At 67.9% G+C, this 56437-nt stretch carries 51 protein-coding genes and 3 tRNA genes (1 of these 54 cut by a window edge); 28 read left to right on the top strand and 26 right to left on the bottom strand.

The genetic code is table 11. The annotated features are described in order from the left end of the window. A protein-coding gene (locus V6B97_RS01500; protein WP_333504722.1) for a DMT family transporter crosses the window boundary here: on the bottom strand, positions 1–556 show its 5' portion. 323 nt of this gene lie to the left of the window's left edge; only the first 556 of its 879 coding nucleotides appear in the window; its start codon is at positions 554–556; the stop codon falls past the left edge of the window. Positions 557–903: 347 nt separating this feature from the next. Here V6B97_RS01500 and V6B97_RS01495 point away from each other — a divergent pair, with 347 nt between their 5' ends. Both V6B97_RS01495 and V6B97_RS01490 read left to right on the top strand, forming a co-directional pair. Next, a complete protein-coding gene (locus tag V6B97_RS01495) occupies positions 904–1557 on the top strand; it encodes a septal ring lytic transglycosylase RlpA family protein (protein WP_333504721.1) in 654 nt (217 codons plus the stop codon). 274 nt (positions 1558–1831) lie between these two features. Next, positions 1832–4024: a GGDEF/EAL domain-containing response regulator gene (locus tag V6B97_RS01490; protein ID WP_333504720.1), complete on the top strand. Its 2193-nt coding sequence runs from the start codon at positions 1832–1834 to the stop codon at positions 4022–4024. Positions 4025–4212: 188 nt separating this feature from the next. Here the strand turns inward: V6B97_RS01490 and V6B97_RS01485 are convergent, their stop codons facing one another. From V6B97_RS01485 to V6B97_RS01450, 8 genes are all read right to left on the bottom strand, one after another. Then, complete coding sequence (locus V6B97_RS01485; protein WP_333504719.1) at positions 4213–4563, bottom strand: hypothetical protein; 351 nt, start codon at positions 4561–4563, stop codon at positions 4213–4215. Positions 4564–4568: 5 nt separating this feature from the next. Then, positions 4569–5174 (bottom strand): hypothetical protein, encoded by a 606-nt coding sequence (locus V6B97_RS01480; RefSeq protein WP_333504718.1) that lies wholly within the window; start codon positions 5172–5174, stop codon positions 4569–4571. Between the two features lie 144 nt (positions 5175–5318). Continuing rightward, complete coding sequence (locus V6B97_RS01475) at positions 5319–7079, bottom strand: glycosyltransferase family 9 protein (RefSeq protein ID WP_333504717.1); 1761 nt, start codon at positions 7077–7079, stop codon at positions 5319–5321. Positions 7080–7365: 286 nt separating this feature from the next. Continuing rightward, a complete protein-coding gene (locus V6B97_RS01470; RefSeq protein ID WP_333504716.1) occupies positions 7366–8163 on the bottom strand; it encodes a septal ring lytic transglycosylase RlpA family protein in 798 nt (265 codons plus the stop codon). A gap of 527 nt (positions 8164–8690) precedes the next feature. After that, positions 8691–10520: a triose-phosphate isomerase gene (locus V6B97_RS01465; protein WP_333504715.1), complete on the bottom strand. Its 1830-nt coding sequence runs from the start codon at positions 10518–10520 to the stop codon at positions 8691–8693. A gap of 2 nt (positions 10521–10522) precedes the next feature. Continuing rightward, positions 10523–11305, bottom strand: a complete 783-nt coding sequence (locus V6B97_RS01460) for a hypothetical protein (RefSeq protein ID WP_333504714.1) — start codon at positions 11303–11305, stop codon at positions 10523–10525. A 977-nt stretch (positions 11306–12282) separates the two neighbouring features. Then, positions 12283–12999: a type I restriction endonuclease subunit R gene (locus V6B97_RS01455; RefSeq protein ID WP_333504713.1), complete on the bottom strand. Its 717-nt coding sequence runs from the start codon at positions 12997–12999 to the stop codon at positions 12283–12285. A 71-nt stretch (positions 13000–13070) separates the two neighbouring features. Further along, positions 13071–13328 (bottom strand): hypothetical protein, encoded by a 258-nt coding sequence (locus V6B97_RS01450; protein WP_333504712.1) that lies wholly within the window; start codon positions 13326–13328, stop codon positions 13071–13073. A gap of 566 nt (positions 13329–13894) precedes the next feature. Here V6B97_RS01450 and dsrA point away from each other — a divergent pair. The 5 genes from dsrA to V6B97_RS01425 all read left to right on the top strand — a co-directional run bounded on the left by dsrA (position 13895) and on the right by V6B97_RS01425 (position 20131). Then, positions 13895–15208 carry a dissimilatory-type sulfite reductase subunit alpha gene (gene dsrA, locus V6B97_RS01445; RefSeq protein ID WP_333504711.1) on the top strand — a complete coding sequence of 438 codons (1314 nt, stop codon included), beginning with the start codon at positions 13895–13897 and terminating at the stop codon, positions 15206–15208. Positions 15209–15226: 18 nt separating this feature from the next. After that, complete coding sequence (gene dsrB / locus V6B97_RS01440; RefSeq protein WP_333504710.1) at positions 15227–16372, top strand: dissimilatory-type sulfite reductase subunit beta; 1146 nt, start codon at positions 15227–15229, stop codon at positions 16370–16372. 63 nt (positions 16373–16435) lie between these two features. Then, the gene (locus V6B97_RS01435) at positions 16436–16669 is read left to right on the top strand and encodes a dissimilatory sulfite reductase D family protein (RefSeq protein WP_333504709.1); all 234 of its coding nucleotides are present in this window, start codon (positions 16436–16438) and stop codon (positions 16667–16669) included. Positions 16670–16887: 218 nt separating this feature from the next. Further along, a complete protein-coding gene (locus V6B97_RS01430) occupies positions 16888–18399 on the top strand; it encodes a cobyrinate a,c-diamide synthase (protein ID WP_333504708.1) in 1512 nt (503 codons plus the stop codon). A gap of 220 nt (positions 18400–18619) precedes the next feature. Continuing rightward, complete coding sequence (locus V6B97_RS01425) at positions 18620–20131, top strand: SLC13 family permease (RefSeq protein ID WP_333504707.1); 1512 nt, start codon at positions 18620–18622, stop codon at positions 20129–20131. A 182-nt stretch (positions 20132–20313) separates the two neighbouring features. Here V6B97_RS01425 and V6B97_RS01420 read toward each other — a convergent pair whose 3' ends face one another. Next, positions 20314–20607 (bottom strand): integration host factor subunit alpha, encoded by a 294-nt coding sequence (locus tag V6B97_RS01420; protein ID WP_007524232.1) that lies wholly within the window; start codon positions 20605–20607, stop codon positions 20314–20316. A 26-nt stretch (positions 20608–20633) separates the two neighbouring features. Beyond that, the gene (locus tag V6B97_RS01415) at positions 20634–21053 is read right to left on the bottom strand and encodes an HIT family protein (RefSeq protein WP_333504706.1); all 420 of its coding nucleotides are present in this window, start codon (positions 21051–21053) and stop codon (positions 20634–20636) included. A gap of 360 nt (positions 21054–21413) precedes the next feature. On the opposite strand from V6B97_RS01415, the gene V6B97_RS01410 reads away from it, so the two are divergent. Beyond that, complete coding sequence (locus V6B97_RS01410) at positions 21414–22676, top strand: elongator complex protein 3 (RefSeq protein ID WP_333504705.1); 1263 nt, start codon at positions 21414–21416, stop codon at positions 22674–22676. Between the two features lie 63 nt (positions 22677–22739). Here V6B97_RS01410 and V6B97_RS01405 read toward each other — a convergent pair whose 3' ends face one another. Next, positions 22740–23525, bottom strand: a complete 786-nt coding sequence (locus V6B97_RS01405; RefSeq protein WP_333504704.1) for a uracil-DNA glycosylase — start codon at positions 23523–23525, stop codon at positions 22740–22742. Beyond that, the gene (locus V6B97_RS01400; protein WP_333504703.1) at positions 23526–24752 is read right to left on the bottom strand and encodes a pyridoxal phosphate-dependent aminotransferase; all 1227 of its coding nucleotides are present in this window, start codon (positions 24750–24752) and stop codon (positions 23526–23528) included. A gap of 304 nt (positions 24753–25056) precedes the next feature. On the opposite strand from V6B97_RS01400, the gene V6B97_RS01395 reads away from it, so the two are divergent. Beyond that, complete coding sequence (locus tag V6B97_RS01395; RefSeq protein WP_333504702.1) at positions 25057–25749, top strand: hypothetical protein; 693 nt, start codon at positions 25057–25059, stop codon at positions 25747–25749. A 232-nt stretch (positions 25750–25981) separates the two neighbouring features. On the opposite strand, the gene V6B97_RS01390 is transcribed toward V6B97_RS01395, so the two are convergent. From V6B97_RS01390 to V6B97_RS01370, 5 genes are all read right to left on the bottom strand, one after another. Continuing rightward, positions 25982–27319: an FAD-binding oxidoreductase gene (locus tag V6B97_RS01390; RefSeq protein WP_333504738.1), complete on the bottom strand. Its 1338-nt coding sequence runs from the start codon at positions 27317–27319 to the stop codon at positions 25982–25984. Between the two features lie 147 nt (positions 27320–27466). Then, a complete protein-coding gene (locus tag V6B97_RS01385; protein ID WP_333504701.1) occupies positions 27467–28141 on the bottom strand; it encodes an amino acid ABC transporter permease in 675 nt (224 codons plus the stop codon). Then, positions 28141–28926 carry an amino acid ABC transporter ATP-binding protein gene (locus V6B97_RS01380; RefSeq protein WP_333504700.1) on the bottom strand — a complete coding sequence of 262 codons (786 nt, stop codon included), beginning with the start codon at positions 28924–28926 and terminating at the stop codon, positions 28141–28143. Before V6B97_RS01380 ends, V6B97_RS01385 begins: the two co-directional genes overlap by 1 nt. A 10-nt stretch (positions 28927–28936) precedes the next feature. Then, a complete protein-coding gene (locus tag V6B97_RS01375; protein WP_333504699.1) occupies positions 28937–29617 on the bottom strand; it encodes an amino acid ABC transporter permease in 681 nt (226 codons plus the stop codon). A 190-nt stretch (positions 29618–29807) separates the two neighbouring features. Next, on the bottom strand, positions 29808–30563 hold the full coding sequence (locus tag V6B97_RS01370) for an ABC transporter substrate-binding protein (protein ID WP_333504698.1): 756 nt from the start codon (positions 30561–30563) through the stop codon (positions 29808–29810). A 304-nt stretch (positions 30564–30867) separates the two neighbouring features. On the opposite strand from V6B97_RS01370, the gene V6B97_RS01365 reads away from it, so the two are divergent. Further along, a complete protein-coding gene (locus tag V6B97_RS01365) occupies positions 30868–31440 on the top strand; it encodes a flavin reductase family protein (RefSeq protein ID WP_333504697.1) in 573 nt (190 codons plus the stop codon). Positions 31441–31666: 226 nt separating this feature from the next. After that, a complete protein-coding gene (gene wbaP, locus V6B97_RS01360; protein ID WP_333504696.1) occupies positions 31667–33106 on the top strand; it encodes an undecaprenyl-phosphate galactose phosphotransferase WbaP in 1440 nt (479 codons plus the stop codon). Positions 33107–33217: 111 nt separating this feature from the next. Here the strand turns inward: wbaP and V6B97_RS01355 are convergent, their stop codons facing one another. From V6B97_RS01355 to V6B97_RS01340, 4 genes are all read right to left on the bottom strand, one after another. Then, entirely contained in the window at positions 33218–34360 is a 1143-nt protein-coding gene (locus V6B97_RS01355; RefSeq protein WP_333504695.1) for a glycosyltransferase, read from the bottom strand. A 218-nt stretch (positions 34361–34578) separates the two neighbouring features. Continuing rightward, a complete protein-coding gene (locus tag V6B97_RS01350; RefSeq protein ID WP_333504694.1) occupies positions 34579–36288 on the bottom strand; it encodes a SulP family inorganic anion transporter in 1710 nt (569 codons plus the stop codon). Positions 36289–37050: 762 nt separating this feature from the next. Then, the gene (locus V6B97_RS01345) at positions 37051–37287 is read right to left on the bottom strand and encodes a hypothetical protein (protein ID WP_333504693.1); all 237 of its coding nucleotides are present in this window, start codon (positions 37285–37287) and stop codon (positions 37051–37053) included. A 157-nt stretch (positions 37288–37444) separates the two neighbouring features. Beyond that, on the bottom strand, positions 37445–38302 hold the full coding sequence (locus V6B97_RS01340; RefSeq protein WP_333504692.1) for an SDR family oxidoreductase: 858 nt from the start codon (positions 38300–38302) through the stop codon (positions 37445–37447). Positions 38303–38386: 84 nt separating this feature from the next. Between V6B97_RS01340 and V6B97_RS01335 the strand changes: the two genes are divergently transcribed. Next, positions 38387–38881 (top strand): winged helix-turn-helix transcriptional regulator, encoded by a 495-nt coding sequence (locus V6B97_RS01335; protein ID WP_333504691.1) that lies wholly within the window; start codon positions 38387–38389, stop codon positions 38879–38881. Between the two features lie 93 nt (positions 38882–38974). Here the strand turns inward: V6B97_RS01335 and V6B97_RS01330 are convergent. The 3 genes from V6B97_RS01330 to V6B97_RS01320 all read right to left on the bottom strand — a co-directional run bounded on the left by V6B97_RS01330 (position 38975) and on the right by V6B97_RS01320 (position 39307). After that, positions 38975–39051, bottom strand: a tRNA-Asp gene (locus tag V6B97_RS01330). Positions 39052–39148: 97 nt separating this feature from the next. Further along, a tRNA-Asp gene (locus V6B97_RS01325) sits at positions 39149–39225 on the bottom strand. Positions 39226–39231: 6 nt separating this feature from the next. Continuing rightward, a tRNA-Val gene (locus V6B97_RS01320) sits at positions 39232–39307 on the bottom strand. Between the two features lie 401 nt (positions 39308–39708). On the opposite strand from V6B97_RS01320, the gene V6B97_RS01315 reads away from it, so the two are divergent. The 10 genes from V6B97_RS01315 to V6B97_RS01270 all read left to right on the top strand — a co-directional run bounded on the left by V6B97_RS01315 (position 39709) and on the right by V6B97_RS01270 (position 50057). Continuing rightward, complete coding sequence (locus V6B97_RS01315; protein ID WP_333504690.1) at positions 39709–39909, top strand: hypothetical protein; 201 nt, start codon at positions 39709–39711, stop codon at positions 39907–39909. Positions 39910–39946: 37 nt separating this feature from the next. Beyond that, positions 39947–40735, top strand: coding sequence for a polysaccharide deacetylase family protein (locus V6B97_RS01310; protein WP_333504689.1), 789 nt, complete (start codon positions 39947–39949; stop codon positions 40733–40735). A 480-nt stretch (positions 40736–41215) separates the two neighbouring features. Beyond that, positions 41216–42400 carry an ABC transporter substrate-binding protein gene (locus tag V6B97_RS01305; protein ID WP_333504688.1) on the top strand — a complete coding sequence of 395 codons (1185 nt, stop codon included), beginning with the start codon at positions 41216–41218 and terminating at the stop codon, positions 42398–42400. A gap of 340 nt (positions 42401–42740) precedes the next feature. Further along, positions 42741–43667, top strand: a complete 927-nt coding sequence (locus tag V6B97_RS01300; RefSeq protein ID WP_333504687.1) for a branched-chain amino acid ABC transporter permease — start codon at positions 42741–42743, stop codon at positions 43665–43667. An 11-nt stretch (positions 43668–43678) separates the two neighbouring features. After that, positions 43679–44605 carry a branched-chain amino acid ABC transporter permease gene (locus V6B97_RS01295; protein ID WP_333504686.1) on the top strand — a complete coding sequence of 309 codons (927 nt, stop codon included), beginning with the start codon at positions 43679–43681 and terminating at the stop codon, positions 44603–44605. Continuing rightward, on the top strand, positions 44602–45324 hold the full coding sequence (locus V6B97_RS01290) for an ABC transporter ATP-binding protein (protein WP_333504685.1): 723 nt from the start codon (positions 44602–44604) through the stop codon (positions 45322–45324). The genes V6B97_RS01295 and V6B97_RS01290 overlap by 4 nt, the downstream gene beginning before the upstream one ends. Next, on the top strand, positions 45317–46021 hold the full coding sequence (locus V6B97_RS01285; protein WP_333504684.1) for an ABC transporter ATP-binding protein: 705 nt from the start codon (positions 45317–45319) through the stop codon (positions 46019–46021). Before V6B97_RS01290 ends, V6B97_RS01285 begins: the two co-directional genes overlap by 8 nt. Before the next feature lie 45 nt (positions 46022–46066). Next, positions 46067–46720, top strand: coding sequence for a CBS and ACT domain-containing protein (locus V6B97_RS01280; RefSeq protein ID WP_333504683.1), 654 nt, complete (start codon positions 46067–46069; stop codon positions 46718–46720). A 541-nt stretch (positions 46721–47261) separates the two neighbouring features. Then, positions 47262–49442 carry a glutamine synthetase III family protein gene (locus V6B97_RS01275; protein ID WP_333504682.1) on the top strand — a complete coding sequence of 727 codons (2181 nt, stop codon included), beginning with the start codon at positions 47262–47264 and terminating at the stop codon, positions 49440–49442. Between the two features lie 240 nt (positions 49443–49682). After that, complete coding sequence (locus V6B97_RS01270) at positions 49683–50057, top strand: hypothetical protein (RefSeq protein WP_333504681.1); 375 nt, start codon at positions 49683–49685, stop codon at positions 50055–50057. Between the two features lie 49 nt (positions 50058–50106). Here the strand turns inward: V6B97_RS01270 and V6B97_RS01265 are convergent, their stop codons facing one another. After that, complete coding sequence (locus V6B97_RS01265; protein ID WP_333504680.1) at positions 50107–50364, bottom strand: hypothetical protein; 258 nt, start codon at positions 50362–50364, stop codon at positions 50107–50109. A gap of 433 nt (positions 50365–50797) precedes the next feature. Here V6B97_RS01265 and V6B97_RS01260 point away from each other — a divergent pair, with 433 nt between their 5' ends. From V6B97_RS01260 to nuoH, 6 genes are all read left to right on the top strand, one after another. Then, a complete protein-coding gene (locus V6B97_RS01260; RefSeq protein ID WP_333504679.1) occupies positions 50798–51688 on the top strand; it encodes a sialate O-acetylesterase in 891 nt (296 codons plus the stop codon). A gap of 758 nt (positions 51689–52446) precedes the next feature. After that, positions 52447–52827, top strand: a complete 381-nt coding sequence (locus V6B97_RS01255) for an NADH-quinone oxidoreductase subunit A (RefSeq protein WP_333504678.1) — start codon at positions 52447–52449, stop codon at positions 52825–52827. Continuing rightward, positions 52803–53366, top strand: a complete 564-nt coding sequence (locus V6B97_RS01250; protein WP_333504677.1) for an NADH-quinone oxidoreductase subunit B — start codon at positions 52803–52805, stop codon at positions 53364–53366. Before V6B97_RS01255 ends, V6B97_RS01250 begins: the two co-directional genes overlap by 25 nt. Next, entirely contained in the window at positions 53363–53968 is a 606-nt protein-coding gene (locus V6B97_RS01245; RefSeq protein ID WP_333504676.1) for an NADH-quinone oxidoreductase subunit C, read from the top strand. The genes V6B97_RS01250 and V6B97_RS01245 overlap by 4 nt, the downstream gene beginning before the upstream one ends. After that, positions 53961–55181: an NADH-quinone oxidoreductase subunit D gene (locus V6B97_RS01240; RefSeq protein ID WP_333504675.1), complete on the top strand. Its 1221-nt coding sequence runs from the start codon at positions 53961–53963 to the stop codon at positions 55179–55181. The genes V6B97_RS01245 and V6B97_RS01240 overlap by 8 nt, the downstream gene beginning before the upstream one ends. Before the next feature lie 6 nt (positions 55182–55187). Then, positions 55188–56162 carry an NADH-quinone oxidoreductase subunit NuoH gene (gene nuoH / locus V6B97_RS01235; RefSeq protein WP_333504674.1) on the top strand — a complete coding sequence of 325 codons (975 nt, stop codon included), beginning with the start codon at positions 55188–55190 and terminating at the stop codon, positions 56160–56162. Positions 56163–56437: the final 275 nt, after the last annotated feature.

Below are 56437 nucleotides of genomic sequence, written 5' to 3'. Positions count from 1 at the left end.
CCGCCGCCAGCGGCGACAGTGCGCGCATGACCACCTTGCCCAGCAGCGAATACGCGGCCCAGCTTGCCAGGCAGCCCAGCAGCGCCACGTCGCCCCACGACAGGGCCGACGAGAACAGCGTCAGCGGGTTGCCCCGGGTGATGGCGATGACCGCGCCGCCCACGGACAGCAGGATGCCCGCCAGCTTGCGGCGCGATAGCGGTTCGCCCAGGAACAGGGCCGCGCCCACGGCGATGGCGATGGGGTTGTTGGTGACGATGACCGCCGCCCGGCTGGCGGGCACGGTGGCAAGCCCGGTGAAGAACAGGGCGTTGTAGGCGAACACCCCGGTGGCCCCCAGCAGCAGCACGCCGGTCCAGCCGTGCATGCCCCGCGAGGTCAGGCGGGGCAACGCGCCCTCGCGGCGGCGCACGTACCAGAACAGCAGCCCCGTGGCCATGGCGAAACGCAGGAAGGCGGCGGAAAAGGGATCGGCGTGGGTGGCGGCGATGCGCCCGGCAACGAAGGTGCCGCCCCAGAACACGGTGGCCAGCAGCAGCTTGGCGTACAGCAACATGGACGACTCCCGCGTGCATGAAAGGCGCGGCGGCGCGGGCGCACGGTGCGCGGGGCTCGTCGCGGGAACGATGGAAAAAAATAACGCCGCAACGCCGCACCCCGGACACTGTGGCACGACAGCATGTTACAGCGGCATCGAATCCATAACATACCGGGATTGCGGCACGTTGACACGTGCGGCGATATACGGGAAAAACACGGTACTGTCGAGGTGTTACCCCCAAGGTTTGCCCGGCAGCCCGTTGCACGACGGGACATACCGAACGTTGCCCCAGAGCCGCGTCCTTGCGCCGGGCAGGACACGACCCGCCACGACCTTCCGTGGCACGCAACCGCAGGAGGCCCATGACCCGACGCCACCCCCTACGATATCTGACGACCATCCTGATGCTCTGCGCGTTGCTTCCCGTGCCGCTGCCCGCGTCGGCCAGCGAAACGCCCGCCAGGCGCAGCCGCGCCTCGTGGTACAGCGACGAACTGCACGGCAAGAAGACCGCCAGCGGCGAAGCCTACGACATGAACGCCCTGACGGCCGCGCACAAGACCCTGCCCCTCGGCACCGTGGTCCGCGTGACCAATCTTTCCAACGGCCGCTCCGTGCTGGTCACGGTGAACGACCGGGGCCCCTATCGCGGCAACCGCGACATCGACGTCTCCTACTCCGCCGCGAAACAGCTGGGCATCGTCAAGCCGGGCAGCGCCGCCGTGCGCATCGAGGTGTTGGGCGACGCCAAGGGCCGTCCCCTGGACCCCGACAGCGCCTATTTCGTCCGCATCAGGTCGTACGCCGGCAAGGCCGAGGCCGAACGGCTGGTCCGCAAGCTCGAACGCGAGGGCGAAGCCGCCGCGCGCGTGCGCCAGCGCACGGAAAACGGCCGCAAGCGCTGGATGGTCTGCGTGGGTCCCTTCCGCGATTTCGACGACGCGCGCGCCCTGCGCCGCCACCTGATGCAGCGCCACGCCGACATCGACATCGTGGCCGACCGCGCCCGCGACTGACCGCCGCCCCCCTCGTTCAGGTTCGTACATCCTTTCGCGTCCGGCACGCTGCCCGGCCCCTTGCTCCGCGCCGCGGGCCGGGACGGATGCGCGCGTGCGCCCGCCCGCCGGTTCCTGCGGCCCGCCTTGCGCCGCAGGACGCGCCGCCGCCACAGCGTCACGCCACCGCCCCGAGGCGGCCATTTTTTTGTGGATAATTTCCGCGCTGCTTGGCAATCTCGGGTGAGACATATCGCCATCAACATCAGCGCAACCCACAGGGAACCGCCGCCCCATGCTCCAACGGCCCCCCCGCATCCTGACCATCGACGACGACATCAACGTCCGTTCTAACCTGGTCGCCTACCTTGAAGACAGCGGCTTCGACGTGGTCGAGGCGGAAAACGGCCGCCGAGGGCTGGAGGTGTTCGCCGAACGCTCTCCCGACCTCGTGCTGGTGGACCTGCGCATGCCCGTCATGGGCGGCATGGAGGTGCTGGAACGCCTGCGCGAGAACGCCCCCGACGTGCCCGTCATCGTGGTCTCGGGCGTGGGCGTGCTGGAAGAGGCGGTGGAAGCCCTGCGCCACGGCGCGTGGGACTACGTGACCAAGCCGGTCACCGACATGCGCGTGCTGGAACACGCCGTGAACAAGGCGCTGGAACGCGCCCGCCTGCTGGAGGAGCGCAAGCGCTACCGCGAGCGCCTCGAACAGGAGGTGCAGGAACGCACCCGCGAACTGCGCGAGACCAACGACAGCCTGGTGGAATACCAGGCCCTGTTGCAGGAAAAGAACCAGTTCCTGGAAGCCCTGGTGGAGGGCATGCCCAACCCGGTGTTCTACAAGACGCTGGAAGGCACCTACATCGGCTGCAACCGCGCGTTCAGCCGGCTGATCGGCCGCGCGCCCGAGGGCATCGTGGGCCGCTCGGTGCAAGAGATATTGCCGCAGGAACTGGCCTGCCGCGTGGAGGAATCCGCCGGTCGGCTCGACGTCGCGGACGAGGACGGCGCGGGCTACTCGTGCATGATCGACCTGCGCGACGCCGCGGGCGAAGAGCGGGTGCTGGTGCTGTACAAGAGCTATTTCCGCGACCGCACCGGCCAGCGCGCGGGCGAGGTGGGCACCTTCCTCGACGTCAGCGAACTGAAGCGCAAGGAAGCCCAGATCGTCCACCAGGCCACCCACGACGAACTGACCGGCCTGCCCAACCGCATGGGCCTGCGCCAGCGCATGGAAGAGCATGCCCGCAGGGGCGGGCCCGAGGCGCGGCTGGCCGTGCTGTACCTGGACATGGACAATTTCAAGACCGTCAACGACAGCCTGGGCCACGCCGTGGGCGACGAATTGCTGCGCACCGTGGCGGGCCGCCTGGTGGGCATGGCCCCCCGGCGGGACATGGTGGCGCGCCTTGGCGGCGACGAGTTCGTGATGCTGCTGCCCCTGTCGCCGGAGGGCGACGGAGAGGTGGCCGAGGCGGAATCGGCCCGCATCCAGGAGGCGTTCACCCGCCCCTTCAACGCCGCCGACCACGAACTGTACGTGATGCCCTCCATCGGCATCAGCGTCTCCCCCGACGACGGGCTGGATCCGGCCACCCTGCTGAAGAACGCGGAAATCGCCATGTACCGCGCCAAGGAACAGGGCGGCGCGCGCTTCCGCCGCTTCACCCAGGCCATGAACGACGACGTCACCCGCCGCCTGGCCATCGAGAAGAGCATCCGCAAGGGGCTGGAGAACGACGAGTTCGTGGTGTTCTACCAGCCGCGCGTGGACATCATGGCCGGGCAGGTCACCGGCATGGAGGCGCTGGTACGCTGGGCCCGGCCCGACGGCACCCTGGTGCCGCCGGTGGAGTTCATTCCCGTGGCCGAGGACACCGGCCTCGTGGTGGCGCTGGGCGAGCGGGTGCTGCGCGACGCGTGCATCCAGACCCGGCGCTGGACCGAAGAACTGGGTCCGCTGCGCATCGCCGTGAACATCTCCGCCCGGCAGTTCCAGCCCGACCTGCTGGACCGGGTGGAAGCCGCCCTGGCCGAATCGGGCCTGCCGCCCTCGCAGCTGGAACTGGAAATCACCGAAACCACCATGATGCGCGACCTGCCCACCTCCGTGGCCATCCTGGAACGGCTGGCGGCGCAGGGCATCTCCATCGCCATCGACGACTTCGGCACCGGGCATTCCTCGCTGTACTACCTGAAGAATTTCCCCATCGACACCATCAAGATCGACCGTTCGTTCGTGCGCGACGTGCCCGGCGACGAGGGCGACGCCACCATCGTCTCCACCATCGTCACCATGGGGCGCAACCTGTCGCTGAACGTGGTGGCCGAAGGCGTGGAAACCGACGACCAACTGGACTTCCTGCGCGCCCACGGCTGCCGCGAGGTGCAGGGCTACTACTACAGCAAGCCCCTGCCCGCCGACGGGTTCGCGGACTGGATGCGGGCGGTTGGAACCACGGGGGCCGCGAAGAGCAGGAAATAGGAACGGTCGCGAGCAGCCGAAGGCAGGCGGGGCCGCGCGCGGCATCGGCTGCCGGAGACGTTCCTCGACCCCGACTCGCTCGCGCCTCGCCCCCGACTCGCCCCGACTCACAATAACAACGGGGGCCGGATGCATGATGCATCCGGCCCCCGATTCGTTGCGTATCCGATGCCGTCCGGAAAAGGTGGCTACACCTGCCCGCGACCCAGGGTGATCAGCCTGGGCGTGGTGCGCGTGGCCTGGCGATAGCCGGAAAGCCGCTGCGATTCGCGGCGCGACTGCTGCAACTGGCTGCGGATGTTCTCGTGCAGCCGGCGGGCCTCCTCGGTCAGGCGACCCTGCAGGCATTGCAGGCGCTGCAACTTGTCGCGCAGGTCGTTCAGCGCGGACGGGTCGCGGCGGCTCCAGGCCATCTCCACCAGTTCCGCCCGCTCGCGCGAGGCGGATTCGGCGGTCTCCACGTCACCGGCGGCAAGGGCCCCCAGTTCGCGTTCGCCCAGTTGCAGGGCCATGTCGAGCAGGGAAAGGCTGTCGGCCATGGCGGCTACCCCTTGCTGGCCTGCCGGATATCCTCGCGCAGGGCCTGGATGACCTTCTTCCAGTTTTCGCAGGCGGGCAGGAATTCGTATTCCAGCAGGTCGGCCAGCAGAATCCAGTCCTCGTTTTCGAGCACTTCGGTCATTTCGCCCAACAGGTCGGAAAAACGTTCCACGTTGTCGCTGAAGTCCTTGGTGGTGCGCAGCGAGAACTCGTTGCGCAGCACGCCGATCATGCCCATGAAGTCGCGGGTCACTTCCAGCAGGTCCTGGAACATGTCCAGGGCCTCGGCGTCGTCGGCCTGGCGGAACAGCACGGCCACCTGGCGCGAGCCGTCGGTCATCACCTGCACCACCTTGTACAGTTCGCGGGTGATGTTCACGGCCATTTCGCCCACGGGCATGCTGCGGATCTCGACGGAGCGGATGTCGCGCCGCTCGATGTCCTCGGCCTGGTGGGGATAGATTTCCGAGAACGCCTCGTCGTTGACGAGCACGTCGGTCACCACGCGGTTCTCGAGGTAGCTGCCCTCCATCACCCTGACGAGGATTTCTTCGAGATTGGCGAAGTTTTCCAGCTTGATGTCGGCCTGGCGGCCATCGATAACGATCATGGGGTCTCCCTCCTGCATCCCGGCACCGGGAAAATTTGTCACGTCCGCCAGCGGTGAAGCAAGAAACGGACCATGACGCAGGCAACGCGCCCGGCAGGGGCGCGAGCCATAGCCGCCCCCATTGCGGCAAAACGACAGGGGAACTCAGGCCGAAGGGGAAAGATGCTCCAGCCAGGCCCGCGCCAGCCCGCGATAGGCCGCCGCCAGGGCCAGCACGGAATCCAGCGTGCCGCCCGCTCCCTGCGACTCGCACAGCCACAGGTGGCCCAGCACGTTGAACAGTGCGCTGTTGTCCCACAGGGCCTGCACCCGGCTTACCGTGCCGAGGAAGCGCGACTTGGCCATGTCCGAGGGGCGCACCTTCAGCAGGCCGCCCTGCTCGCCCATGAGGTGCAGCAGGGCGTCGGCTTGGTACAGTTCGTCCACGGCGCGGGCGCGCAAGGCTTCGGAGAGGACGCAGGGGGATTGCGGGGGCCGGATGGGGCGAACGGCCTGGTCGGGCTGGCCGCCGGAACGGGCCGGAGCCCGGTCAAGAAACTGACGATAGAAGTGGCGTTGCAGGCGTATCCAGCGGGTGCGGTCTTCGCCCTCGTGCCCGGACAGCGAAGCGAGATCCATGAACCCGCGTCCGGGCATGGCCGGGGTGGAGGCCGGGCCGGTGGCCGCCACGAGGGAAACATCCGCCTCGCGCAGGGTGCGCCATACCCGCGCCTCGCGGGGGGCGTCCGGCGCGGGACCGGCCTGCGGCCAGCGCCCGGTGGTCAGTTGGCCGTGGGCCAGGTGGAACGCGGTGTCGGCGGAAATGACCTGGCGGCAGCGCTCGGCGTGCGGGCAGGGCGCACCGAACGGGCACGGGTGGCAGTCCAGCGCGGGCTCCAGGCAGCAGCAGTCCTGGCGGTAGGGGCCGGTGTCCCACGGCTGGGCCGTGGCCAGAAAGATGGCCAGCACCGGCACGTCCAGCCCGGCGGCCAGATGCATGGTGCCGGTGTCGTTGGTGACCAGCAGCCGCACGTGGCGCAGGGTGGCGGCCAGTTGCGGCAGGCTGGTGGCGCCGATGAGGTCGATGCACGGCACCGGCCCGATTCCCGCAGCCCCGACAGGCCCGACAGGCCCGACAGGCCCGGAGGTCCCGGCGTCTTCCGCCAGGGCCGCGCGCAGCCGTTCGCCCAGTTTCCGCTCGCCGCCCGCGCCCAGCAGCACCGGCACCAGGCGCAGTTCGCGCCACAGCCGGGCGGCCAGCGCCGCGAAACGGGCCACCGGCCAGCGGCGGCGCTCCTCGCTGGCGCCAAGCTGCATGGCCACGTACCCGGCGTGCTCCGGCGGCGCGGCCTGCGCCAGCCGCGTCCCGGCCTCGGCCAAGGCGTCGGGCTCCGGCGCGCGCAGCGCGTACACCGGGTCCACCCCGCCCACGCCCGCCGCCATGCGGAACAGGTCCACCAGATTGAACGGGCTGCATCCGCGCTGCCGGGTGGATGCCTGCAAAAATGCCGACCACGGGTCCGCGTTGACCCCGAACCCGAACGGGTCCAGCCCGAAGCCGCGCAACTCTCCGTCGCCCGCGTCACTCCCGTTGGCCGCCAGCAGCCGCCCCAGCAGGCGGCCGCCCAGCGTGGCCGTGAGGTTCAGCACGGCATCGTGGGCATAGGCTCCGCGCAGCCTGTCGGCCCAGGTCATCAACCCCGCCGTGCAGGCCCGCCAGTCGCCGCCGGACTGCACGCCCGCCAGCAATGCCGAGCCCGGCAAGGCGGCCACATGGTCCACGCCTTCCAGCAGCGCGGCCGCGCCCGCGAAATTCTCCAGGCACACCAGCCCCACCCGGTGCCCCTGCGCGCGCAGGCCATGCACCACCGGCTGCGTCTGCAACAGGTCGCCGAAGCGGGTCAGGTTCACCAGCAGGAGGTTCATGGCGCATCCTTACCGTGAGCACGTCCGAAAGGAAACGGGCAACGAAGACATGCATTCCCGCGTTTCAGCAGGCGTGCGGGCCGGTTGCAGGTGGCACTGTCGCAAGAGGGATTTTTGTTCTCTGCCGAGGAAGATCGCCTTTTTATGGAGGAAGTGTGCGGCAGCCGTTACATGAGCCTTGCGAATGTTACGGATGGCGACCGCAGCGCGCTCTTATCGTACTCGACCGGAATAAAAAGGCGATCTGACGAAGGCAGAGGCAAAAAGACCCTTGCGACGGCGCCACCTAATCGGCCACCACGAAGTTGACCGAGAACTCGCCCCGCAACCGTTCACGCATGCGTTCGGCCTCGCTCAGGGTGCCCCACGGGCCCACCTGGACGCGCCAGAACCGGACCATGTCGGCCCAGTACATCCGGGCGTTCCAGCCCTGGCCTTGCAGACGGGTCACCAGGCGACTGGCGTTGTCCTTGTTGGCGAAGGCCCCCACCTGCACGTAGAAGCGGCCGGTCATGTCGCCGTCCTGCAGGCCGGGCACGTCGCCCACGGTTTCCACGCGCACCCGGGCGGTGCCGGGTCCCAGCATGCCGATCTGGTTGGCGGCGGTGTTGGTCAGGTCGATGATCCGGTCGCCCACGAAGGGGCCACGGTCGTTGACGCGCACGGTGGTGGACCGGCCGTTCTGCAGGTTGGTCACCTTGACCACGGTGTTGAACGGCAGCAGCTTGTGCGCGGCGGTCAGCCCGTACATGTCGTAGATTTCGCCGTTGGCGGTCTTGCGGCCGTGAAAATCCTTGCCGTACCACGAGGCGATGCCCTCTTCCGAGAACCCGTGCGCCGAGAGCAGCGGATGGTAGGTCTTGCCCAGGACCGTGTACGGCTTGGCACGCGGCCCCTGCGGTTCGCCCTTGGGATACTTCACGGACTGGTCCGACGGCGGCGCGGAAATGCGGCGCGAACCGGAACCGCAGCCCGTAGCCAGCAACGCGGCAAGCAACAGCAGGACTATGGGCAGGACGGGCCCGATGGGGAGAACGAGACGGGACGGCGCGGAACAGGTCTGGCTGGGGCGAAGGTGCGGCATCGAGGCTCCGTCGGGTTGCGCCGGATACGGCGGGTGCGCGGCCATGAGCGAATCATGACGCAATCGGGCGGCAGCGGGGAACGGTGGTCAGGCGGGCACGGCATGCGGTCGCAACGGCCGACCGCAACGGGCCGACCATACTATGCCGGACACACTACGCCCGGCATGGCGTACCGGGCGTGGCGGGCGCGACGCGCCGTGCACCCTCCGGACTGTTACCGAAAACCGCTGCGCACGCAACTGGTTGCACATCCGGCCGCCACGGAACGCAGCAGGCCGCGCCGGACGAGACCCCGCCCCCTTCCGGGCAGGCCGCTGCGGCGGGGCATCCGGCGCCGCCATGCGCCGCGCCCGCCCGCAGCAGTCGGACCCTGCCGCGACATGGCCAGCCGTCTGCCGCAGCGTTGCGCCTTCGCGTGCACGGGACAACGGCGGGGCGCCACGGCCCCGCCCCAACCCGCCTTTCCGTCCGGTACAAACAAAAAGGCCCGGAAGCGTCGCCGCCTCCGGGCCGTTCCATTCGGCTCCTACTCGTCGGAATCGCTGTCCACCACGTCCTCGATGGCCTCGGCCTGGCGGAGCAACTGCTCGATCTGGATGTCCGCGCCGATGACCCCGGTGATCTCGTCGTTGTCGTCGGTGACCGCCGTGGACACGGTAAGGATCAGCTGGCCGGTGAACTGCGACTGGTACACGTCGGTGATGTGCAGTTCGCCGGTCTGCATGGGCCGGATGAACCACGGACGGCTGGAGAAGTCGAAGCCCAGCGGCAGCCGGTCGTAGCTGGCCTTGTACGCCGGGTCGGTGATGGCGGCGGAGAGCAGCTTGCCCGCCTTGTCGGTGAGGTACAGGTACTGGATGAACGGGTACTCGCGCACGAAGTCGCGCATGCACGGGTACTTGTCCTCGCCGCCAAGGCCGGTGATCTGGCATTCCTGGGCCAGCTTGATGATCAGGTGCGCCGAAAGCTCACCCGCCAGCTTCTTGATCTGGTCGAATTCCGAGGCGAACAGCTCGGGCATGAAGCGCCGCACCAGGGCCTTCATTTCCTTGTTGGAGAAGGACGTGTTGCGGCCCTTTTCGTAGGCGTCCATGATCTTGGTGTAGATCTTGCCCACGGCCGGGTGCTTCTTGGACACGTGCCGGTCCTCCGCCAAGCCCAGGTACTGGTTGATCCAGTACGCCACCCCGGCGCGCCCCGACTTGTCGGTGATGATGATGGGCACCGGCCGGTTCAGGATCTTGCGCGTGTCGAAGATGTTGTAGATTTCCTCGTTCTTGGCCAGGCCGTCCACGTGGATGCCCGCGCTGGTGGCGTTGAAGTCCTTGCCCACGAACGGGTAGTTGTCCGGGATGCGGTAGTCCAGTTCCTTCTCGAAGTATTCGGCGATCTCGTTGATGACCCGGGTGTCGGCGGCGTCGTCGTCGCCGGTCAGCGAGACGTACTCGATGACCAGCGCCTCCAGCGGGGTGTTGCCGGTGCGCTCGCCAAAGCCCAGCAGCGTGCAGTTGACGCCCGAGCAGCCGTACAGCCACGCGGTGGCCCCGTTGATGAGCACCTTGTGGAAGTCGTTGTGGCCGTGCCATTCCAGCCACTGGCCGGGCACGCCGCCCTCGTCGGTCAGGGCGCGCACGATGCGCGGCACCGAGCGCGGCAGGGTGGCGCCGGGGTACGGCACGCCGTAGCCCATGGTGTCGCACATGCGGATCTTGACCGGCTGGCCGCTCTGCTTCGAAAGGTCCATCAGCTTGCGCGCGAAGGGCAGGCAGAAACCGTGGATGTCGGCGCGGGTGATGTCCTCGAAGTGGCAGCGCGGGGTGATGCCCCATTCCAGCGCCTGTTCCACCACGCGCAGGTAGCTGTCCATGGCCTTTTCGCGGTCCAGGCCCAGCTTAAGGTACAGGTGGTAGTCCGACACGCTGGTCAGCAGGCCCACTTCCTCGAACTCCATGTCCCGCGCGATCTTCAGGTCGTTGACGTTGGCCCGTATCCACCCGGTGACGCGGGGGAACTTGTACCCCTTGGCCCGGCAGGCCTCGATGGCCTTGCGGTCCTTCTCGGAGTACATGAAGAACTCCGAGGCGTGGATGAGCCCGCTGCGGCCGCCAAGGCGGTGCAGCATGTCGAAGATGTGGACGATCTGCTTCACCGTGTAGGGCGGGCGGGCCTGCTGGCCGTCGCGGAAGGTCGTGTCCGTGATGAACATCGGCTCCGCCGGGCGCGGCATCAGGAAGATGTCGTCGAACTCCACGCGGCTGATCTTGGAATAGGGAAAGATCTCGCGGTACAGTTCGGGGTCGTCGCGGTTCTCCAGCCTCACGCGGGAGGAAGCGCGGTTGAGATGCAGCAGGCTCATGGCTAGATGGCCCTCCTTCGGGGGGTCTGATCGATACGCTGTTCCGCCTCGGCCACGAGGCGGCGCGCGCGCTGGCAACCGGGCGCAAGGGCCACGGCCGCGTGCGCGGCGCGCAGGGCGTCTTCCGGCCTGCCGCCGTCAAGCAGGGATTCCCCCGCCTGGATGAACATGCGCTCCGGCTTGTCGCCGTACAATCCTTGCAGCAGAAGGTCGTACTCTTCGCCGAACACCGAGCGCACAAGCTCGTCGCGGTCGAACAGCAGCCGCGCCAGCAGCCTGTTGCCGCCGTGCGCGGCGTAGTACAGGCACATCAGCCTGCGGATGCGGCCAAGGATGTAGCGGATGCGCCGGATTTCGCGCTCCATGCTTTCCCGCGTCTGGGCCAGCATGGATGCAAGCGGCTCGACGATGGCCCGCAGTTCCTCTCCCATGTCCTGCTCGCGCAGGGCCCGGTACTGCGGCGCGTAGTGCTGGTGCTGGTAGGCGTCTTCCTTCAGCTTCACGCATTCATGAAAGGCGTAGCCCACGGCCCAGTCCAGCATGGGCGCCACAGGGTCTTGCGCCGGGTCGTTGCGGAAGAGGTGGTGCGCGGTGTCCTTGAGACGCCAGAGCAGCCCCTTGTTCATCATTTCGCCCAGAAGGTCGCGCATGACGGGGAAGGAAACGGCACCGGCCTCGTCGAACCGGTGGAACTGCCCCTCAAGCACGACGCTCGCCATGCAGAAATCCCGCATGACGTCCCGTGCGAACTCGGCCAGATTGGCCTCTACCCAGCGTCTCGACATGGTGCGTGGTACTCCGAAGGGGGATGTATAGCGTGATTTGACAAGAACGGGAAGTGCGGGGTGGTGGTGGGAGTTTGTTGGGGAAAGGGAATAAAGATAATGGGATGAATGGGTAGCCTGTTCTTCCGTCTTTTGCCCTGTTGGGTATGGCTTCTACGAAGACAGTCCTGCCTTGTTGAACACCCCCGATTTCGTTATGCCTCCGGCGGGCAGGGGGTGTTGTAACGAACACCCCCTGCACCCCCGCGTTCCAGGGGCTCCGCCCCTTGGAACCCCGGGTCGTCCTGCACCGCATTCCTGTGCCGGGCAGCTTCCCTCCGGCGTAGACGCCTCCGGGTGATCTGCCCGGCGGAATGCGATGTGCGCGTGACTCTCGCCGCCATTGCTGCACTGGAGTGCCTCGCCCAACACGTCCCTTGCGGCGCGCATCCGCGACGCCGGAGCTTCCGCCTCGCAAAGCCTCGGCGGCGATCTCCGGCTGCGGACGCGTATCGCCGCACCGTGGTTGTATTCGGACTGGCATACTGTTCCAGTGTTTTCCGCAGTCCACGGCGATTCGTTACCCCTGCCTGCAATGCTTCGCATTCTGTACACTGTCCACCGAAAAAGTGCCGTGCGTAGAAGCGTGTGGCGCCGGGCTTTGACGGCGGCACATGCGTCGCAACGGGGCTGTGGATAAAGGCGCCCTCGCTTCGTCGTGGCGGCGAGAGACACGTGCACATATGCATTCCGCCGGGCAGATCGCCCGGAGGCGCCCTGCGCCGGAGGGAAGCTGCACGGTGAAGAATGCGGTGCATGAAAACCTGGGGGGACCAGAGGGGCAACGCCCCCCGGAGCGCGGGGATGCAAGGGGCCGCCGCTCTGCGGCCCCTTGCCCGCCGGAGGCATAACGAAATCGAGCGTTCTCAAAAAGGCAGGACTGTCTTCGTAGAAGCCGTGCCCAACAAGGCACACCCCTCCCACACCCCGCCGACAGGCTACAGCAAACACACATCCTCGCCGCAGCAGCGCTTCAGAAACGCCGTATACGCCCCCAGTATCCTCCGCTCGCCTGCCGCTCGCTCCGGCGTCAGCGGCGGGCACGGGTGCCCGGCGGCCAACCGCCGCAACTCGTCACGCCGGGGTAACGCCCGCATGCCCTCGCCCAGCACCGCCCCGTCCACGGCGGCGATGAGCAGGGCGTCGCGCGTGTCGGTCACGGCCACCAGCGGCGCGGGGCCGCCGGGAAACAGCCGGGCCGCCGCCACGCTTTCGCGGGCGTAGGTGCCGGGTGCGCCAGGGCAGAACAGCACAAGGCACAACGGCGTGCCGTCGTCGTCACGCAGGGTCAGGTCCACCACGCGACACCCCTCGTCGGGGTCGGTGGCGTCCTCGGAAACCTGAAGGACTTCGGAAGAAGGAGAGGAAGAGGGAAAAGAAGAGGCATCGGCCATGGCAGCCGCTGGCGGTTCTGCCGCGCCCTGCCTGCCCGGCCCGCCGGAACCGGCGGCATCATCCGCCGCCGCACCAGCGGCCTCACCATCCGACATATCGAACCGCACCCGCACGCGCGGCTCCACCAGCCCGCGCGGGTGCCCGAGCTCTTCCACCAGCAGCCGCGCCAGCGCCTGCCGCAAATCCTCGTAGGTGGTGTGGTCCACGTCCTGCCCGGTCAGGTAGTCGCGCAGGGTGGCCCCAAGGCTGACTTCGTGCATGCGGCCTCCCGGCAAGCCCGCCTTTTCGGCAAGGCTTGCTCCGGAATTCACGAGCGCCGCTCCCGCGCGTCTCAGTTGGCCTTCAAGAGGGCGCGCGCCACGGCCTCGTCATACAGCTTGAGAGGGTCGGCCTCGCGTCCCATGTCGCGGTACATCCCCGCGGCATGCCGGATGACCTCCAGCGGCACCCATTCGTGGCGCTCCCACACCTCGGGCCGGTCGGCCCGCCACAGGCGGAATTCCACGCTGCCGCCCTGCGAGCGCACGTAGACGCGGGTGCGTTTGTCGTTGGGGTCGGGGTAATAGTAAAGGCCAAGATCGTCCTGCATGGGCACTCCTGAACACGCTGAAATGCTTGCGATGCCCGCCGGGCGCGTCAGCCGGGCCGACGAAGGCCCAGGCATCGCGCGTCCGGTCGCGGGCATACGGTCAATGCCCTATCCCGCCGATGCGCGCAAGCTGTTGTCATTCCCCGGGGGGTGGGCTACAAGCAAGAAAGTGTCGCCCACCCCCTGCATGGCGGCACCAGGATGTCCGACGGGGAGACGCCATGCCCCGTCCCCGCGCAAACGCGCGGCGGGCACCGGAACGGGAGAAGGTTTCGCGGCGCCACCGACACGCCGCCCCTTGCCCTTTCGGCAATCCCCACAAGGTGTTGCAACAGCCACGCCCGGTGGCGGCCTGTTGCGGCGGCCCGCGTCGGGGCTTGACAACGCGCCGGAATCCTTTTAGGAATGACGTTACTTTGTCCAAAAAATCACGAGTTTTCCGGGCGCAAGGGCCGCGCCGACCAAAGCCCTTACCTCCGGAAGACGCCGTCCTGTTGCGCCCCAGGGGCGATGGGCGTGTCTGTTGAGAGTCCAGAACTTCAACAAACCAATGTGGAGGTAAGGCAATGGCGAAACATGCAACCCCCAAGTTGGACCAGCTCGAATCCGGGCCCTGGCCCAGCTTCGTGTCCGACATCAAGCAGGAAGCTGCCTACCGGGCCGCAAACCCCAAGGGTCTGGACTACCAGATCCCTGTGGACTGCCCCGAAGACCTGCTTGGCGTGCTCGAGCTGTCCTACAACGAGGGTGAAACCCACTGGAAGCACGGCGGCATCGTCGGCGTGTTCGGTTACGGCGGCGGCGTCATCGGCCGTTACTGTGACCAGCCCGAACAGTTCCCCGGCGTGGCCCACTTCCACACCGTGCGCGTGAACCAGCCCGCGGCGAAGTACTACAACACCGATTACCTCCGCCAGCTCTGCGACCTGTGGGACCTGCGCGGCTCCGGTCTGACCAACATGCACGGCTCCACCGGCGACATCGTGCTGCTCGGCACCCAGACCCCGCAGCTCGAAGAACTGTTCTTCGAACTGACCCACAAGATGAACACCGACCTCGGCGGCTCGGGCTCCAACCTGCGTACGCCCGAATCGTGCCTCGGCATGTCGCGCTGCGAATACGCCTGCTACGACACCCAGGCCTGCTGCTACGCCCTGACCATGGAATACCAGGACGAACTGCACCGTCCGGCGTTCCCCTACAAGTTCAAGTTCAAGTTCGACGGCTGCCCCAACGGCTGCGTCGCCTCCATCGCCCGCTCCGACTTCTCGGTCATCGGCACCTGGAAGGACGACATCAAGATCGACCAGGCCGCCGTCAAGGCCTACGTCGGCGGCGAACTGAAGCCCAACGCGGGCGCCCACTCGGGCCGCGACTGGGGCAAGTTCGACATCGTGGCCGAAGTGGTGGAACGCTGCCCCTCCAAGTGCATCTCCTGGAACGGCTCCGCGCTGTCCATCAAGACCAGCGAGTGCGTGCGCTGCATGCACTGCATCAACACCATGCCCCGCGCCCTGCGCGTCGGTGACGAACGCGGCGCGTCCATCCTGGTCGGCGCCAAGGCGCCCGTCCTCGACGGCGCCCAGATGGGTTCGCTGCTGGTTCCCTTCGTGGAAGCCACCGAACCGTTCGATGAAATCAAGGAAGTCATCGAAAAGATCTGGGACTGGTGGATGGAAGAAGGCAAGAACCGCGAGCGTCTGGGCGAGACCATCAAGCGTCTCAGCTTCCAGAAGCTGCTCGAGGTGACCGAGATCGCCCCCATGGCGCAGCACGTGCAGGAGCCTCGCTCCAACCCGTACATCTTCTTCAAGGAAGAAGAAGTGCCCGGCGGCTGGGATCGCGACATCACGGAATACCGCAAGAGACACCAGAGATAAGAAGAGGGGTAGCACATCATGGCATTCATCTCTTCCGGGTACAATCCCGAAAAGCCGATGGAAAACCGTATCACGGACATCGGCCCCCGCAAGCACGACTCCTTCTTCCCCCCGTTCATCGCCAAGAACTTCGGGAAGTGGCTGTATCATGAAATCCTGGAACCCGGCGTGCTCATGCATGCCGCCGAATCCGGCGACAAGGTGTACACCGTGCGCGTGGGCGCCGCCCGCCTGATGTCGATCACCCACATCCGCGAGATGTGCGACATCGCCGACAAGCACTGCGGCGGCTTCCTGCGCTTCACCACCCGCAACAACGTCGAGTTCATGGTCGACACCGAAGCGGGCCTGAAGGCGCTGAAGGAAGACCTGGCCTCGCGCAAGTTCGCCGGCGGCTCCAACAAGTTCCCCATCGGCGGCACCGGCGCCGGTGTGTCCAACATCGTGCACACCCAGGGCTGGGTGCACTGCCACACCCCCGCCACCGACGCCTCGGGCCCGGTCAAGGCGATCATGGACGAAGTCTTCTCCGACTTCCAGTCCATGCGTCTGCCCGCCCCGGTCCGCATCTCGCTGGCCTGCTGCATCAACATGTGCGGCGCGGTGCACTGCTCCGACATCGGCGTGGTGGGCATCCACCGCAAGCCCCCGATGATCGACCACGAGTGGACCGACCAGCTGTGCGAAATCCCGCTGGCCGTTTCCGCCTGCCCCACCGCCGCCGTGCGTCCCACCAAGGTGGAAATCGGCGACAAGAAGCTGAACTCCATCGCCATCAAGAACGACCGCTGCATGTACTGCGGTAACTGCTACACCATGTGCCCCGCCCTGCCGATCTCCGACGGCGAAGGCGACGGCTGCGTGATCATGGTGGGCGGCAAGGTTTCCAACCGCATCTCCATGCCCAAGTTCTCCAAGGTCGTCGTGGCCTACATCCCGAACGAAATGCCGCGCTGGCCCTCGCTCACCGCGAAGATCAAGCACATCATCGAGGTGTACGCCGCCAACGCGAACAAGTACGAACGTCTGGGCGAATGGGCCGAGCGCATCGGCTGGGAAAGCTTCTTCAAGCTGACCGGCCTTGAGTTCACCCACCACCTCATCGACGACTTCCGCGACCCGGCCTACTACACCTGGCGTCAGAGCACCCAGTTCAAGTTCTAAGCCGGACGGCAATCACATTCCGGGGGCGGGTTTGCCGCCCCCGGATAACCAAAGGGGCTATCCATGGAAGAAGCCAAGAACAAGGTCGTGGGATTCCTGCAGTCCAAGGCCGGCTCGAAGAGCAAGTTCTACTTCAACGACTTTCTCGACCTGTTCCCCGACAAGGGCCCGCGCGAAGTGAAGAAGATCCTCACCGCGCTGGTGAACGCCGAAGTTCTGGAATACTGGTCCTCCGGCAGCACCACCATGTACGGCCTCAAGGGCGCCGGCAAGCAGGCCGGGGCCGAGGGCGAATAGTAGTTCTCCACGCCGGGGAACTGTTTTTCCGAAAAGGCGTATGGACTGCAAGGTTCATACGCTCTTTTCATATGCACGCCCGTGCGTGCCCGTGCATCCGCGTGCATGGGGCGGCCCACTGAAACTCGCCCCGGAAGTGCCGCCCGGCCTTGCCGGACCGCGCGCCGCCCCCCTTTCCGCCACCGCACACCGGCCGGACGTCCCGGCGCATTGGCCGCATGAACCTTCCGCGCATCGTCATCGCCGGGCTTTCCGGCGGCTCGGGCAAGACGCTGGTATCTCTCGGCGTCGTGCGCGCCCTTGCGCGCTCGGGCCTTGCGGTGAAACCCTGCAAGAAGGGGCCGGACTACATCGACGCCTGGTGGCTGGCCCTGGCCGCCGGGCACCCCGCCACCAACCTGGACCCCTACTTCCTCGATGCGGACATGCTGCGCTCGCTGTTCTGGACGCAATGCGGCCTGACCGGCGCGACAGGGGACGACGCCGGATTGCGGCGGCCCGGCCCGCCTGCCCAGCCCGGCCCGCCCGGCCCATATGACATCGCCGTCATCGAGGGCAACCGGGGGCTGTTCGACGGGCGGGACCTGTCCGGCAGCTGCTCCACGGCGGAACTGGCGCGCATCCTCGGCGCGCCGGTGGTGGTGGTCATGGATTGCACCAAGATGACCCGCACGGCGGCCGCCATCGTGGCCGGGCTGCGCCACTTCGAGCCGGGCGTGCACATCGCGGGGGTGATCCTGAACCGCACGGCGGGGGCGCGCCATCGCGCCGTGCTGCGCGAAACCATCGAGCACTACACCGACGTGCCGGTGCTGGGCGTGCTGCCCAAGATCGCCGACAACCCCATCCCCGAGCGGCACATGGGCCTCGTCTCCGGCATGGAGCACGAGGAATGCGTGGCCGGGCTGGACCGGGTGGCGGACATCATGGCCGAACACGTGGACCTGCACCGCCTGCGCCAGGTGGCCGCCGCCGCACCCGCGCCGCAGGGACCGGTGGCCGACCTGTGGTCGCTGCTGCCCGGCGCGGAGCGACCGGACGGCGCACCGCCCGCCGCGCCCCGCCCACGCATCGGCTATGTGCACGACGCAGCCCTGTGGTTCTACTACGAGGAAAACCTCCAGGCCCTGCGCCACGCCGGGGCCGATCTCGTCCGCCTCTCGCTGCTGGACGGGGCGGAATGGCCGGAACTGGACGGCCTGTACCTGGGCGGCGGCTTTCCGGAAACGCTGGCTGCCCGCCTTGCGGCCAACCGCCCCGCGCTGGACCGGCTACGCGCCCTTTCCGAAGCGGGCCTGCCCATCTACGCCGAATGCGGCGGCTTCATGGTGCTGGGCCGGTCCATCGTCATGCATGGCGTCGAGCACCCCATGGCCGGCATCTTTCCGGTGCGCACCGAGTTCCACCAAAAGCCGCAGGGCCTCGGCTACGTGGACGCCGCCGCCGTGCTGGACAACCCCTTCCACCCCGTGGGCGCGACGTTTCGCGGGCACGAGTTCCATTATTCGCGCTGCGTGCCCTGCGATGCCGGATCCGACCTGCCCTGCGCCCTGCGCCTGACGGCCCAGTCCGGCCATGTCACCGGCATGGGCGAGGGCCGCGACGGCCTGCTGCGCCGCAACACCCTGGCCGCGTACACCCACATCTTCGCGCCCGCCGTGCCCCACTGGGCACCCGGCATGGTCCGTGCGGCCCGGCAGTATCGGGCCGCCCACCCTGCCGTGGCCTGACGGTCCGGCCACCCTGCCGCCCCGCCCACCGGCTGGCTTCTTCGTCTGATTTCCTGCCCGGCACCCGGCCGCATACCGTCCGTGGGCACCAGGCACGTTGGCGGTCCACGGTCGGCAGCCCGCCTGCTCACGCCCTCCGCCAAGTCCGGCGCGACCTTCCGAGTTGTTCAACCACACCGTCCATGCTACGCAGGGTCACCAGTCCAGAGGTCACCCCGTCATGCACACCGCTCCCGCCCCCGGCGACCCCTCGCCGCGTCCGTTCCACGCCGTCCTTTGCGCGCTGGCCGCGCTTCCTCGTTCACCCCGCCACGGCATCGCCATGACCTGCGTGGTGGCGGGGGCACTGCTGGCCCTGTGCCCGCCCGCATCCCTGTCGCCGGAAGCGGCCCGGCCCGCCGGGCTGGCCGTGGGCGCCATCGGGCTGTGGGTCACCGCCGTGATTCCCGAATATCTCACTGCGCTGCTGTTCTTCCTGCTGGCCGTCCTGCTGCGCGCGGCCCCGGCCGCCACGGTGTTCTCCGGGTTCCATTCCGCCACTTTCTGGCTGGTGTTCGGCGGGCTGTGCATGGGCGCGGCCATGCACCACACCGGCCTGGGCGCGCGCATGGCGCGGGGGCTGCTGGCCCGCACCGGATCGGGCTACGCCTCGCTGGTCTGCGGGCTGGTGGGGGTGGGCGTGCTGCTGTCGTTCGTGATGCCCTCGTCCATGGGGCGCATCGCCCTGCTCATGCCCCTGGCCGTGTCGCTGGCCGGGGCGGCCGGGTACGGGCCGGGCACGGGGCAGCGCACCGGCATCGTGCTGGCCGCCCTGTTCGGCGCCCTGCAGCCGGCCTTCGCCATCCTGCCCGCCAACGTGCCCAACATGATCCTGGCCGGCAGCGCGGAAAACCTGTTCGGCCACACCCTGACCTACGGCCGCTATCTGCTGCTGCACTTTCCCGTACTGGGCCTGCTGAAGACCGTGGTCATCGCGGCGGTGGTGCTGTGGCTGTACCCGGCGCCATCCGCCGGAATGGCTCCGGGCGCACCGGCAGCCGGGACGCCAGTGGATGCCCCGCATCGCACCGGCGTGCCCATGGCCCATGCCGCAACGACGCAGGCCCCCGCCAGCCTGGCGGAGCGGCGGCTGATGGTGGTGCTGGCCGTGGCCGTGGGCCTGTGGGCCACGGACTTCCTGCACCACGTCTCGCCCGCGTGGATCAGCCTGGGCGCGGCCGTGCTCTGCCTGTGGCCGCCGCTGGGCCTTACCGACCGCCAGGTCCTGGCCAGGGACATGAGCATGGGGCCGCTGCTGTTCGTGGCGGGCATCATGGGGCTGGGTGCGGTGGTGGCCGCATCCGGCGTGGGGCACATGCTGGTGCGCGGCATGCTCGATGCGCTGCCCCTGGCGCCCGGCGAACCGGCCCGCAATTTTGCCGTGCTCACGGCCTACGCCATGGCCACCGGGCTGCTCACCACCCTGCCGGGCATCCCCGCCGTGCTCACCCCGCTGGCCGGCGAACTGGCCGCCGCCTCCGGCTTCAGCCTGGAAGCCGTGCTGATGACCCAGGTCGTGGCCGTCTCTTCCATGCTCCTGCCCTACCAGTCGCCGCCGCTGGTGGTGGCCATGCAACTGGGCAACGAGTCCCCCGGCCACATGACCAGGACCTGCCTGCTGCTGGCCGCCATCAACGTGATGGTGCTGTTGCCGCTGGACTACCTGTGGTGGCGCTGGCTGGGCGTGATCTGACCAAAGCGGCCGACCTCGGCCGCCATTCCGGCCCGGCCCGCATGGCCAGCCCATGCGACCATCGCGGCCGTCCCGAATCCCTCCCCTCGTTTCTCCCGAAAAAACACCGACGCCGCCCCCCAGCCGGAGAGCGGCGTCGAAAACCCTTGCGGCCCGTGGCCGGGCGGGTGCGCGAAAACGCGCTATTCGTCGTTGAGTTCGGCGCGAAACTTGCGCGACAGGCGGAACACCACGACCTTGCGCGGGGGCAGGGTGATGGTTTCGTCGGTCTGCGGGTTGCGCCCCTTGCGGGCCTTCTTGTCGTAGGCCTCGAACTTGCCGAATCCGCTTATGAGCAGGGCATGATCCTTCTTGATCGCCTGCTTCATGATGCCGAGAAGCGACTCGACAACGCCTTTCACTTCGGCGCGGTTCCTGTCGGTCTTTTCATAGATGGCATCGACGATTTCCGCCTTGGTCAGGGTCTTGCCGCTCATACTGTCCTCCGGGCCGGTGCTTCCGGCTACTCCATGCGTTCCCTGATGGCCTTCGCGAGCGCCTGCATCTCGTCGATGCTGCCATACTGCCCCTGCGGCCACAGTTCGTGGCCGTCGCCGGGAAAGCGGGGCACCAGATGCCAGTGGACGTGGAACACCACCTGTCCCGCCGCCGCGAAGTTGTTCTGGAATATGTTCAGCCCTTCCGCTCCGGTGGCCTCCATGACGGCGCGTCCAACGCGCTGCTGGGCGGCGATGATGTGCTCGCCGAGCCGCGCGGGCATGTCGAGCACCGTGCGGTGGTGTTCCTTGGGAACGACCAGCGCATGGCCCCGGTTGACGGGCCCGATGTCCAGGAAGGAGAGCACGTGGTCGTCGGCGTAGAGTTGCGCGCAGGGAATTTCGCCACGCACTATCCTGCAGAAGATGCAATCGGATTGGGACATGGATTCTCCGTCACATGGAACACTTTGAAATCATTCGTCCGCGCGTACCGGCGCGAAGCAGCGGGCATGTAACTAGTTATATACACAGTCAAAGACGCGACCGCAAGCAAAATCTTGCACGATTATGCCGGGTTGCCACGCCTTGCGGCACAAGGGCTTCCGTGCCATCGTCCATGGCGGCGGCGCCTGCGGACGCCCCTCCAACTCCCTTTCGGGAAAGGGAGTATGGCGCGCCCTGCCTTTCCCGTGCCCGCTCCCTGCCCCGAGAGGAAGGGCCGCGCGACCGGAAAGGGGCATAGTGCCGCCGCTGGAACCATCAACTACGCTTCGATAGTAACACATCAGCAACACAAGGCAATCATGTCGGCATTGATTTTTCCGGTTCCCGAGCCCGCTTGTGGCGGCCGCAGGCGTGACGACACCCGCCTGAACAGACCGGAATGCAGACGCGGCGCGGGTTCCGGGCCTGCCGTCACATGGGCCGGAGCCCCGCCCGGTTCGCTGCATGACAGGCCGCATAACAGGCCGCGCATCCTGCCGGTTTTCCTGCCCTTTGCCGGGTGCCCCACCCGTTGCGTGTTCTGCGCGCAGGACGTGCAGACCGGCCAGCGCGGGGGGGCCGCCACGGTGGTCCGCGCCCTGGCCCAGGCCGAAGCGCGGCTGGAGCACGAGGCGCGGCAGATGGACGGGACGGGGGATATTGACAAGACGCGCGAGCCCGACGCCGCGCCAGAACCCGGCGCAGCGCACGGCGCACCGGCACCCGGAAAATCCCCGGCACCGCTGGAAATCGCCTTTTACGGCGGCACGTTCACCCTGCTGCCTGAATCGGAGCGCGCCGCCTGCCTGGACCTGGCCCAACGCTGGCGCCAGCGGGGAGTGGTCTGCCGGGTGCGCTGCTCCACCCGGCCCGACGCGGTGACGGAACGTGGCCTCGCAGACCTGCGCGCGGCGGGCATGGACTGCGTGGAGTTGGGAGTACAGAGCTTCGACGACGCGGCCTTGGCCGCCGCAAGCCGGGGCTACGCCGGGTCCGTGGCCCGTGCCGCCTGCGCCATGGTGGCCGGGGCCGGGCTGGAACTGGGGGTGCAGTTGATGCCGGGCATGCCGGGGGTGACGCCGGAGATTTTCCGCGCCGACGTGAGCGCCGCCCTGCTGCCCGATACCGCTGGGACGCCCCCCCTGGCCGCCTTCCTGCGCTTCTATCCCTGTCTGGTGCTGCGCGGCACGCCGCTGGCCGAGCGCTGGCGGGCCGGAGGCTATGTCCCGTGGCCGCTGGAAACCACGGTGGACGCCCTGGCCGACGGCCTGCTGGCCGCTTGGGCGCGCGGGGTGGCCGTGGTGCGCATGGGCCTTTCGCCGGAGGACGGGCTGGATGACGCGGTGCTGGCCGGGCCGGTGCATCCGGCGCTGGGGCAACTGGCCAAGGCCGAAGCCCTGCGCCGCCACGTGGCTGCGCATATGGCCCGCCTGGCGAGGCCGCCCGCCCGTTTCGGCGTGCCGCGCCGGTTGCGCGGGCTGCTGTGGGGCCACGCCAACGGACTGGTGGGCGCCTACGCGGCCATGGGCATCACCCGCGCCATGGTCCACTGGCGCGACGACGACAATTTTTCGCTGGAATGACGACGGCGGCCGACCCGGAATCCGGGACGACCGCCGCAAAAATTCCTGCGCTTCATTCACCGGTTACCAGCGGACGGGAACCTCCCCCCGCTCGACCAGCCACGCGTTGACCCGCGAAAAGTGACGGCATCCGAAGAACCCGCGCGACGCCGACAGCGGCGAGGGATGCGCCGCCGTAAGCACCAGGTGCGCCGGATTGGTCACCAGGTCCGCGAACCCGTGCGCGGGCCTGCCCCACAGCAGAAAGGCGCACGGCTGCGGCCGCGCGCCCAGCGCGGCCACGATGCCCCGCGTCACCGCCTCCCAGCCGAGGCCCGCATGGCTGTTGGGCTGCCCTTCCTCCACGGTGAGCAACGTGTTCAGCAGCAGCACCCCCTGCGCGGCCCAGCGCGACAGGTTTCCGGAGGGCGCGGCGGGCGCATCGGTGAACGGCGTGAGCAGCGATGCACCACCGGATGTGTCGCCTGCCGGGCACGCGGGCTGGCCAGCTTGCCCGCCGCAGTCGGCGGCCACTTCCTTGAAGATGTTGCGCAGGGAAGGCGGCAGAGGCACGCCGTCCGGCACGGAAAAGGCCAGGCCATGGGCCTGCCCCGGCCCGTGGTAGGGGTCCTGCCCCAGGATGACCACCCGCACCGCGTCCCACGGGGTGGCGCGCAGCGCCCGGAACACCTCGGCACGGGCGGGATGGATGGTGCGCCCTTGCGCCCGTAGCACCTCCACCACGGCCAGCGTTTCCAGATGCTTCCCGGCGGCCAGTTCCCCCACGTGGTCCGGCCAGCCGGTACCCGCCAGCGGGTCCGGCCCTGCCCCGCGCGCCGGGCCGTCCACGAGAATCCTGCGCCGGGCCATCTACAGGGCCGCCACCCAGTTCTGGATGCGGTCGAAGGCTTCGGTCAGTTCCGCCTCGTCCATGCCGAAGGACAGCCGCAAATGCCGTTCCCCCGTGGGGCCGAACGAGCCGCCCGGCACGGTGATCACCCGCGCCTCTTCCAGCATGTGCCGGGCCACGGTCATGGAGTCGGCGTCGGTGAAGGTGTAGCGGGCCATGGCGTAGAACGCGCCGCGCGGCGGCACGTAGATGAAGTGCGGGGCCAGCGCGTCCAGGCGGCGGCAGGTCAGGTCGCGCCGGGCGGTCAGGGCCGCACGCATGGCGTCCACGCAGTCCTGCGGGCCGGTCAGCGCGGCCAGCGCCGCGTGCTGCGACACGGTGGGCGCGCACACCGCCGTGGCGTCGTGCACCTTCAGCAGTTCCGCCATCCACGCCGCGTCGGCGGCCACGTAGCCCACGCGCCACCCGGTCAGGGCGTACTTCTTGGAAAAGGAATTCACGGTGATGACGTGGCGGCGCAGTTCCGGCTGGCCAACGGGAGAAAATCGGGACGGGAAACGGGGCGAAAAACGGGCCGCGCCGGGTTGTTCGCCGTACACCATGTAGTCGTAGGTGTCGTCCACGATGAGCACCAGATCACGCTCCAGGGCCAGGTCGCACAGGGCGCGCACGTCGGCCTCGTCGTACACCCCGCCGGTGGGGTTGCCGGGGCTGCACACGATGATGGCCCGGGTGCGCGGGGTGACGGCGGCGCGCACCGCGTCCACGTCCAGCCCCCAGTCGGCCGCGCGCAGGGGCACGTGCACGGGCACGCCCTCGGCCATCAGCACCTGCTCGGCGTGCGAGGCGTAGCCCGGCGAGGGGATGATGACCTCGTCGCCGCGCTCCACCACGGTGAGCATGATCATCACCAGGGCCTCCATGGCCCCCACGGTGACGCCGATTTCCGTCTCCGGGTCGAAGCGCGCGCCCTTGCGGGCCAGGATGTCCGCCGCGATGGCCTCGCGCAGGGCGGGCATGCCGGGTTGCAGGCTGTAGCGCCCGGCCGTGGGGTCGTCGCGCAGGGCGCGGTACACGGCCTCCACGATGTGGTCCGGCGTGCGGAACGAGGGCACGCCCTGCCCCAGCGACACGCAGCCGCCCACCCTGGCGGCCAGCATGGGCATAAGCTTGGTGGCGGAAATGCGGATGTTGCGCACGCGCTCGGCAACGCGCAGGGAAGCTTCCGGGGATGTGATGTCGGACATGATCGGCTCCGGTGGCAGGCGGAAATGGAAGAACGGCCGACGCGGCGGGCAAGCCCGGCGCGGCGCGCGGGCACCCGATGGCACGATGCCTCGGCCAGCCTTGGGCTATACCCGCCCGCGCCGCGCTCCGCAACGCACGGGACGGGGTGGGTCCGCGCCACAAGGACACATCAGGGAAACGTCCTCCCGCGCCACCCTACCCCTTGTCCGGTCTCGCGCCCTTGCGTCGTCTCGCGCCCGGTGGCACCCTGACGGCACGACAACATGAACGGATGCAGCCTGCCCGCCAGCCCGCGAGGTCCGCATGAAATACACCTGCACCATCGAACATCTGCCCGGCTCACGCCCACTGGAAACGCCGCCCCGGACACCGCGCCATGCAGCCGGGCACGGGGCCGGGTACGCCACCGGATTCGGCATGGACGCCGCACCGGACACCGACGAATACACCGACTATGGACAGCGCCCGGTGCCCGCCTCGGGGCTGCCCCTGCCGGTGCGCGACCGCATCGTGCTGGACGCGGCCCCCGGCGAAGTGCCGTGGCACATCGCGCTGAAGTTCCTGGGGTACCTGCTGTACCGGGAATGGGAACCGCGCGTGGAGGAAGGCGTGGGCTGGCACTACAAGCCGGACCTGGTGTCCCTGGACCACGCGGGGAACATCCGGCTGTGGCTGGACTGCGGGAACATCGCGGCGCGCAAGACCGACCGGGTGGCGGCCAAGCTGGGCGAGGACACGCCGTTCCGCATCCTGCGCCGGACGGAGAGGGACGCCCGGCAACTGGCGGCCACGCTGGCGGGCAAGGTGCGCCACCCGCAGCGGGTGCGCCTGATCGCCTTCGACGCGGGGTTCGTGGACGCCATCGCGGCGGGGCTGGACAGCACCAACCGCATCAAGGCCCTGCGGGACACCGACCGGCTGGACCTGACCTTCGAGACGCGGCAGGACCGGCTGGAACTACGCAGCCGGTTCCATGTGCTGGAATTGAAGGAATAGCGAGAACCCGGTGGAATCACAGGAATGAGATTGCAAGACCCTCTCCAGAGGCACACGTCACAGCGTATCGCCACCCCCAATTAAAAAGTTTGGAAGGCGGGGGAGGGTTCGGGAGGGGGAGGAAACTTTAGCTCTGCTGTCGCCATCCGTAAGGCTCGAAGACTCGCCTAACGGCTGCCGCTTTAAAAGTTTCCTCCCCCTCCCGATTCTCTTTCTTCTTTCTCTTCCTTCCCTACCCGAACACCTTGCCGGGGTTCATGATGCCCTTGGGGTCGAACACCTGGCGGATGCCCTGCTGCAACCGGATGGAGGCGGGGGAGAGTTCCAGGGGCAGGAGGTGCTTCTTGGCCTCGCCGATGCCGTGCTCGCCGGAGATGGTCCCGCCCAGTTCCAGCACCTTGCCCACCAGCGCCACGATGCCCTGCTCCACCATGTCGCGGGTATCGCGGGTGGGAGCGGTGACGTTGAGGTGGATGTTGCCGTCGCCCGCGTGGCCGAAGGCGAAGATCTCCATGCCGTAGCGTTGCTCGAACTCGGGCAGCGCGGCCACCAGGTCGGCGATGGCGCCCAGGGGCACGGCCACGTCCTCGGACATGTACAGCGCGGCATGGTCGTGGATGCGCAGCGACACCTGGCGGCGCGCGCCCCAGACGCGGGCGCGGGTCTCCTCGTCGGCGGCGGGCAGCACGTGGGTGGCGCCCTGCTGGCGACAGATGGCGGCCACGAGGTCAAGCTCGGGCACGATCTGCTCGCGGGCGCCGTCCAGTTCGATGATCAGCAGCGACGGCTTGTCGCCGGGCACGGGGATGGGCAGCAGTTCGCCCAGCAGGCGGATGCAGCGGTGGTCCAGGAATTCGATGGCCGAGGGCAGGTGCCCGGACCCCAGCACGGCGGCCACGCCGCGCATGGCGGCGGCCATGTCGGGAAAGGCCACGGCCATGCTCACGGTGGCGGGCGGCAGGGGCACCAGCTTCAGGGTCAGGGCGGTGATGACGCCCAGGGTGCCTTCGGACCCGCACAGCAGGTGGGCCATGTCGTAGCCCACCACGCCCTTGCGGGTGCGCACCCCGGCGCGCAGCAGTTCGCCGTCGGGCAGCACGGCCTCCACGCCCAGCACGTAGTCGCGGGTGACGCCGTACTTGACGCAGGCGGGGCCGCCCGCATTGGTGGCCACGTTGCCGCCGATGGTGGAACGGTCCATGCCCGCCGGGTCGGGCGGGTAGTACAGGCCCTGCTCCGCGGCGGCGTCGCGCACGCGCTGCGAGATGACGCCCGCCTCCACCTCGGCCACCAGATTGCGGGGGTCGATGGCGCGGATGCGGTTCATGCGCTCCAGCGACAGCACCACCCCGCCGCGCATGGCAAGACAGCCACCCGCAAGGCCGGTGCCGCCGCCGCGCGGGATGACCGGGATGCCATGCGCGCTGGCGCAGCGCAGCAGCGCCTGCACCTGTTCCACGGATTCCGGCAGCACCACCAGGTCGGCGGGGGCGCGCAACTCCGAGGCGTCGCGGTCGTAGGGTTCGCCGGGGGCGTGCAGCACGGCGGCTTCGCCCACGGCGGCCACCATGGCGGCGCGGTGGGCGTCGGTGAGCACGAAGCGGGGGGCGGAACCGGAGGCCGGGCCTTCGGAAACGGAGGCGGACGAAGGGGTCTGGCCGGACATGTGGGACATGTGGGACATGGGGGCGGCACACTGGCCCGGCCGCGCGACGCGCTACTGGCGCGGGCGGCCGAACCCGGGAATGTGGAAGCGCTCCTCCAGCTTGTGGAGCAGCCACGAAGCCACGGTGACAAGGAACAGGTAGTACGCGCCCACCACCAGGAACACCTCGGTGAACCGGAAGGTGCGGGACGCGAGCACCTTGGCCTCGCCCGTGAGCTCGATGCACGTGATCACGTAGGCGAGGGACGAATACTTGATGAGGTAGACCACCTCGTTGCCGCAGCCCGGCAGCGCGCGCCGCACGGCCTGGGGCACCACGATGGAGGCCAGCGTCTGCATGGTGCTGAAGCCTAGGGCCTGCGCCGCGCTGAGCTGCCCCTGCCGGATGGAGAGCAGCGCGCCGCGCACGTATTCCGAATTGTAGGCCGCGCTGCACAGGATGAAGCCCAGCACGGAGGCGGCGTACGGTTCGAGGTAGATGCCGATGTTGGGCAGGCCGAAATAGAGGATGAACAACTGGACCAGCAGCGGCACGCCCCGGAAGACGGCGGTGTAGGCGTTGGCGGCACGCTGCATCCACGGCCTGCCGAACACCCGCACGACCCCGATGACCACCCCGAACAGCAGGCCGAACACGGCCGAGGGCACGATGAGCTTCATGCTCATCCACAGCCCGGCGTTCAGCTGGGGGAACACCCGGTCGACGAGGAACGCGACGTCGAACACTAGCTGCACTCCTCGCACAGGTCGGTCAGGCGGCTGCAGAAGTCGGCGGTGCGGGTGCCGGAACCGGGGGCCAGCAGTTCTGCCGGGGAGCCGCGCTCGATGATGCTGCCCCGCTCCATGAACAGGATTTCATGGGCCAGGGCGCGGGCGAAGTCCATCTGGTGGGTGGCCATGACCATGGTCATGCCGCCGCGAGCCAGGTCGCGGATGACCGCCAGCACTTCGCCCACCAGTTCGGGGTCCAGGGCGGACGTGGGTTCGTCCAGCAGCATGACCTTGGGATCCATGGCCAGGGCGCGGGCGATGGCCACGCGCTGCTTCTGGCCGCCGGAAAGCTGGGCCGGGTACAGGGCGGCGCGGTTGGCCAGCCCCACCCGCTCCAGTTCGGCCATGGCCCGTTCGGCGGCGGCCTTGCGGCTCATGCCGCGCACCTTGCGCAGGGCGATGGACACGTTGTTCAGCGCGTCCAGATGGTCGAACAAGTTGAAATCCTGGAAGATCATCCCCACCTGCTGGCGGAAGGCGTACAGTTCGGATCTGCGCGCGGCGTCCACCACCCGGCCTTCCAGGTAGATGTGCCCCTCGTCCGGCGGGATGAGGTGGTTGATACACTGGAGCAGCGTGCTCTTGCCCGCGCCGGAGGGGCCGATGAGCACCTTCAGCTGACCCTTGTCCACCTCCATGGTGACCGAGGACAGGATGCGCTTGCCGCCAAGGGTCTTGCCGATGTTCTCGAGGCGCAGGATGGGGGCGTCGGGGGCGGGGACGGTTTCGGGCGTGGCCATGGGGATGTCCTTATAACGGTCCGTGGCTGGCGTAGCCCGGAATGTGCAGCTTGTGTTCGAGACGGCGCAGCACCTTGAGCCCGATCAGGGTGATGACGAAGTAGAGCGCGCCCGCCGTCATGTACAACGGCAGGTGCTCGTAGGTGCGCGAGGCCACGAAGTGGGTGCGGGCCATGATCTCGGGCGTGCCGAGCACGAAGGCCAGCGCGGAATCCTTGAGCAGGATGGAATACTCGTTGGACCAGCCGGGTATGGACAGGCGCAGGGCCTGCGGCAGGACGATGGAGCGGATGGCGGTTCCGTCGCTCATGCCCAGGGCGCGCGCGGCGCGCAGCTGCCCTTGCGGCAGGGCCAGGATGGCCCCCCGGAATATCTGCGACTGGTAGGCGGCGCTGGTCATGCCCAGCACCAGGCACGAGGCGGTGAAGGCGGAAAGGTTCAGCCCGATGAGCTGGAACAGCCCGAAATAGAACAGCAACAGCAGCACCAGGATGGGCATGCCCCGGAAGAACCAGACGTAGAACCCCACGGCAAGCCGCACGGGCCACGCCCCGTACACCTGGGCCACGGACATGGGCACGCCGAGCAGAAGCCCCAGCGACATGGCCCCGAACACGGTGGCGACGGTGACGAGGGTGCCTTCCAGAATGTACGGCAGGGCCTCTATGATGGTGACGATGCTTTCAAGCATGGACGCGGGCCGGGCGGCCCCCCCTTTGTGACAGTTATGGCGCGCCGGGGCGCAACGGGTTGCATACCCAAAAAAGGTCCGGAAGGCGACAGGAGATTTCCCGCGCCCTCCGGACGGACGAATCTTGACCGGTCGTGACCGGGGCCGGGACCGGACCGGGCGCTGGCGCGCCCGGCGGCCCGCGGCCGGACTACTTCTTGGCCAGGTGCTTCTGCTTCAGCTGTTCCCAGTAGGGATCGGCCATGAGCAGCTTGTAGCCGTCGTTGATCAGCTTGAGCAGTTCGGCGTCTTCCTTGCGGGTGGCCACGCCGAAGTCCTCGGAATCGCCGTACACGCCCACGACCTGGATGGCCTTGCCCTTGGAGGCGGCGTCGTCGGCGGGCAGGTTGTCCATGGTGGCGGCGTCGATGCGGCCGTTCAGCACGTCCTCGATGGCCAGCGGGGCGGAATCGTAGAAGCGCAGGTCATAGCCATAGCCCTTGGCTTCCTTGTCCTTCTGCAGCGCTTCGGCCTCGGAGGTGCCGCGCTGCACGCCCAGCTTCACCTTGCCCTTCAGGATCTTGTCGGCGTCGAGGGTGGACCCCTTCTTGGCGATGAAGACCTGTTTCACGTTCCAGTAGGGGTTCGAGAAATTGACCTTTTCCCGGCGTTCTTCGGTGATGGACATGCCCGAGCAGACCATGTCGATCTTCTTGGCCAGCAGGTTGGGGATGATGCCGTCCCAGTCCATGGGCTGATGGGTGACCTTGAAGCCCATCTTCTTGGCGATCCAGTCCATGGAGTCCACGTCGAAGCCGGCGGGCTTGCCGCTCTTGTCCACGTAGGCGAAGGGGGGATAGTTGGCGTCGATGCCGTTGATGTAGGTCTTCTCGGCAAAGGCCACGCCGCCAAGCGCCAGCGTCAGGACCAGGGCCAGGGCCGCCACAAGGGTGGTCGTTCTGAACATGCTCGTGCTTCCTCTCGTTCGTTGAACCGTTGCAACACCGCACCCGCGCGCGGGGTTCGTCCCCGACGCGCATACCCTGCCGCGCATACCGCCATGCGAACATGCCGGAAATGCTAAATTTCTTGATTTCGCTACCAGAAACCGACGAGCCGCGCAAGCGCCGCCGGCGTGATTTTGACAATTGCGTCGTCACTTGCCTTGCCGCGAAGACCAAAGTTTGCCACACTGGTCCGCAGCGCCCGGCCCCTTCCGGACCTTGCCATCCGGAGGCGGCCGCGCCCCATCACCCTACACGAGGTCGGACATGAAAAAATCCCTGGGTGCGCGCACCCTCGCCTACCCCACCCCGCTCTTTCTCGTGGGCACCTACGACCGCGACTCCCGCCCCAACATCATGGCGGCGGCGTGGGCGGGCATCTGCTGCTCGCAGCCGCCGAGCATCGCCGTGTCGCTGCGCAAGGCCACCTATACCTACCGCTCCATCACCGAGCGCGGCGCGTTCACCATCTCCATCCCCTCGCGCGCCTACGTGCGCCACGCGGACTACGCGGGCATCTATTCCGGCGAGAACGAGGACAAGTTCGCCTCGCTGGGGCTCACCCCGGTGCCGGGCGAGCACGTGGACGCGCCCTACGTGGGCGAATTTCCCATGGCCATCGAACTGAAGCTGATCCACCAGATCGAAATCGGCCTGCACACCCAGTTCATCGGCGAGATCATGGACGTGAAGGTGGACGAGTCCTGCCTGCGCGACGACGGCCTGCCCGACATCAACAAGGTGGACCCGGTGGTGTTCGCCCCGGTTTCGCGCGAATACTACGCCGTGGGCGAATTCCTGGCCAAGGCGTTCTCGGCGGGCAAGGGCCTGCGCTCCTGAGGCCGGACGAAAAATGGACTGCGCGGTGCCGCACTGGTTGCGGCACCGCTTTACTTTCCTTTATACAGGCAATCCATCATGACGCGCCGTGCGCCGCACGGACCACGGAACGGCCACCAGAATCGCGCCGGACCATGTCCTGTACGCCCGGATACGCACGGATACGCACGGATACGACAGACACGCCCGGATACGACAGACACGCACGGACACGCCCGGACTACACATGACGCTCTGCCCCGTCCAGACCGCCCCCTGGCGAACCACCCTGCTCCTGGTGCTGACGGACACCGCCGTCATCATCGGCGTCACCCTGGCGGCAACCCTGCTGCGCGACATTGCCGGGCGCGGGATCCAGTGGGCCTTCTATCCGCAGCTGCTGCCCTTCCTCCTGCTGCTGCCGCTGTTCAACGTGGTGCTCGGGCTGTACGCCAGCATCACCCTGCCGCCGCCGCAGGAACTGAAAAAGCTCACCCTCGGCGCGACCCTGGCCTTTCTGTGCGCCGGGTCGTTCATCTTCTTCGCCAAGGGAGGGGAACGGTATTCGCGCGTGGCCTTCCTGCTGGCCTGGCTGGGGTGCGTGGTGGCCCTGCCGCTGTGCCGCCACTGGCTGCGCGGCCGATTCGCCGGGCAGCCGTGGTGGGGCGTGCCCGCCGTGATTCTGGGCGGCGGGGCCGCCGCGGCGGAGGTGGTGCGCACCCTGCGGGCGCGGCCCATGCTCGGCCTGCGGCCCGTGGCCTGCGTGGCGCCGGAGCCCGGTTCCGCCCCCGGCTCCCCTGACGCCCCCGACTCCCCCGACGGCGAGGATTGCGGACTGGCCTGCTGCGCCAGCGACGCGGAGGCCGTGCGATTATATCCCCATGCCTACGCCCTGCTGCTGCTCGACAGCTTCGAGGACGCCAGGGCGCGGCAGCGCATCGTCGAGGCCACGGCACTGTTCCGCAACGTGCTGATCATGCCCCACTTCTCCACCGGCGGAGCGCGCCTGTGGGTCAGCGCCATGGACATCGGCGGCCTGCTGGGCCTGCTGGTACGCCAGAACCTGCTGGACGCCAACCGGGTGCGCCTGAAGCGCGCCATCGACCTGCTGCTGACCCTGGGCAGCGCCGTGGTGGTCCTGCCGCTGATCCTGGCCATCGCCGTATGGATCCGCGTGGACAGCCCCGGCTCGCCCTTCTTCACCCAGCGCCGCATCGGCCAGAACGGCCGCGAGATGCGCATCCTGAAGTTCCGCACCATGATCCGCGACGCCGAATGCGTGCTGCGCGACTGTCTGAGCGCCGACCCGGACTTGCGCGCCGAATGGGAACGCGACCAGAAGCTGAAGTGCGACCCCCGGATAACCCGGGCCGGAGCCTTCCTGCGCAAGACCAGCCTGGACGAACTGCCCCAGTTGTGGAACGTGCTCAAGGGCGAGATGAGCCTGGTGGGCCCGCGCCCCATCGTGGAGGCCGAGGTGGAAAAATACGGCGAGGTGTTCGACCTGTACACCCGGGTCAAGCCGGGCATCACCGGGCTGTGGCAGGTTTCCGGCCGCAACGACGTCAGCTACCCGCAACGCGTGGAAATGGACCGCTACTACATCTGCAACTGGTCGGTGTGGTTCGACATCTGGATTCTGGCCAAGACCGTGCCGGTGGTGTTGCAGCGCAACGGGGCGTATTAGAAAGCTGCCGGGGTGAACCCCGCACATGCACGAAGGCCAGGAGAATGCTCCCGGCCTTCGTGCGTTGGCGGCGGATACGCGCCCCACGCGGCGGCGCATGCGGGGAATCCTTCAGCGGTCCGCAGCCTGCCTCGCCCCCGGCTCCGCCAGATCCCGCAACGCCTCGTCGATGACCGCGCCGAATTCCATCCGGAACCGCGCTTCACCGAAATTCCGGGCATGGCCAGCAATGCGGGCCGGGTGGAACCGGTGCTCCTCGCGTTCGAAGCGGTCCATGGCCGCCACCAGCGCATCCGCGTCCTGCGTGCCGAAGAACAGCCCCGTCTCGCCGTCCACCACCGTCTCCAGCGCCCCGCCCCGCCCGTAGGCGATGACCGGCCGACCCGAGGCCATGGCCTCCACCGGCACCATGCCGAAGTCCTCTTCGCCGGGGAACAGCAGCGCGCGGCTCCGGGCATAGATGGTGCGCATGGCGGCGTCGTCCAGCCGCCCCGCGAAGCGCACCGTGGGGCCCGCCATGGCTTCCAGCGCGCGGCGCATCTCGCCGTCGCCAGCCACCACCAGCGGACGGTTGGTTGCCGTGCAGGCGCGCACCGCAAGGTCCACCCGCTTGTACCCCACCAACTGGCCCAGGCAGAGATACGGCGCGCCTTCGGCCGGACGGGTGGGCGTGGCTCTGGCGGGAGCAAAGGCGTCCACGTCCACCGGAGGAGTCACCACCACCGCATCCCGCCGCCAGTGCTTGCGGATGCGCGCCGCCACCGTGCGCGAATTGGCCACGTAGCGGTCCACCCGCATGGCCGACAGGGCATCCCACATGCGCAGGTAATGGAACCACGGGCGCATCATGCCCCGTACGAACCACCCCGCCTCCTGAAGGTAATCCTGATAGAAATCCCACAGGTAGCGCATGGGACTGTGGCAGTAGCAGACGTGGGCCGTGTCCGCGCGGGTCAGCACGCCCTTGGCCGGGCCCGATTCACTGGAAATGACCAGATCGTAGCCGCGCAGGTCCAACTGCTCCAGGGCCAGCGGCATGAGCGGCAGGTACTTCTTGTAATGCCGCACCGCGCCGGGCAGGCGCCCGATGAACGTGGTGCGCACGTCGTGCGCCTGCAACGCGCGCGACAGGCGGTCCCGGTCGACCACGTGGGTGAAGATGTCGGCCTGCGGGTACATGCGGCACAACGCCTCGACGACCTTCTCGCCGCCGCGCATGCCCACGAACCAGTAATGTACGATGGCTACCTTCATCCCGCCTCCGACCCTGGGCCGTCCCTGTACAAGCGTCTCCCGGGCGTCTTCCGAACACCGTCTTGTAACGTGCCCGGAGGTATGGCGTCCAGTGCGGGCTGCTCCGCCGCAGGCGCGAAACGCCCCGCCGGTACTCCCGGCGGGGCGTCGTCAGGCATCGTCGCGGCCAGGCGGCGCAACGCGCCCGGCGGCTTTTCATCACGTCCGCTCCGGACGCCCTACTTCCGGGCCGCCGTGGGCGCCCCGTGCTTGTCGGCCAGCAGGCGCACGGCGTGCTCGATGGCCCGGTCCACGTTCTCGAACAGGTTTTCGCGGCCGATCAGATCCAGGGTGCCGAAGCGCTCCATCATGTTGCGCGCGGCGGGCCGCACGCCCGACAGCAGCAGCACGGTGCCCCTGCGGCGGCAGGTGCGGTAGAACGCCTCCAGCGCGTTGGCCCCGGTGGAGTCCACGGTGGTCGCCTTGCGCATGCGCAGGATGAACACCTCCGGCTGCTTCTGCAACGCCTGCGACACGCTCTGGAAGCGGTCGGCCACGCCGAAGAAGAACGGCCCGTCGATCTCGTACACCTGCACCCCTTCGGGCACGGTCAGCGCCGCCGTCTCGCGGCCCTGGATCACCGGCTTGTCGTCGATGGCGCAGGAGCAGATGGCGGTCACCTCGCTCATGCGGCGCATGAACAGCAGCGAGGCCAGCATCACGCCCACGTACACCGCCACGGTCAGGTCGATGACCACGGTGAGCACGAAGGTCAGGCACATCACCGTGATGTCGGACTTGGGCGCGCGCAGCAGGCGCAGGAACTTGTGCAGTTCGCTCATGTCCCACGAGACCATGATCAGCACGGCCGCCAGGCTGGCCAGCGGAATGAACGAGGCCAGCGGCGCGAGGAACAGCACGAAGGCCACCAGCACCGCCGCGTGGATCATGCCCGCCACCGGGGTCTGCCCGCCGGACCGGATGTTGGTGACCGTGCGGGCGATGGCCCCGGTGGCGGGGATGCCCCCGAACAGCACCGAGGCGATGTTGGCGGCGCCCTGGGCGGTCAGCTCGACGTTGGAGTTGTGCTTGTCGCCGGTCATGCCGTCGGCCACCACGCACGAAAGCAGCGATTCGATGCCCGCCAGCAGGGCGATGGTCATGGCGTCGGGCAACAGTTCGCGCACCCTGGCGAAGGTGAACGTGGGCCAGGCGAAGCTGGGCAGTTCGCGCGGGATGCCGCCGAACCGGCTGCCGATGGTCTCCACTTCCAGCCCCAGCGCCCATACCGCAAGGGACGCCACGGCCACGCCCACCACCGGCGCGGGGATGCGCGGGATGAACCGCCGCACCGCCAGGATGCACGCCAGGGCCAGCCCGGCCACGCACAGCGTGGTGGGGCTCAGGGTGCCCACGTGTTCCAGGTAGGCCTCCCACTTGTCGAAGAATTCCGGCGGCACCGCATCCATCTGCAACCCGAAGAAATCCTTCATCTGCGACGAAAAGATCAGCACGGCGATGCCCGCCGTGAACCCGGTGGTGACCGGGTAGGGAATGTACTTGATCAGCACGCCGATGCGGCACAGGCCGAAGATGAGCAGCATGGCCCCGGCCAGCAGCGTGGTGATGACCAGCCCGTCGTACCCGTGGCGGTAGATGACGTTGTAGATGATGACCACGAACGCGCCGGTGGGCCCGCCGATCTGGTAGCGGCTGCCGCCCAGCAGCGAGATGAGGAACCCGGCCACGATGGCGGTGAACAGCCCGCGTTCCGGGGTGGTGCCCGAGGCGATGGCGAAGGCCATGGCCAGCGGCAGGGCCACCACGCCCACGGTAAGGCCCGCCAGCAGGTCGCGGACGCATTTCTGCGCCGAATACGAACGCAGTTCGGTGAAGGTGCGCGGCAGGAAGGATGTCGTGCCGCCGTTCATATTGTCTATACCAGCCATTGCCGCTCCCTTGCTTGCGCACGCCGGGTGGCGCATGCGTCCCCGGGCGCCGGTGGCGCTGTCGTTCCCGGTCCGGATGCGGCAGCCCTCCGCGCCCGGCCCTGTCATGAGTGCGCCACGCCCCGATTGACGCGCGTACTCACTCGCAAAAACCGCCTACGCTCCTCCGGCCATGCCGCACGATGCATTGCCCCGACGGGACCGCAGGTCAGCAGGGATGCGCGCCGCGCCGCAAACTGCGGCAGCGCTGCCGTTTTCAGCAGTAAGTAAAACACGCACCCCAAAGCCCGGTCCATTACGCCCGGTGCGGCGCATTGGCAAGTGTGCAGTTATGGTTTTCCATTCCGGCATGTTACGATGTGTTATATAAGACTCCCGGTCCACGTGATGCGTGCCGTCGCGCCGCCGGTGGCATGGGGTAGCGGCGCGCGCCCGTCCGATGGCCGGGGCGGCCCGCTGGCGGGACGTGAAGGGGGAGGCGGGAAGCCCCGGTGTAACCGGCAACGCGGCGCGGCAGGCGCGCACCCGCCGGAACCCGCGCGGCCGAAACGGCAAACCGCCCGTGGTCCACGACCCACGGGCGGTTCTTTTCGAAACCGGTTGCGGCAAGCATGCGGCAAGTCACCGGACAAGTCACCCGGCAGGCCACCGGACACCGCCCGATACGTGCACGCCGCCGGGCCGCACGGATATCCCCGTCCGGCGGCGCGAACACCCCGGCGCACGGGGCATGGTGCGTCCGGGCATGATGCGTCGGGGCGGTCAGAGCCTGGTGTCCTTGGTGCCGGAATAGGTGAAGGCACTGGAGATCATGGCCCAATGCCCGCCCCTGTCCACGCCCACGGCCTGCCCGCAGGCGCACCAGATGCGCCCGTCGCGTTCCTCGGCATCGTACACCCGGGTGATGCGTTCCTTGTGGCAGCGCAGCACCTCGCCCTTGCCGAGCTTCAGGTACTTCCAGAGTTTGCGGCGGCAGGCCGCGCAGCGGAGCGTGAGCATGGCACGTCAGATACCAGGTGCGGGGGAACGTGTCAGCCACGGCGGGCGGGCCGGGATGGCTCCCGCAGGCAGGCCCGCCCGCGCAACGCACCGGGGCCGCGACATTCCTGCCGCGGCCCCGGATGCATCATGCTCATGTACGGTCCCCGCGGACGGGCTACGCCTTTTTCAAGGCGGCCTCCACCAGCGCGGACAACGGCGTGGTGGGCCGCCCGATCAGCGCGGAAAGCTGGTGTCCCTCGTCGAACAGGCCGCCACGGGACGCGCCCGCGTCGGAATCGGCCAGCAGGTCCGCCACGGGGCCCGGCAGGCCCGCGCCCGCCAGCACCGCGCGGAATTCCGCCTGCGGCAGGTCGGTGTAGCCGATCTGCCTGCCTGTCCGGCGGCTGACCTCGGCGGCCAGTTCCGCCAGGGTGTAGGCGGTGTCGCCCGCAAGTTCGTACACCTTGCCCGCGTGGCCCTCGCCGGTCAGCACGGCCACGGCGGCTGCCGCATAGTCCGCGCGCGCGGCGGAGGCGATGCGCCCGTCCCCCGCGCAGCCCACGAATGCGCCATGTTGCAGCGCGCCGGGCAGGCTGGCCAGATAGTTTTCGGTGTACCAGCCGTTGCGCAGGATGACGTGCGGCAGGCCGGACGCCCGCAGCAGGGCTTCCGTCTCGCGGTGTTCCGCGCCAAGGCCCAGCGGCGTGGTGTCCGCATGCAGGATGCTGGTGTACGCCACCAGTCCCACGCCCGCACGTTTGGCTGCCTCGATGACGTTGCGGTGCTGCGGCACGCGGCCGCCCACCTCGCTGGAGGAAATCAGCAGCAACCGGTCCACGCCCGCCAGGGCCGCGTCCAGCGTGTCCGGCTTCCCGTAGTCCGCCGCGCGCACCGTCACGCCCCTGGCGGCCAGGTCCGCCACCCTGGCCGGGTTGCGCACCGCCGCCACGAGGTTTTCGGCGGGCACGCGGGCCAGCAGCCCTTCCATCACCAATCGGCCCAGTTGGCCGGATGCTCCGGTTACGGCAATCATGGTCGTGCTCCTTTACGTTCGGGGTTGGAGTTGCCAATATATGCCCGTAACGCACGTAAAGTAAGTACGCACACGAAGGTAAGCATGAAGAAAACCGCTCATGACCCCGCTCCCGTGCCCGCAGCTGCCGGAAATTCCACGGACTTCGCGCCGTCCCTTGCACCCGGCGCACCCCGCGCGCCCGGCGCCATCGCCGCCGTCCCCACGGCCCCCACCGCGCTGGTCCTGCGCGGCAACCTGTTCGCGGAAAAGTGCCCGTCGCGGCAGGTGCTTACCCACGTCACCAGCCGCTGGGGCGTGCTGATCCTGGTGGCCCTGCTGGACGGCACGCACCGCTTCAGCGAACTGCGCCGCCGCATCGGCGGGGTGAGCGAACGGATGCTGTCCCAGACCCTGCAATGGCTGGAGGCCGACGGCTTCGTCACGCGCAGGGCCTACCCCGTGGTGCCGCCCCGCGTGGAATACAGCCTGACGCCGCTGGGCCGCGAGATCAGCGAGCAGGTACGGCAATTGACGGACTGGATAGAGGAAAATCTGGGGCGGATCGGCACCGGCCAGCCCGCCGGCCGCGCGGAGTGATGGAAACCCCCATCGCGTATCCATGGAAAACGCAGGGAGAGAGCGGAAACGCAAAAGGGGCGAGGTATTGCTACCTCGCCCCCGTGCATTCGATGGCGGAGCGGAAGGGACTCGAACCCTCGGCCTCCGGCGTGACAGGCCGGCGTTATAACCGTCTTAACTACCGCTCCGCGGAAACCCGACACGGATACCGACCGCACAGCGGTCTTCCGCACCGGGAAATTCGGCTTTAGAAAAGGGGAAGCTTGCGCTCCCCCTCTGGGCTCCTGGCGGAGCCGAAGGGACTCGAACCCTCGGCCTCCGGCGTGACAGGCCGGCGTTATAACCGTCTTAACTACGGCTCCGCGTGGTGGTGGGCAGTGCAGGGCTTGAACCTGCGACCCCCGCCGTGTGAAGGCGGTGCTCTCCCAGCTGAGCTAACTGCCCACGTAGGAAGGACTGTCTATCCTCACCCCCCCGAAGTTGTCAACGGAATTTTTCCGGGGCGCCGCTTTTTTTCGATGTCTCCGGTCAACATTCCGGAACCACGGGATATTCCGGCGTACTGCCCGCGCAGGCGGCCCGCAAGACCCACCGAATGCCGGGCGGAGGCTGCCCGGCGCGGCCATTCCTCCGCCCGTGCGCCCACCGCCCCGCGCGCCCCGCCTCCCCCTCTCCGCCCTCTCCGCCAGACACGCCCGCAATTCGCACGCAGGACGCAGACAATCCTTGCATGCCGACACGTCTCTCTATACAAGGGTACTCGCATACCGTCGTCATGCGCGGCGATCCCGTGCAGCGCCCGGCGCCGGAGGCGGAACTTCCTTTCAGGAGTGCGACGCACGCACATGTTCGACCCCACGGATATCGACGCCGCAGAGGACCCTCCCTGCCGCTCCTGCATACAACCGGCCATCGACCACAGCATGCAGCTTACCCTGCTGCTGCGCGACGCAACCGCCTACGCCGCCCGGCTGCGCACCCGCTTTGCGGATGAACGCCCTCACGCGCCGCCGCCGACGCCCGACACGTCGGCCCGGAGCAATTGACGCGATTTCACGCCGCACCCCCACAGCGGGAGCCCCCATGCTCGCCCAGATCACCGCGCACCCCCTGCATGCACCGCGCCCCCGGCGCAGGAGCCCGGCTCCTCTCGCGCGCCGTTCGGCCGTTCTTCTTCTCCTTTGCCTGTGTATCCCGCTGGTTGCGGCGCTGATGCTGCACCCGGCCCCGGCCGCTGCCCGCGACCCTTCGGTGCTCGACGGCCTGGCCCTGGCCCAGCGCGGCGTCAGCGCCAACCTGTGCGCCCTGACCTTCGACGACGGCCCCGGCCAGACCACCGAAGCGCTGCTGGACATCCTGCGCGACAAGGGCATACGGGCCACCTTCTTCGTGGTGGGCTCGCGCGTGCACCTGTACCCGGACACCCTGAAGCGCCTGGTGGCCGAGGGCAACGAGGTGGGCAACCACACCTTCTCGCACATCAGCCTGCGCCAGCGCGCCCCCGTGGAACAGTTGAGCGAGATCGCCCGCACCAACGAAGAACTGGCCAGACTGGGCATCGTGCCGCGCTACCTGCGCCCGCCCTATGGCCGGTACGACAACGCCACCATCGACGCCGCCGCCGCGCTGAGCATGACCATCGCCCTGTGGTCGGTGGACAGCCGCGACTGGCGCAAGCACGACTTGTCCGCCGTGCTGCCGCGCAAGTCCTACGGCGTGCGCGGGGTGCGCGGGGTGTTCCTGTTCCACGACAACCACCGCGAGACGGTGGAGGCGCTGCCCAACCTCATCGACCGCCTGACCGAGGCGGGCTGCACCTTCGTGACCATGTCGGAATACGTGGAAACCTCCGGCCCGCTCTGTCTGCACTGATCGGGCGCGCGGCCCGGACGTTGCGGAACGCCGCGCCGCCGCGCGCGGTTCCTTCTCTCCTGCCCTGCCCCCCGCCCATCGGCCCCCGCCTTTCTCCCATCCCTCCGCGGCGCGGACTGTGCGAACATCCGATAGGTTGAACAACCAACCGTATTGATTGCAAAATTTTTTGCAGCGGTGCGATGTCCAGCCAAACCGGAGCATTACCCCACGCCAGTGACATCCGCGCCGCTGTTTGCCGTGTTTACATTCTCGTCCAAACGCGCGTATTGGAACGCCATTACAACTTTCCGGCTTGCGAGAAGGAGCCCGCCGCACTTCGCGGCATGGCCGGGCCGGGCGTCCCGCCCAGGCAGCCTGCCCCACCGGGCGGCTGCCGACGCCCCCTCCCGCCGTGCCGCCGCCTCGTGAGCGCATGCACCCCACCCGGCCCCGTGGCCGGGCGGCGTCCGTTTCCTTCACTTTTCCGGAGGTCGAACCATGCGCAACGTTCTGCTGCCCCTGTGCCTTTCCCTGTGCCTCGTCCTGCCCGCCACTGCCTTCGCGGCGGACCTCGCCCTCAGCGTGCCGCTGCCGCTCACCGGCGGCCAGGCCAAGTTCGGCGAGATCATCAAGAAATCCATGGAGATCGCCGCCGAGGAAATCAACGCCAAGGGCGGCGTGAAGGGCGGCAGGCTGGTGCTGCGCTTCGAGGATTCGCAGGGCAAGCCCGAAATCGCGCGGTCCATCGCGGAAAAGATCATCGACGTGCAGAAGCAGCCGCTGCTGTTCGGCGAATACACCTCGGCCTGCGCCAAGGCCGTGGCCGCCGTGGCGGAAGAGCGCAAGACCCCCTACGTGGTGGTGGCCTCCGCCGCCGACGAGATAACCCAGCAGAACTACGGGTACGTCTACCGCATCAACCCCACCAACGCCTATTACGCCTCGGGCCTGCTCTCGTTCATGGACAAGGTGGTCAAGCCCAGGACAATGGCCATCCTGTACGAATCGTCCGACTTCGGCACCTCGGGCGCGGAAGAGATGGCCAAGTCCGCCGAAAAGGCGGGCATCAAGGTGCTGATGAAGGAGAAGTACGAAAAGGGCGCGGTGGACTTCAAGCCCATGCTCTCGCAGGTCAAGGCCCAGAACCCCGACGTCATCTACATGGTCTCCTACGTCATGGACGCGGCCCTGCTGATGCGCCAGATCAAGGAACTGCGCATCGACGCGCGCCTGTTCGCGGGCGGGGCCGCCGGGTTCGCCATTCCCGAATTCATCGACAACGCCAAGGACGCCGCCGAGTTCGTGGTCACCGCCACCCTGTGGAGCCCGCAGGTGAGCTACCCCGGCGCGCGCGAATTCGCCGAAAAGTACAAGGCCGCCCACGGCGACTACCCCTCGTACCACGGCGCGCTGGCCTATTCTTCCGTCTACGTGGTCAAGGACGCCGTGGAACGGGCCAAGGCCCTGACCACCGAAGACATCAACGCGGCCATGAAGGGCGTGGACATGATGACCGCCTTCGGCCCGGTGAAGTTCGAAAGCCGCGACGGCTACCAGAACCAGAACTTCATCGACACCCTGGCCTTGCAGGTGCTGCACGGCAAGCACGAGACCATCTGGCCCGAGCGCTACGCCAGCGCCAAGCCGGTGTTCCCCATCCCCAAGTGGCGCGAACGCAAGTAGCGCCCCTCATCGCCACGCCGTGACCGCGCGGCGGCGGAGTGCCTCCCGCCCCGCGTGACACCCGGCCACCGGGACGGCCCGCCTTTGCGCGGCCGTCCGCCGTCCGCCCCTCCGCGCCCCTGCCGGGCCGGGTTCGCCAAGACCCGGCCCGGCAGGACGGAGGACGCGACTCCCGGACCGCACCCGGACGCAACGCCCGCCCCCTTTGGACACGGTGGGCACGTTTGCGCGCGATTGGGTAAGGTCGCGCCAGGTCGCACATGCCAACGCATGCCGCGCATGTCCCTTCCGCCGCCGCACGGACAACCCGCCGCCAGTCAACTCTGGGAGGTCACGCCCCATGTGGGTGCAAGCCGAAGTGTTCCTGCAAACCCTTGTCGCCGGTATCCTGCTCGGCGGCCTGTACGCGCTCATCGGCATCGGCATGACCCTGATCCTCGGGGTCATGAAGATCATCAACCTCACCCATGGCCAGTTGATGATGGTGGCCATGTACATCGCCTTCTGGCTGTTCACGCTGTTCGGCATCGACCCCTACGTGTCGCTGCTGATCGCGCCGCCGCTCATGTTCGCCTTCGGCATGCTGATCCAGAAGGCGCTGGTGAACCCGGTGCTGCGGGTGGAATCCATCCTGCCGCACAACCAGGTCATCCTTACCGTGGGCATCGGCCTGGTGCTCCAGAACGTGGCCACCATCCTGTTCACCTCCGACTACCGCTCCACCCCGGTGGACTACGCCACCACGGCCTTCTACCTGTCCGACCTGTGGCCGGGCACGCCGGTGGAAATCTCGCTGTCGCTGCCGTGGGGGGTGTCGTTCCTGCTGTCGGTGGTGATCACCGTGCTGCTGTGGTTCTTCCTGGCCCACACCGACACGGGCAAGTCCATCCGCGCCACCGCCCAGGACAAGGACGCCGCCCTGATCATGGGCGTCAACGTGGGGCTGATGCGGGTCATCACCTTCGGTCTCGGCTCGGCGCTGGTGGCCTGCGCGGGGTGCCTGTTCATCCCCATCTACTACCTGTTCCCCGCGCTGGGGTCGCAGTTCACGCTCATCGCCTTCGTCATCACCATCCTGGGCGGGCTGGGCTCCACGCTGGGGGCCATCCTGGGCGGGCTGATCCTGGGCGTGTTCGAATCCATGACCGCCACCTACGTGGGCATGGGCTGGGCGCCGGTGGGACGCTTCGTCATCTTCGTGGCCGCGCTGGTGTTCCTGCCGGGCGGCGTCGCCTCGCTCCTCAAGACCAGGAAGCTCACGAAATGAAAAAACACCTCATGCCACTGGCGATCCTGGCGGCGCTGGCCGCGCTGCCGCTGCTCGGCCTGAACAGCTACGTCATGCACATCCTCATCCTGACCATCATGTGGACCCTGACGGGCATGGCCTGGAACCTGCTGGGCGGGTACTGCGGACAGGTCTCGTTCGGGCACGCGGCGTTCTTCGGCATGGGCGCGTACAGCGCCGGGCTGGTCCACCTGCACCTGGGCGCTTCCCCGTGGTGGGGCTTTCTGGCCAGCCTGCCCCTGGTGGCGCTGGTGGCCCTGGGCATGGGCATGGTGGTGCTGCGGCTGCGCGGCCCCTACTTCGTGCTGGCCACCCTGGCGATTGGTGAGGTCCTGCGCATCACCTGCGAAAACCTCACCGACTTCACCAAGGGCACCCTTGGCATCATGATCACCCGCACCTGGGTGGAAAAGACGCACTACTACTACATCATCCTGGGGCTGGCCGTGCTGACCTTCGTGGTCTGCCGGCTCATCGTGCGCTCGCGCTGGGGCTACTACTTCGTGGCCATCCGCGAGGACCAGGACGCCGCAGAATCCATGGGCATCGACACCACGCGCTACAAGACCATCGCGCTCACGGTCAGCGCCATGCTCACGGGCCTGGCCGGGGCGTTCTACACCAACTACATGGGGTACATCGATCCGGGGGTGGTGTTCTCGCTGGGCGAAATCTCCATCCTGATCATCATGGTGGTCATGGTGGGCGGCGTGGCCACGGAATGGGGACCGGCGCTGGGCGCGGGCATCATGGTCATCCTGGCGGAATACATCCGCTCGCTGCCGCTCATCGGCGTGGCCTACCAGACCATGTTCGGGGTGCTGCTCATCGTGATCATCATCTACCTGCCCAACGGGCTGGTGGGCGACTGGCCGGTGCTCCGGCGCAAGCTGCTGCGCAGGGGGGCCACGGCATGAGCATGCTGGAAATCCGCAAGATGTCCATGTTCTTCGGCGGGCTGGCCGCCCTGCACGACGTGGACTTCGAGGTGCGCCAGGGCGAAATCCTGGCCCTCATCGGACCCAACGGCGCGGGCAAGACCACCCTGTTCAACTGCGTGAACGGGTTCTACAACCCGTCGGAAGGGCAGGTGCTGTTCAAGGGCCGCCCCATCACCGGGCTGAAACCGCACAAGATCTGCCAAATCGGCATCGCGCGCACCTTCCAGGTGGTTAAGCCGCTGTCGCGCATGAGCGTGTTCGACAACGTGCTGGCCTCGGCCTTCCTGCGCAACTCCACCCGCAAGGGCGCGGAGGACGTGGCGGAGGAGGTGCTGCACTTCACCGGGCTGTGGGACGACCGCGACCAGTTGTCCAAGGGGCTGCCCCTCGGCAAGCGCAAGCGGCTGGAAATCGCCCGCTCGCTGGCCACCCGGCCGGAATTCCTGCTGCTGGACGAATCGTTCGCCGGGCTGAACCCGGCGGAACTGGACGTGTCCATCGACATCATCCGGGGCATCAGGCGGCAGGGCGTCACCGTCATGATCATCGAGCACCACATGAAGGTGATCATGGCCATCTCGGACCGCATCGTGGTGCTGAACTTCGGCCAGAAGATCGCCGAAGGCACGCCCGCAGACATCAGCGCCAACAGGCAGGTCGTGGAAGCGTACCTGGGGGAGGAGCACGGTGCTTGAGGTACGCAACATCGATGTCGCCTACGGCGACGTGCAGGTGATCCGCGACGTCTCGTTCCGCGTGGGCCGGGGCGAGATCGTGGCCATGATCGGCGCCAACGGCGCGGGCAAGTCCACCATCATGCGCACCGTGTCGGGCGTGCTGCGCCCCCTGAAGGGCGAAATACTGCTGGCGGGCGAGGCCATCCACACCGTGGAACCGTACACCCTCATCGGAAAGGGGCTGGCCCACGTGCCCGAGGCGCGGCGGCTGTTCCCGGAAATGACCGTGGAGGAAAACCTGGACATGGGCTCGCTGCGCGGCCGGGCCCGCAAGGAACGGGCGCGCACCAGGGAGCGGGTGTTCTCCATCTTCCCGCGCCTGGCCGAGCGGCGCAGGCAGCCTTCCGGCACCCTGTCCGGCGGCGAGCAGCAGATGCTGGCCATCGGGCGGGGGCTGATGGCCCTGCCCCGGCTGATCATGTTCGACGAGCCTTCCCTGGGCCTTGCGCCCATTCTGGTACAGGATATCTTCAATGTCATCCGCACGGTGCGCGACGAGGGCATGACCGTGCTCATCGTGGAGCAGAACGTGCGGCAGACGCTGGCCCTGTGCGACAGGGCCTACGTGCTGGAGAACGGACGCATCACCCAGGAGGGGGCCGGGGCCGACCTGCTCCGCGACCCCCACGTGAAGGCCGCGTACCTTGGCGTGTAGCGCGCGCGGCGGCCACCCACCCGGCTTCATCCAACGGAGGTTCCCATGCTGGTCAAGGACTGGATGACCACCCACGTCTACACGGTGACGCCGGACGATTCCATCTCGTCCGCGGCGGGCATGATGCGCGAGCGCAACGTGAAGCACCTGCCGGTGGTTCAGGGCGAACTGCTGGTCGGCATGCTGTCCGACCGTGACATCAAGGCGTACCTGCCCTCCAAGGGCACGTCGCTGGACATCTACGAACTCAACTACCTGCTGGCCAAGACCAAGGTCAGCCAGGCCATGACCCGCCCGGTGGTCTCCATACCGGCGGAGACGCCCATCGAAGAGGCGGCCATGATCATGCACGACCGCGACTTCGGCTGCCTGCCGGTGACCGAGCCCGCCCCCGGCGGCCAGCGCCTGACGGGCATCATTTCCGACAACGACCTGTTCCGGGTCATGGTGGACATCACCGGCGTGCGCGGCGGGGGCCACCGGCTGGCCCTGGCGCTGCCCGACCAGCCCGGGTCCATCAAGGAGGCGGGCGACCTGGCGCGGGCACGCGGCTTCCGGTTGCAGAGCATCATGTCCACCAGCGAGAAGGCCGCGCCCGGCACCCGCTACGTGGTGCTGCGCCTGCGCGGCGAAGGCGACTGGGCCGGGCTGGTGGACGACATCGAAAAGAGCCCGTTCCAGTTGGTGCACGCGCTGTAGCGCCGCGCCGCACGACGCGCGCGAGGGCCGGGAGAAAATCCCGGCCCTTTTCCGTTGCGCCGTCCTCCATCATTAGATACGGACGAAACCGGAGTTCCCCCGGCCCGTTCACGTGCCCGCGGCGCGTTCCGGCTTCCTGCCCCTCCTTTTTTCCAGCCCGCCCATTCCCCCTGTTTCCTGCTTGCCTCCAAAAGAGGCTGCTGTTACAAGTTTGCAAAAATAAGGCTGGCATAGCACCCCATGCTTTGAACGAATTTGTAAAATTTGCTGCTTTTTCTCCGGCCCCGTGCACAGGCCGAACCGCCAACCGCACGGAACACCGGACCTTTTTTTGGTGGACCGCTTCTTGCTTTGCCTTTGGCGTCGCAACGCGCCGACACCCGCCACGCGGTACGCGGCGGAACCGGCACACAGCCGCACCCCGGCAGGCGACCACGTGAACTACGTGAACAGGGACACCGGCGCGAGCAGGTCGCGCCGGACAAATGCGACAAATTTGTAAGCATCGCGATTACCGCAACCCCCTTTCAGGAGAACGTCCATGAGCGGAATCCAGGCCCGTCTGAACGCGATCTCGGCCATCACCAACTACAAGCCGAGCGCGGCCCCCATGAACTTCGCCGAAACCAAGCCCACCGAGCTGTTCGGCTGCAACGTCTTCAACGACAAGGTCATGAAGGACCGCCTGCCCAAGACGGTCTACAAGTCGCTGAAGAAGACCATCGAACTCGGCGAGAAGCTCGACCCCTCCATCGCCGACGTGGTCGCCAACGCCATGAAGGACTGGGCCATCGAGAAGGGCGCCACGCACTTCACCCACGTCTTCTACCCGCTCACCGGCCTGACCGCCGAAAAGCACGACGCCTTCCTGGTGCCCGACGGCAAGGGCGGCGCCCTGTCCGAATTCAGCGGCAAGCTGCTGATCCAGGGCGAACCCGACGCCTCCAGCTTTCCCTCCGGCGGCCTGCGCGCCACCTTCGAGGCGCGCGGCTACACCGCCTGGGACGTGACCAGCCCCGCCTACCTCCTTGAAAACCCCAACGGCACCTTCCTGTGCATTCCCACCGCGTTCGTCTCCTGGACCGGCGAGGCCCTGGACAAGAAGACCCCGCTGCTGCGCGCCAACCAGGCCCTGAACAGGCAGGCCCAGCGCGTGCTGAAGCTGTTCGGCACCGAAACCAAGCTGCCCGTGGGCTCGTTCGCCGGTCCGGAGCAGGAATACTTCCTCATCGACCGCAACTTCGCCTTCGCCCGCCCCGACCTGCACATCTGCGGCCGCAGCCTGTTCGGCGCCAAGCCCGCCAAGGGCCAGGAATTCGAGGACCAGTACTTCGGCGTCATTCCCCGCCGCGTGCTGTCGTTCATGATGGAAGTGGAGCGCGAGCTGTTCAAGCTCGGCGTGCCGGTGAAGACCCGCCACAACGAAGTGGCCCCCAGCCAGTACGAAATCGCCCCCATCTTCGAGGTCAGCAACCTCGCCACCGACCACAACCAGCTGATCATGACCGTGCTGCGCAGCGTGGCCAAGCGCTACGGCATGGTCTGCCTGCTGCACGAAAAGCCCTTCGCGGGCATCAACGGCTCGGGCAAGCACCTCAACTACTCCATCGGCAACGCCGAACTGGGCAGCCTGTTCGACCCCGGCGAAAGCCCGCACGAGAACGCCCAGTTCCTGGTGTTCTGCGCCGCCGCCATCCGCGCCGTGCACAAGTACGGCGCCCTGCTGCGCGCCACCGTGGCCTCCGCCTCCAACGACCACCGCCTGGGCGCCAACGAGGCCCCGCCGGCCATCATGTCCGTGTACCTCGGCGAACAGCTCACCGACGTCTTCGAACAGATCAAGACCGGCAAGGTCAACGGCTGCAAGAAGGCCTGCGTCATGAACATCGGCGTGGACGTGCTGCCGCCGCTGCCCATGGATCCGGGCGACCGCAACCGCACCAGCCCCTTCGCCTTCACCGGCAACCGCTTCGAATTCCGCGCCGTGGGCTCGTCCATGTCCATCGCCGGTCCCCAGGTCGCCCTGAACACCATGATGGCAGAATCGCTGGACTACATCGCCACCGAACTGGAAAAGGCCACCAAGGGCGACCCCAAGAAGCTCAACGACGCCGTGCAGAAGCTGCTCCAGAAGATCATGAAGGAGCACGACAAGGTCATCTTCAACGGCGACGGCTACTCCGAGGAATGGCACAAGGAAGCGGAAAAGCGCGGCCTGCCCAACCTGAAGACCACCCCCGACGCCCTGCCCGTGCTGGGCAGCCCCGAAGTGGTCAAGCTGTTCACCTCCTACGGGGTGTTCAGCGAGGCGGAAGTGAGGTCGCGCGAGGAAATCTACCTCGAGCAGTACTGCAAGACCGTGAAGACCGAAGCCAACCTGGTCATCCGCATGGCCCGCACCATCATCTTCCCCGCCGCCATGCGCTACCAGGGCGAACTGGCCGCCACCTGCGCCAACCTGAAGGCCGCCGGGCACGACTACAAGGTGGTCACCCTTGAAGACGTGACCGCCAAGCTGCGCGCCATGCAGGCCGCCGTGGGCGAACTGGAGAAGAAGCTGGAGCACGAGGCCGACGGCACCCACGCCGAAGCCAAGCACATGTGCGACGTGATCCTGCCCGCCATGCTCAAGGTGCGCGAATACGCCGACGCGCTGGAAGCCGTGGTGGCCGACGACCTGTGGGCCCTGCCCAGCTACCAGGAAATGCTGTTCATCAAGTAGGGCCCGCGCCCTGCCGGACGGCAGACATGCGAAGACACGGGGCCGCCCTTGGGGGCGGCCCTTTTTCCATGCTGCCCCTTGAAACGGGGGTGTGCAGGCCCGCCGCGCGAAAGGCCCGGCTTGACGCCGGGCGCTGCCCCGTCTACGGCATGAGGCACCACGCGGCATGGCGGCATGGGCCGCCCACCGGCCCGCCCGGCCGCGCACATCCCCGCGAACGCGGTTCCGCAAGAGGATTCCATGGCCAACCACGAAGAAGACGACGGCTACGACTACCTGATCGAGGCGGCCTACGAGGCGCTGGAGGAAAGCGGCTTCACCGGCCTGCTGGTGAGCGGCTACGAGGACATGCCGGAGCCCGCCCCGGTGGAGGGCCACGTGCCGGACCTGACCGCCACCAACGCCAAGGGCGTGCCCTGCATCTTCGAGATATGCCCGCGCGAGGCCTTCGCCACGCAGGAACTGGCGGAACGGTTGCAGGCCTTCGCCCGCCACGCGGACGCCATCAAGGGGCACCTGGTGCTCATCGTGCCCGAGGGCGAAGAGGACGTGGCCTGGGCCTTCCTGTCCGAACACGCCATTCCCGAGGACAGGCTGGACGTCTGGGAGGCGTAGGGACCGGGGTGGGGATCGGGGCCGGAACGGCCTCGTCCGCGGGGCGGCGCTATCCCCGGTGGCGCACGTCGCGCCGCCACGAGCACAGCGGGGCGCAGCAGCCCAGGCCCTGACGCAGTTCCGCAAGATCCGGCAGCGGACCGGATGCCGCGCGGGACGGGGCCATCAGCAGGCACAGGTAACGGCCGAGGGCTCCATCCCAGACCAGTTCCGGGCAGCGCGGCAGGTAGCCGTGCAGCCGGTGCGAAACCTGGCACTGGTCGGACAGACAGCACCAGCCGCAGCCGACACAGGGCGTATGGGACATGATGGTACCGTGAACAGCTTCGCGGGCAAGCCGTCCCCCAGTTGACTGACAGGTCGGGCCGGTTGGGTCGGTCGGATAGGTCGGACAGGCCAGACAGGTCGCGGGGTTGGCTCCGGGCCGCGCGGGCTCCTTGCTCCTTTCGGGGCGGGCACGGTCTTGGGAGGGGATTGTCCCGCACCGTACACCCCGGCGGCAGGCATGGCAAACCGTGTCCCCCGCTCCGGTTTCCGCCCGCTCTGCCAAGGCCCCGCCTTGCCGCTCCCGGCGGGGCTGCACGCCGTTACCATTTCCCTTGCCATCCGCCCCCGGTGGCTCTAGAAGGCATCCAGCACAACCCCGCTGCAACCCGGCACAACCCCGCTGCAACCCGGCAACGTCCGTCACCGTCCCACCGCCCTTCCCCTGCCCCGGAAAGCCTGCCGGAAAGCCCACCATGTCGCGCCGCTCCCGTCAGTTCCGCCTCCTCGTCCTGTCGGCCCTGCTGGCGGCGGCGGTGCTGCTGCACGCCCCCCTGCGCGACGGCCTGGTGGGCCTGGCCCGCTACGTCAAGGCCAGGCTGTACGATTACAGCCAGTTCGACGATTCCGACCTGGTCACCGACATCTCCAACCGCGAACCGGTGCCGCTGGAGCGGCTGGCCGACGGCAACACCCTGTACGTGCTGGTCATGGGGCAGTCCAACGCCGCCAACGAGGTGGAAACGCCCCTGCCCTCCGACGATCTCGACAACGTGTTCATCGAGTACGACGGCACCCTGTACCCCGCCGAAGACCCCATGCTGGGCGCCACGGGCGAGCGGGGGTCGGTGTGGTCGCGCTTCGCGCGGCTGGCGCTGGCCACGGGCCGCTGGCGGTACGTGGTGCTCTCGGTCATCGCCGAGGGCGGCTCGCCGCTGTCCTACTGGCTGCCCGGCGGCCCGGTGCGACCCAAGCTGGAGGAACGCCTGCGCGCCATCCAGCAACTGCCCATCCGGCCCGACTACGTGTTCTGGTTCCACGGCGAATCCGACGCCCTCAATTCCCTGCCGCGCCTGCTCTACAAGTACGACTTTCTCGATCTGGTGGGCACGCTGCGCACCTTCGGCATCGACAATCCGGTGCTGGTCTCGCAGACCTCGCTGTGCCGCCGCTACGGCAGCGAATCGGTGCGCCAGGCCCAGCAGGAACTGGCCACGCAGGTGCCCAACGTGGCCCTGGGACCGGACACCGACGAGGTGGGCCTGCCCTTCCGCCGCGACGGCTGCCACTTCACCGACGAAGGCGGCGACATCGTGGCGGGCCTGTGGATGGACGCCATGCTCGACGCCGAGCAGGCCGCCGAATAGCAGGCCCGGCGCCGGCCTACGGGCCACGCCCTTCCCGCGCTCCTTTTCCCGCGTTCTTCCGTGCCCGCCCCGTCCGGGCGGAACCATCGTGTCCGGGCGGAACCACCGCGTCCGCTCCCCTGCGCCCCCGGCCGCTCCCCCTTCCGCCCGCACCACGCGACGCATCCTGACCTTAAAAGTCAGCATTGACGGCAGGTTCCGCAAAAACTTCTTTCGCCGTTCAACCAATTCGTTTGCCTGACCAGACAATCTCGCCCCCATCCCCCGCACACCCCCGGTTTACGCCCGCTTGCCCCGGTTTCACCGGCCGCGCGGGTGCGCCCGGCGGCGAAGCCCAAATATTTCCACGTGAATTTCCAAACATGGTAGCGGTTACTGACTTTGGGTGATATACGGATGATAGACCATTATTCCATTCGGTACGCGAAACTGCCCACGCCCCTCGCCAGGCGGGCCTTTTCGCGTCGGCTGCCACCGGGGCGAAGGGATGTCCCGGACCGCACGGGCACGGCAGTGATCGCAGTACGGCATTCCAACCAGTAACACTAATTTGACAAACGTAACACGACAAGGTAACCCACCCCAACTCCACCTTCCTCCGCGTTCCGCCCGCCATCACCGGCGGAACGCCAACCCGGCGGACACGGTCGCCGCCGGCGCGCACCGCACGTCAGGCGCTCCTGACGTGGCCTGCGCACGCAACGGGCAATCCAATGCCGCGGCCGCGCCGCGGTTCCACTGGTTTCCGGAGGTGACCGATGGTCTTCGACATCCTGCATCTGGCTATCATCCTCTTCCTCGTGGCGGGGCTCGCGTTCGCGGGCGGCCCGCTCATCCTCGCCCTGCTCGTGGCTCCACGGGCGCGCGGCGGCGACCTGGGCATGTCCTACGAATGCGGCATGCGTCCCCACGGCAACGCCTGGACCCGCTTCGGCATCAACTACTACGTCTACGCCCTGCTGTTCATCGCCTTCGACGTGGACGTGCTGTATCTGTTCCCCGCCGCCGCCCACTACCACGCCACCGTGGGCTGGGCCGCCTTCGCCGAGATCTGCGTCTTCCTGTTCTTCCTCGTGCTTGCCCTGGTCTATTTCCGCGCCAAGGGGGTGTTCACATGGCCGCGCAAGATTGCCCTGTAAGGCCGCCGGTCATCGTACCGGCCACGGGCGGGGTCGATGCGCCCATCGTCAACGTGGCGCCGGTGCAGAAGATCCTGGACGTGTGCCGGGCCATGTCGCTGTGGCCCATGACCTTCGGCCTGGCCTGCTGCGCCATCGAGATGATGGCGGTGGGCATGGCCCGGTTCGACATTTCCCGCTTCGGGGCCGAAGTGTTCCGGCCCTCGCCGCGCCAGTCGGACCTGATGATCGTGGCGGGCACCGTCACCCGCAAGATGGCCCCGGCGCTGGTGCGCCTGTATGAACAGATGCCCGCGCCGCGCTACGTCATGGCGCTGGGCAACTGCGCCATCTCCGGCGGGCCGTTCAACTTCGAGGGGCAGTACGCCATCGTAGAGGGCGTGGACAACCTAGTGCCGGTGGACGTGTACGTGCCCGGCTGTCCGCCCCGGCCCGAAGCGCTGCTGGAAGGGCTGTTCCAGATCCAGCACAAGATCACCGGCCGCCGCTGGTGGCCGGTGCCCGCCGAGGTCTCCGGCTCGCTGGGAGGTGGCGCATGACGCCCGGAACCTCCCTTCCCACTCCCGACATCCTGCTGGCCCCGCTGGAGCCCGCGTACATGGCCCGCGAGAACCCGGCCCGCACCGGCCTCGCCTGGTCGGCCTTCCTGTCCGCCGACGTCCTGCCCCGGGCCGCCGCCCTGCTGCTGGAGGCGGGCTGGCACCTGGAGGACATCTGCGGCCTGGACGTGCGCGAAGGGCTGGTGGCGGTGTACCACTTCGACCGCATGACCGCCCCCGGCCGCCTGGCCGTCCACGTCCTGACGGACCGCGAATCCCCGGCGCTGCCCTCCATCGCCGACATCCATCAGGGCGCGGAATGGCACGAACGGGAAACCGCCGACTTCTACGGCATCGCCTTCACCGGCAACCCCAACCCCGCGCCGCTGCTGCTGCCCGAAGGCATGCAGGGCCACCCCCTGCTGAAGGACGCCGCCGCCCGCGCGCCGCTGTCCGCCCTGCTGGCCGCGCCCGGCCGCGAGGCGGAAGTGCTGCGCAAGGCCGACGGCTTCGACCTGCTGGAACCGGCCGAGGACAGCAAACCGGCCAAGCCCGCCAAGGCCAGGGCCGCCGCCACCGGGGAGGGCACCGACAATGCATAGCACCGACACCCTCCGGCAGCGCGCCACGTCCTGTCCCGCCGCCTCGGCGGACGGGGGCTGCGCCGACGACCAGATCGCGGGCGACGGCTACACCTGCCGCTTCGAGCAGGGGGCCCGCCCGGAATCGCTCATCCTGAACATGGGGCCGCAGCACCCGTCCACCCACGGCGTGCTGCGCGTGCTGCTGGAACTGGACGGCGAATACATCGTCCGGGCGGAACCCGTGCTGGGCTACCTGCACCGCATGCACGAGAAGATGGCCGAGGTGAAGAACCCCGCCCAGTTCATGCCCAACATGGGCCGGGTGGACTACCTGCACGCCCTGGCCTGGAACTGGGCCTACGTGGGCGCGGTGGAAAAGCTGGCGGGCATCGAGATTCCCGAGCGGGCCGAATGGCTGCGGGTGATCACCTGCGAGCTGAACCGCATCTCCTCGCACCTTTTGTGGTGGGGTGCGTACCTGCTGGACCTGGGGGCCTTCACCCCCATCATGTACGCCTTCGACGACCGCGAACGGCTGCTGGACCTGTTGCAACTCATGACCGGGTCGCGCCTGACGTACAGTTCGTTCCGCTTCGGCGGGGTGTACACCGACGCCGGGCCCGCCTTCGTGCAGGGGGTGCGCGAGTTCATCCCGCACATGCGCTCGCGCCTGCCCATGTACACCGCGCTGGTGACGGAGAACATCATCCTGCGCCGCCGCATCGAAGAGGTGGGCGTCATCCCGCCGGACATGGTCACCCGTTACGGGGCCAGCGGCCCGGTGGCGCGCGGCAGCGGCATCGCCTACGACGTGCGCCGGGCGGAACCCTACTCCGTGTACGACAGGCTGGACTACGAGATTCCCGTCCGCCACGAGCAGTGTTCCATGGCCCGGTACATGGTGCGCATGGCCGAGATCGAACAGAGCCTGCGCATCGTGGAGCAGGCGCTGGACCAACTGCCCGAGGGCGACCACATGCACCCCAAGGCCCCCAAGCCCAGCTTCAAGCTGCCCGCGGGCGAATCGTACTTCGTGGTGGAAGGGGCGCGCGGCAAGATCGGCGTGTGGATCGCCAGCGACGGCGGCAAGACGCCCTACCGTGTCAAGCTGCGGGCGCCGGGCTTCTCCAACCTGGCCCTGTTCGCCGAATGCGCGCGCGGCACCCTGCTGGCCGACGCCGTCGCCATCCTCGGCAGCCTCGACATGGTCATCCCCGAAATCGACAGGTAGGCCGCCATGAATGCAACCATCTCCTTCGATTCCGTGCTGCACGTGGTGCTCGCGCTGGTGGGCGTGGCCGTCTTCGTGGGGCTGAACGGGCTGCTGCTCGTCTACGCCGAACGCAAGGTGGCGGGCTTCATCCAGCGCCGCCCCGGCCCCTACGAGGTCGGACCGCAAGGCATATTGCAGGCCGTGGCCGACGCCCTGAAGCTCATCGGCAAGCAGCTGGTGCGCCCGGACAGGGCCGACCCGCTGCTGTTCTGGATGGCCCCGGTGCTGGCCTTCTTCCCCGTGCTGCTGCTGTTCCTGCCCATTCCCTTCAGCCCGCTGCTCACCGGGTGGGACGTGAACCTGGGCCTGCTGCTCATCCTCGCCTTCACCGGGTTCAACGTGCTGGCCCTGCTGCTGGCGGGGTGGGGCTCCAACAACAAGTACGGCCTGCTCGGCGCGGCCCGCGCCGTGGCCCAGTCCGTGGCCTACGAAATCCCCCTGCTGCTCTCGGTGCTGGCCATCGCCTTCCAGGAAGGCACGCTGAGCCTCACCGCCATCGTGGACGGGCAGGGCGGCATGCCCTGGCAGTGGAACATCGCCGTGCAGCCGCTGGCGTTCCTGATCTTCCTCGTCAGCGCCCTGGGCGAAACCAACCGCGCCCCCTTCGACCTTCCCGAGGCCGAATCGGAACTGACCGCGGGCTTCCACACCGAATACTCGGGCATGGGCTTCGGCATGTTCTTCCTGGCCGAATACGCCAGCATGATCGTGGCGTGCAGCGTGTGCACCGTGCTGTTCCTGGGCGGCTGGAAAGGACCGTTCCTGGACGGCGTGTGGTGGTTCCTGGCCAAGGTCTACGCGCTGCTGCTGACCATGATGTGGCTGCGCTGGACCTTCCCGCGCGTGCGCTTCGACCAGCTGCTGAACATGAACTGGCGGTGGCTGCTGCCCCTCGGCGTGCTGAACCTGCTGGCGACCGCGTTCGTCATGAAGCTGTAGGGAAAGAGGAATCGGGGGAGGGGAAGGGACCCTTTTGCGGCAGCCGTAGGCGAGTCCGCGAGCCGTACGGATGGCGACCGCAAAGCGTAAAAGGGTCTCCTTCCCCTCCCCCGAACCCCCACCCCATCCCCCCAAAACTTTCATATGTGGGCAAGCAGTCCACAATGAAGGGGGGTGCGGGGACGACAGCCGTTATGCGAGCGTCTTTCCGAGCATTACGGATGACGATAGCAGAGATGGCAAGGCCCCCCGCCCGCCGGAGGCGGACAAAAGCA

Origin of the sequence: Nitratidesulfovibrio sp. 1201_IL3209, from assembly GCF_036763125.1 — a bacterium.
In the GTDB taxonomy this organism is placed as follows: domain Bacteria; phylum Desulfobacterota; class Desulfovibrionia; order Desulfovibrionales; family Desulfovibrionaceae; genus Cupidesulfovibrio.
This window is presented reverse-complemented; position numbering and strand designations above follow the sequence as displayed.

Excerpts from the sequence above, each read along its gene's own strand:
- V6B97_RS01290 (WP_333504685.1), top strand. The coding sequence starts at position 44,602 with ATGAGCATGCTGGAAATCCGCAAGATGTCCATGTTCTTCGGCGGGCTG.
- V6B97_RS01475 (WP_333504717.1), bottom strand. The coding sequence starts at position 7,079 with ATGAACCTCCTGCTGGTGAACCTGACCCGCTTCGGCGACCTGTTGCAG.
- V6B97_RS01370 (WP_333504698.1), bottom strand. The coding sequence starts at position 30,563 with ATGTTCAGAACGACCACCCTTGTGGCGGCCCTGGCCCTGGTCCTGACG.
- V6B97_RS01295 (WP_333504686.1), top strand. The coding sequence starts at position 43,679 with ATGCCACTGGCGATCCTGGCGGCGCTGGCCGCGCTGCCGCTGCTCGGC.
- V6B97_RS01390 (WP_333504738.1), bottom strand. The coding sequence starts at position 27,319 with ATGGTGGCCGCCGTGGGCGAAGCCGCCGTGCTGCACGCCCCCGGCGAA.
- V6B97_RS01305 (WP_333504688.1), top strand. The coding sequence starts at position 41,216 with ATGCGCAACGTTCTGCTGCCCCTGTGCCTTTCCCTGTGCCTCGTCCTG.
- V6B97_RS01300 (WP_333504687.1), top strand. The coding sequence starts at position 42,741 with ATGTGGGTGCAAGCCGAAGTGTTCCTGCAAACCCTTGTCGCCGGTATC.
- V6B97_RS01355 (WP_333504695.1), bottom strand. The coding sequence starts at position 34,360 with ATGAAGGTAGCCATCGTACATTACTGGTTCGTGGGCATGCGCGGCGGC.
- V6B97_RS01315 (WP_333504690.1), top strand. The coding sequence starts at position 39,709 with ATGTTCGACCCCACGGATATCGACGCCGCAGAGGACCCTCCCTGCCGC.
- V6B97_RS01495 (WP_333504721.1), top strand. The coding sequence starts at position 904 with ATGACCCGACGCCACCCCCTACGATATCTGACGACCATCCTGATGCTC.
- V6B97_RS01350 (WP_333504694.1), bottom strand. The coding sequence starts at position 36,288 with ATGGCTGGTATAGACAATATGAACGGCGGCACGACATCCTTCCTGCCG.
- V6B97_RS01465 (WP_333504715.1), bottom strand. The coding sequence starts at position 10,520 with ATGAGCCTGCTGCATCTCAACCGCGCTTCCTCCCGCGTGAGGCTGGAG.
- V6B97_RS01335 (WP_333504691.1), top strand. The coding sequence starts at position 38,387 with ATGAAGAAAACCGCTCATGACCCCGCTCCCGTGCCCGCAGCTGCCGGA.
- V6B97_RS01280 (WP_333504683.1), top strand. The coding sequence starts at position 46,067 with ATGCTGGTCAAGGACTGGATGACCACCCACGTCTACACGGTGACGCCG.
- V6B97_RS01455 (WP_333504713.1), bottom strand. The coding sequence starts at position 12,999 with ATGCACGAAGTCAGCCTTGGGGCCACCCTGCGCGACTACCTGACCGGG.
- V6B97_RS01485 (WP_333504719.1), bottom strand. The coding sequence starts at position 4,563 with ATGGCCGACAGCCTTTCCCTGCTCGACATGGCCCTGCAACTGGGCGAA.
- V6B97_RS01480 (WP_333504718.1), bottom strand. The coding sequence starts at position 5,174 with ATGATCGTTATCGATGGCCGCCAGGCCGACATCAAGCTGGAAAACTTC.
- V6B97_RS01430 (WP_333504708.1), top strand. The coding sequence starts at position 16,888 with ATGAACCTTCCGCGCATCGTCATCGCCGGGCTTTCCGGCGGCTCGGGC.
- V6B97_RS01450 (WP_333504712.1), bottom strand. The coding sequence starts at position 13,328 with ATGCAGGACGATCTTGGCCTTTACTATTACCCCGACCCCAACGACAAA.
- V6B97_RS01435 (WP_333504709.1), top strand. The coding sequence starts at position 16,436 with ATGGAAGAAGCCAAGAACAAGGTCGTGGGATTCCTGCAGTCCAAGGCC.
- nuoH (WP_333504674.1), top strand. The coding sequence starts at position 55,188 with ATGAATGCAACCATCTCCTTCGATTCCGTGCTGCACGTGGTGCTCGCG.
- V6B97_RS01410 (WP_333504705.1), top strand. The coding sequence starts at position 21,414 with ATGTCGGCATTGATTTTTCCGGTTCCCGAGCCCGCTTGTGGCGGCCGC.
- V6B97_RS01380 (WP_333504700.1), bottom strand. The coding sequence starts at position 28,926 with ATGGCCACGCCCGAAACCGTCCCCGCCCCCGACGCCCCCATCCTGCGC.
- V6B97_RS01310 (WP_333504689.1), top strand. The coding sequence starts at position 39,947 with ATGCTCGCCCAGATCACCGCGCACCCCCTGCATGCACCGCGCCCCCGG.
- V6B97_RS01265 (WP_333504680.1), bottom strand. The coding sequence starts at position 50,364 with ATGTCCCATACGCCCTGTGTCGGCTGCGGCTGGTGCTGTCTGTCCGAC.
- V6B97_RS01245 (WP_333504676.1), top strand. The coding sequence starts at position 53,363 with ATGACGCCCGGAACCTCCCTTCCCACTCCCGACATCCTGCTGGCCCCG.
- V6B97_RS01260 (WP_333504679.1), top strand. The coding sequence starts at position 50,798 with ATGTCGCGCCGCTCCCGTCAGTTCCGCCTCCTCGTCCTGTCGGCCCTG.
- V6B97_RS01420 (WP_007524232.1), bottom strand. The coding sequence starts at position 20,607 with ATGAGCGGCAAGACCCTGACCAAGGCGGAAATCGTCGATGCCATCTAT.
- V6B97_RS01255 (WP_333504678.1), top strand. The coding sequence starts at position 52,447 with ATGGTCTTCGACATCCTGCATCTGGCTATCATCCTCTTCCTCGTGGCG.
- V6B97_RS01490 (WP_333504720.1), top strand. The coding sequence starts at position 1,832 with ATGCTCCAACGGCCCCCCCGCATCCTGACCATCGACGACGACATCAAC.
- V6B97_RS01375 (WP_333504699.1), bottom strand. The coding sequence starts at position 29,617 with ATGCTTGAAAGCATCGTCACCATCATAGAGGCCCTGCCGTACATTCTG.
- V6B97_RS01270 (WP_333504681.1), top strand. The coding sequence starts at position 49,683 with ATGGCCAACCACGAAGAAGACGACGGCTACGACTACCTGATCGAGGCG.
- V6B97_RS01395 (WP_333504702.1), top strand. The coding sequence starts at position 25,057 with ATGAAATACACCTGCACCATCGAACATCTGCCCGGCTCACGCCCACTG.
- V6B97_RS01415 (WP_333504706.1), bottom strand. The coding sequence starts at position 21,053 with ATGTCCCAATCCGATTGCATCTTCTGCAGGATAGTGCGTGGCGAAATT.
- V6B97_RS01250 (WP_333504677.1), top strand. The coding sequence starts at position 52,803 with ATGGCCGCGCAAGATTGCCCTGTAAGGCCGCCGGTCATCGTACCGGCC.
- wbaP (WP_333504696.1), top strand. The coding sequence starts at position 31,667 with ATGACGCTCTGCCCCGTCCAGACCGCCCCCTGGCGAACCACCCTGCTC.
- V6B97_RS01275 (WP_333504682.1), top strand. The coding sequence starts at position 47,262 with ATGAGCGGAATCCAGGCCCGTCTGAACGCGATCTCGGCCATCACCAAC.
- V6B97_RS01425 (WP_333504707.1), top strand. The coding sequence starts at position 18,620 with ATGCACACCGCTCCCGCCCCCGGCGACCCCTCGCCGCGTCCGTTCCAC.
- V6B97_RS01460 (WP_333504714.1), bottom strand. The coding sequence starts at position 11,305 with ATGTCGAGACGCTGGGTAGAGGCCAATCTGGCCGAGTTCGCACGGGAC.
- V6B97_RS01365 (WP_333504697.1), top strand. The coding sequence starts at position 30,868 with ATGAAAAAATCCCTGGGTGCGCGCACCCTCGCCTACCCCACCCCGCTC.
- V6B97_RS01470 (WP_333504716.1), bottom strand. The coding sequence starts at position 8,163 with ATGCCGCACCTTCGCCCCAGCCAGACCTGTTCCGCGCCGTCCCGTCTC.
- V6B97_RS01405 (WP_333504704.1), bottom strand. The coding sequence starts at position 23,525 with ATGGCCCGGCGCAGGATTCTCGTGGACGGCCCGGCGCGCGGGGCAGGG.
- V6B97_RS01340 (WP_333504692.1), bottom strand. The coding sequence starts at position 38,302 with ATGATTGCCGTAACCGGAGCATCCGGCCAACTGGGCCGATTGGTGATG.
- dsrB (WP_333504710.1), top strand. The coding sequence starts at position 15,227 with ATGGCATTCATCTCTTCCGGGTACAATCCCGAAAAGCCGATGGAAAAC.
- dsrA (WP_333504711.1), top strand. The coding sequence starts at position 13,895 with ATGGCGAAACATGCAACCCCCAAGTTGGACCAGCTCGAATCCGGGCCC.
- V6B97_RS01240 (WP_333504675.1), top strand. The coding sequence starts at position 53,961 with ATGCATAGCACCGACACCCTCCGGCAGCGCGCCACGTCCTGTCCCGCC.
- V6B97_RS01400 (WP_333504703.1), bottom strand. The coding sequence starts at position 24,752 with ATGTCCGACATCACATCCCCGGAAGCTTCCCTGCGCGTTGCCGAGCGC.
- V6B97_RS01345 (WP_333504693.1), bottom strand. The coding sequence starts at position 37,287 with ATGCTCACGCTCCGCTGCGCGGCCTGCCGCCGCAAACTCTGGAAGTAC.